General features: G+C 68.4%; 41 protein-coding genes, 1 pseudogene and 1 riboswitch (2 of these 43 cut by a window edge). Of the genes and pseudogenes, 34 read left to right on the top strand and 8 right to left on the bottom strand.

The window, feature by feature from the left end:
• On the bottom strand, nucleotides 1–539 hold the 5' portion of the coding sequence (locus AC5P56_RS08435) for a glycosyl hydrolase family 18 protein (protein WP_197575588.1). 1,561 nt of this gene lie to the left of the window's left edge; only the first 539 of its 2,100 coding nucleotides appear in the window; it begins with the start codon at nucleotides 537–539; its stop codon lies off the left edge, out of view.
• An 830-nt stretch (nucleotides 540–1,369) separates the two neighbouring features.
• Here AC5P56_RS08435 and purL point away from each other — a divergent pair.
• The 17 genes from purL (at nucleotide 1,370) to pncB (ending at nucleotide 29,279) form a co-directional block, all read left to right on the top strand.
• Nucleotides 1,370–5,254 (top strand): phosphoribosylformylglycinamidine synthase, encoded by a 3,885-nt coding sequence (gene purL, locus AC5P56_RS08430; protein ID WP_140222906.1) that lies wholly within the window; start codon nucleotides 1,370–1,372, stop codon nucleotides 5,252–5,254.
• Between the two features lie 439 nt (nucleotides 5,255–5,693).
• Nucleotides 5,694–12,875: an ESPR-type extended signal peptide-containing protein gene (locus tag AC5P56_RS08425; RefSeq protein ID WP_495231540.1), complete on the top strand. Its 7,182-nt coding sequence runs from the start codon at nucleotides 5,694–5,696 to the stop codon at nucleotides 12,873–12,875.
• Nucleotides 12,876–13,032: 157 nt separating this feature from the next.
• The gene (locus AC5P56_RS08420; protein WP_014645887.1) at nucleotides 13,033–14,886 is read left to right on the top strand and encodes a S8 family peptidase; all 1,854 of its coding nucleotides are present in this window, start codon (nucleotides 13,033–13,035) and stop codon (nucleotides 14,884–14,886) included.
• A 136-nt stretch (nucleotides 14,887–15,022) separates the two neighbouring features.
• Entirely contained in the window at nucleotides 15,023–16,744 is a 1,722-nt protein-coding gene (gspE, locus tag AC5P56_RS08415) for a type II secretion system ATPase GspE (RefSeq protein ID WP_032956506.1), read from the top strand.
• 24 nt (nucleotides 16,745–16,768) lie between these two features.
• Nucleotides 16,769–17,989: a type II secretion system protein XpsF gene (xpsF, locus tag AC5P56_RS08410; protein ID WP_032956504.1), complete on the top strand. Its 1,221-nt coding sequence runs from the start codon at nucleotides 16,769–16,771 to the stop codon at nucleotides 17,987–17,989.
• A 49-nt stretch (nucleotides 17,990–18,038) separates the two neighbouring features.
• The gene (gspG, locus tag AC5P56_RS08405; protein ID WP_014645890.1) at nucleotides 18,039–18,482 is read left to right on the top strand and encodes a type II secretion system major pseudopilin GspG; all 444 of its coding nucleotides are present in this window, start codon (nucleotides 18,039–18,041) and stop codon (nucleotides 18,480–18,482) included.
• 6 nt (nucleotides 18,483–18,488) lie between these two features.
• Nucleotides 18,489–18,983, top strand: a complete 495-nt coding sequence (gene xpsH, locus AC5P56_RS08400; RefSeq protein ID WP_014645891.1) for a type II secretion system protein XpsH — start codon at nucleotides 18,489–18,491, stop codon at nucleotides 18,981–18,983.
• The gene (gene xpsI, locus AC5P56_RS08395; protein WP_075076486.1) at nucleotides 18,980–19,399 is read left to right on the top strand and encodes a type II secretion system protein XpsI; all 420 of its coding nucleotides are present in this window, start codon (nucleotides 18,980–18,982) and stop codon (nucleotides 19,397–19,399) included. Before xpsH ends, xpsI begins: the two co-directional genes overlap by 4 nt.
• A complete protein-coding gene (locus AC5P56_RS08390) occupies nucleotides 19,396–20,028 on the top strand; it encodes a type II secretion system protein J (RefSeq protein WP_100449328.1) in 633 nt (210 codons plus the stop codon). Before xpsI ends, AC5P56_RS08390 begins: the two co-directional genes overlap by 4 nt.
• Nucleotides 20,025–20,888 (top strand): type II secretion system minor pseudopilin, encoded by an 864-nt coding sequence (locus tag AC5P56_RS08385; protein ID WP_046428741.1) that lies wholly within the window; start codon nucleotides 20,025–20,027, stop codon nucleotides 20,886–20,888. Before AC5P56_RS08390 ends, AC5P56_RS08385 begins: the two co-directional genes overlap by 4 nt.
• Nucleotides 20,885–22,030, top strand: coding sequence for a PilN domain-containing protein (locus AC5P56_RS08380; protein ID WP_111205443.1), 1,146 nt, complete (start codon nucleotides 20,885–20,887; stop codon nucleotides 22,028–22,030). The genes AC5P56_RS08385 and AC5P56_RS08380 overlap by 4 nt, the downstream gene beginning before the upstream one ends.
• Complete coding sequence (gspM, locus tag AC5P56_RS08375) at nucleotides 22,005–22,718, top strand: type II secretion system protein GspM (protein WP_032957951.1); 714 nt, start codon at nucleotides 22,005–22,007, stop codon at nucleotides 22,716–22,718. Before AC5P56_RS08380 ends, gspM begins: the two co-directional genes overlap by 26 nt.
• Complete coding sequence (locus tag AC5P56_RS08370) at nucleotides 22,708–23,496, top strand: type II secretion system protein, XpsN-like (protein ID WP_014645897.1); 789 nt, start codon at nucleotides 22,708–22,710, stop codon at nucleotides 23,494–23,496. Before gspM ends, AC5P56_RS08370 begins: the two co-directional genes overlap by 11 nt.
• 9 nt (nucleotides 23,497–23,505) lie before the next feature.
• A complete protein-coding gene (gene gspD / locus AC5P56_RS08365; RefSeq protein WP_014645898.1) occupies nucleotides 23,506–25,713 on the top strand; it encodes a type II secretion system secretin GspD in 2,208 nt (735 codons plus the stop codon).
• A 595-nt stretch (nucleotides 25,714–26,308) separates the two neighbouring features.
• Complete coding sequence (locus tag AC5P56_RS08360; RefSeq protein WP_046428748.1) at nucleotides 26,309–27,160, top strand: glycosyltransferase family 2 protein; 852 nt, start codon at nucleotides 26,309–26,311, stop codon at nucleotides 27,158–27,160.
• Complete coding sequence (locus AC5P56_RS08355; RefSeq protein WP_032962463.1) at nucleotides 27,157–27,996, top strand: glycosyltransferase family 2 protein; 840 nt, start codon at nucleotides 27,157–27,159, stop codon at nucleotides 27,994–27,996. Before AC5P56_RS08360 ends, AC5P56_RS08355 begins: the two co-directional genes overlap by 4 nt.
• A gap of 101 nt (nucleotides 27,997–28,097) precedes the next feature.
• Nucleotides 28,098–29,279: a nicotinate phosphoribosyltransferase gene (pncB, locus tag AC5P56_RS08350; RefSeq protein WP_014645901.1), complete on the top strand. Its 1,182-nt coding sequence runs from the start codon at nucleotides 28,098–28,100 to the stop codon at nucleotides 29,277–29,279.
• A 16-nt stretch (nucleotides 29,280–29,295) separates the two neighbouring features.
• Here pncB and AC5P56_RS08345 read toward each other — a convergent pair whose 3' ends face one another.
• Entirely contained in the window at nucleotides 29,296–29,661 is a 366-nt protein-coding gene (locus AC5P56_RS08345) for a hypothetical protein (protein WP_014645902.1), read from the bottom strand.
• Nucleotides 29,662–30,120: 459 nt separating this feature from the next.
• Here AC5P56_RS08345 and AC5P56_RS08340 point away from each other — a divergent pair, with 459 nt between their 5' ends.
• The 8 genes and pseudogenes from AC5P56_RS08340 (at nucleotide 30,121) to AC5P56_RS08305 (ending at nucleotide 43,795) form a co-directional block, all read left to right on the top strand.
• Nucleotides 30,121–30,660 (top strand): fimbrial protein, encoded by a 540-nt coding sequence (locus tag AC5P56_RS08340; protein WP_014645903.1) that lies wholly within the window; start codon nucleotides 30,121–30,123, stop codon nucleotides 30,658–30,660.
• A gap of 85 nt (nucleotides 30,661–30,745) precedes the next feature.
• Nucleotides 30,746–31,474 carry a fimbrial biogenesis chaperone gene (locus AC5P56_RS08335; RefSeq protein WP_014645904.1) on the top strand — a complete coding sequence of 243 codons (729 nt, stop codon included), beginning with the start codon at nucleotides 30,746–30,748 and terminating at the stop codon, nucleotides 31,472–31,474.
• A 92-nt stretch (nucleotides 31,475–31,566) separates the two neighbouring features.
• Nucleotides 31,567–34,131 carry a fimbria/pilus outer membrane usher protein gene (locus AC5P56_RS08330; protein ID WP_049408715.1) on the top strand — a complete coding sequence of 855 codons (2,565 nt, stop codon included), beginning with the start codon at nucleotides 31,567–31,569 and terminating at the stop codon, nucleotides 34,129–34,131.
• Complete coding sequence (locus tag AC5P56_RS08325; protein ID WP_049442171.1) at nucleotides 34,122–35,159, top strand: fimbrial protein; 1,038 nt, start codon at nucleotides 34,122–34,124, stop codon at nucleotides 35,157–35,159. The genes AC5P56_RS08330 and AC5P56_RS08325 overlap by 10 nt, the downstream gene beginning before the upstream one ends.
• A gap of 266 nt (nucleotides 35,160–35,425) precedes the next feature.
• Nucleotides 35,426–36,609: pseudogene (gene wecB, locus AC5P56_RS08320) on the top strand (non-hydrolyzing UDP-N-acetylglucosamine 2-epimerase).
• Nucleotides 36,606–38,810, top strand: coding sequence for a hypothetical protein (locus AC5P56_RS08315; protein WP_495231539.1), 2,205 nt, complete (start codon nucleotides 36,606–36,608; stop codon nucleotides 38,808–38,810). Before wecB ends, AC5P56_RS08315 begins: the two are co-directional and overlap by 4 nt.
• 6 nt (nucleotides 38,811–38,816) lie before the next feature.
• Complete coding sequence (locus AC5P56_RS08310) at nucleotides 38,817–40,964, top strand: glycosyl transferase family protein (RefSeq protein WP_053495311.1); 2,148 nt, start codon at nucleotides 38,817–38,819, stop codon at nucleotides 40,962–40,964.
• Nucleotides 40,961–43,795, top strand: coding sequence for an NfrA family protein (locus AC5P56_RS08305; RefSeq protein ID WP_495231538.1), 2,835 nt, complete (start codon nucleotides 40,961–40,963; stop codon nucleotides 43,793–43,795). The genes AC5P56_RS08310 and AC5P56_RS08305 overlap by 4 nt, the downstream gene beginning before the upstream one ends.
• On the opposite strand, the gene AC5P56_RS08300 is transcribed toward AC5P56_RS08305, so the two are convergent.
• From AC5P56_RS08300 to ettA, 3 genes are all read right to left on the bottom strand, one after another.
• Nucleotides 43,789–44,793, bottom strand: coding sequence for a DUF4434 domain-containing protein (locus AC5P56_RS08300; RefSeq protein WP_230548470.1), 1,005 nt, complete (start codon nucleotides 44,791–44,793; stop codon nucleotides 43,789–43,791). The two genes, AC5P56_RS08305 and AC5P56_RS08300, sit on opposite strands and share 7 nt — an antisense overlap.
• 139 nt (nucleotides 44,794–44,932) lie before the next feature.
• Nucleotides 44,933–46,249 carry an NCS2 family permease gene (locus AC5P56_RS08295; RefSeq protein ID WP_032962452.1) on the bottom strand — a complete coding sequence of 439 codons (1,317 nt, stop codon included), beginning with the start codon at nucleotides 46,247–46,249 and terminating at the stop codon, nucleotides 44,933–44,935.
• Nucleotides 46,250–46,341: 92 nt separating this feature from the next.
• Complete coding sequence (ettA, locus tag AC5P56_RS08290; protein WP_005415249.1) at nucleotides 46,342–48,006, bottom strand: energy-dependent translational throttle protein EttA; 1,665 nt, start codon at nucleotides 48,004–48,006, stop codon at nucleotides 46,342–46,344.
• Nucleotides 48,007–48,260: 254 nt separating this feature from the next.
• On the opposite strand from ettA, the gene AC5P56_RS08285 reads away from it, so the two are divergent.
• The 7 genes from AC5P56_RS08285 to ribD all read left to right on the top strand — a co-directional run bounded on the left by AC5P56_RS08285 (nucleotide 48,261) and on the right by ribD (nucleotide 53,554).
• A complete protein-coding gene (locus tag AC5P56_RS08285) occupies nucleotides 48,261–48,731 on the top strand; it encodes an RcnB family protein (RefSeq protein WP_049408719.1) in 471 nt (156 codons plus the stop codon).
• 188 nt (nucleotides 48,732–48,919) lie between these two features.
• Nucleotides 48,920–50,173 (top strand): serine hydroxymethyltransferase, encoded by a 1,254-nt coding sequence (glyA, locus tag AC5P56_RS08280; protein WP_495231537.1) that lies wholly within the window; start codon nucleotides 48,920–48,922, stop codon nucleotides 50,171–50,173.
• A 124-nt stretch (nucleotides 50,174–50,297) separates the two neighbouring features.
• The gene (locus AC5P56_RS08275) at nucleotides 50,298–50,771 is read left to right on the top strand and encodes a hypothetical protein (protein WP_069118004.1); all 474 of its coding nucleotides are present in this window, start codon (nucleotides 50,298–50,300) and stop codon (nucleotides 50,769–50,771) included.
• A gap of 6 nt (nucleotides 50,772–50,777) precedes the next feature.
• Nucleotides 50,778–51,197 carry a hypothetical protein gene (locus AC5P56_RS08270; protein WP_014645915.1) on the top strand — a complete coding sequence of 140 codons (420 nt, stop codon included), beginning with the start codon at nucleotides 50,778–50,780 and terminating at the stop codon, nucleotides 51,195–51,197.
• A 27-nt stretch (nucleotides 51,198–51,224) separates the two neighbouring features.
• Nucleotides 51,225–51,674 carry a hypothetical protein gene (locus AC5P56_RS08265; protein WP_049407593.1) on the top strand — a complete coding sequence of 150 codons (450 nt, stop codon included), beginning with the start codon at nucleotides 51,225–51,227 and terminating at the stop codon, nucleotides 51,672–51,674.
• Nucleotides 51,675–51,826: 152 nt separating this feature from the next.
• Nucleotides 51,827–52,348, top strand: a complete 522-nt coding sequence (gene nrdR, locus AC5P56_RS08260; protein WP_010481984.1) for a transcriptional regulator NrdR — start codon at nucleotides 51,827–51,829, stop codon at nucleotides 52,346–52,348.
• 120 nt (nucleotides 52,349–52,468) lie between these two features.
• On the top strand, nucleotides 52,469–53,554 hold the full coding sequence (gene ribD / locus AC5P56_RS08255) for a bifunctional diaminohydroxyphosphoribosylaminopyrimidine deaminase/5-amino-6-(5-phosphoribosylamino)uracil reductase RibD (RefSeq protein ID WP_495231536.1): 1,086 nt from the start codon (nucleotides 52,469–52,471) through the stop codon (nucleotides 53,552–53,554).
• A 34-nt stretch (nucleotides 53,555–53,588) separates the two neighbouring features.
• Here the strand turns inward: ribD and AC5P56_RS08250 are convergent, their stop codons facing one another.
• The 3 genes from AC5P56_RS08250 to AC5P56_RS08240 form a co-directional block, all read right to left on the bottom strand.
• Nucleotides 53,589–54,017 carry a hypothetical protein gene (locus AC5P56_RS08250; RefSeq protein ID WP_495231535.1) on the bottom strand — a complete coding sequence of 143 codons (429 nt, stop codon included), beginning with the start codon at nucleotides 54,015–54,017 and terminating at the stop codon, nucleotides 53,589–53,591.
• Between the two features lie 95 nt (nucleotides 54,018–54,112).
• On the bottom strand, nucleotides 54,113–54,997 hold the full coding sequence (locus AC5P56_RS08245; RefSeq protein ID WP_495231534.1) for a hypothetical protein: 885 nt from the start codon (nucleotides 54,995–54,997) through the stop codon (nucleotides 54,113–54,115).
• A gap of 152 nt (nucleotides 54,998–55,149) precedes the next feature.
• Nucleotides 55,150–55,770 (bottom strand): hypothetical protein, encoded by a 621-nt coding sequence (locus AC5P56_RS08240; RefSeq protein WP_014645920.1) that lies wholly within the window; start codon nucleotides 55,768–55,770, stop codon nucleotides 55,150–55,152.
• A 624-nt stretch (nucleotides 55,771–56,394) separates the two neighbouring features.
• Nucleotides 56,395–56,540: riboswitch (FMN riboswitch) on the top strand.
• A gap of 77 nt (nucleotides 56,541–56,617) precedes the next feature.
• Here AC5P56_RS08240 and AC5P56_RS08235 point away from each other — a divergent pair.
• Both AC5P56_RS08235 and ribB read left to right on the top strand, forming a co-directional pair.
• The gene (locus tag AC5P56_RS08235; RefSeq protein WP_014645921.1) at nucleotides 56,618–57,244 is read left to right on the top strand and encodes a riboflavin synthase; all 627 of its coding nucleotides are present in this window, start codon (nucleotides 56,618–56,620) and stop codon (nucleotides 57,242–57,244) included.
• Nucleotides 57,241–57,671 carry the beginning of a 3,4-dihydroxy-2-butanone-4-phosphate synthase gene (gene ribB, locus AC5P56_RS08230; protein WP_111206811.1) on the top strand. It continues 670 nt past the right edge of the window, so 431 of the gene's 1,101 nt are visible here — the first part of the coding sequence; its start codon is at nucleotides 57,241–57,243; its stop codon lies off the right edge, out of view. Before AC5P56_RS08235 ends, ribB begins: the two co-directional genes overlap by 4 nt.

Here is a 57,671-nt window from a genome sequence, read left to right as displayed (position 1 = left end):
GTGGCGTTGTTGTTGTCGGTGGCGACCGCGCGCAGGGTGTGGCTGCCGGCGCTGGCATTGGCCCAGCTGGCCGCATACGGCGCACCGGTGGCCACGCCCAGCGAGCTGCCGTCGCGGAAGAACTCGACCTTGGCGACGCTGCCGTCCGGGTCACTGGCGGTAGCGGTCACGTTGACCGTGCTGCCGGCGCTGAAGGTGGCGCCGTTGGCCGGCGAGGTCAGGCTGACCACCGGCGGCTGGTTGCTGCCGCTGCCATCGCAGGCACCAAGGTTGGTGTAGTAGGGCGCACCGGCCGGATGGTCCGGCGGCGCGTTCCAGATGTCCTGGTTCGCCCGATAGAGGACGCCTCCTTTCTGCAGGGTATCGCCGGCCCGGTAGATCCTGGCCTGGTCCCACTGGGCCACGCCGGCACAGCTGGCAGCCTGCGCCAGGCCGGGCAGGGCGGCGGTACCGGCGGCCAGGGCAAGCAGCCAGGCCAGGTGGCGGGGACGACAGCTTCGGGTCGAACGTTCGGCACTGCGCACAATCGGGTCGTACATGGGTAAGTCTCCGATCAAAGGGCGCGCGGGCCCCGATGGCGCCGCGCGTGACGCAGGTCCGGGCGTCGCCCGGGAAGGCGACGGAGGGGGCGGACGGGGTACCTGGGGGGCCGGGGAGAGAGTCCGGCGCCAGGTGGGGACAACGTTGTCATCAATCGCGTGGTCAATCCGTGAGCAAGCGCATGGTTCCGGGATTCGGGCGGAGAGCGGCGCTGCGCGCGGTCGGCGGCCATCGGCGGAGCCCCCTCGTGGCTGGTCGGGCGCGAATTCATGGGTTTGGCCGGGTGGGTGGGGTCAGGCGGGGACGCCGTGAACCCGTCCCTGGGGGCTTGGCCGCGGCATCCATGCCGCGGACACCCCGCCTGACCCCACCCACCCGGCCTCTGACAGGTTCCTGCGCAGCCAGCCACGAAAGACAGAACAAAAAATCAAAATCAAAAGCAGAAGCCGGTCGCTGCGCTCTCCAATGCCTGATTTCTGATGTTCCCTGGTTGCCGGCCAGCGGCCGGCACTACCGCAGAGCCTCCACGCATGGCGTGGATCCACCGCACATCGCGGGAAACTGTCGGGGGCGGGGTGGTGGGGGCCAGCAGGACCGTTGGCGCCATGGATGGCGCCATCGAGCCCCCATGGACGGGTTTACGGCGTGTCCTGCTGGCCCCCACCACCCCGCCATCCCACGGGAACCCAGCTTTTGCTTGGGCCATTGCCGTTGCCATTGCCGTTGCCGCTGCCCTGGCCTCGGCGGGTGCCGGGCGCCGCCCGGCCAGAGCCCATCCCCCGCTTCCGGTACAATGTCGGGCCCGTTTCCCAACTACGGTTCCCCGGACATGATGGTCCTCGAGGGCGCGCCCGCCCTGTCGCCGTTCCGCCGCGAACGTCTTGAATCCCGCCTGCAGTCCATCGCTCCCTCCCTGCGCATCAGCGGTGCCTGGCACGTCTATTTCGTGCAGCCCGAAGGCAGCGCCGCCCCCGACCTGACCACCCTGTGCCGCATCCTCGAAGCGGCGCCGCAGGCCGAAGCCGTGGCCGACGGCGCGGTCAGCCGCATCGTGGTGCCGCGCCTGGGCACGCTGTCGCCGTGGTCGAGCAAGGCCACCGAACTGGTCCGCGGTGCCGGCCAGCCGGTCAGCCGGGTCGAACGTGGCCTGCGCATCGACGTGCAGGGCTGGCCGGCCGATGCCGCCGCCCAGCAGGCGCTGGTCAAGGCGCTGCACGACCCGATGACGCAGTCGGTGCTGGAGACCGTGGAACAGGGCCAGGCGCTGTTCTCGGCACCGGCCCGGGGTGAACTGGAGCGCGTGCCGGTGGACCAGCTGGAGGCCGCCAACCAGCGCCTCGGCCTGGCCATGGCCCAGGACGAGATCGACTACCTGCGCGAGCGTTTCACTGCGCTGGGCCGGTCGCCGTCGGACGTGGAACTGATGATGTTCGCGCAGGCCAATTCCGAGCACTGCCGCCACAAGATCTTCAACGCCAGCTGGACCATCGACGGCCAGGAGCAGGACCGCTCGCTGTTCCGGATGATCAAGAACACCCACCAGCAGACTCCGCAGCACACGCTCAGCGCGTACAGCGACAATGCCGCGGTGATCGAAGGCCATCCGGCCTCGCGCTATCGCCCCGATCCGGCCAGTGGCGAATACCGCCGCGAGCCGCAGGTGCCCAGCGCGTTCCAGATCAAGGTGGAAACGCACAACCATCCGACCGCGATCGCGCCGTTCCCGGGTGCCTCGACCGGTGCCGGTGGCGAGATCCGCGACGAGGGCGCGACCGGCCGTGGCGGCAAGCCGAAGGCGGGCCTGACCGGCTTCTCGGTCTCGCACCTGCGCATCCCCGAGCTGCCGCAGCCGTGGGAAGCGCCGCGCGCGCTGAACCCGCGCATGGCGCCGGCGCTGGAAATCATGACCGACGGCCCGCTCGGCGGCGCCGCGTTCAACAACGAATTCGGCCGCCCGAACCTGCTCGGCTACTTCCGCAGCTTCGAGCTGCCCGAAGGCGCCGATCTGGTGCGTGCATACGACAAGCCGATCATGCTGGCCGGCGGCCTCGGCGCGATCGATCGCGTGCAGGTCGACAAGATCCCGCTGCAGGCCGGTGATGCGGTCATCGTGCTCGGCGGGCCGGCGATGCTGATCGGCCTGGGCGGCGGCGCGGCCAGTTCGGTGGCCTCCGGCGAGAGCGCCGAGGACCTGGACTTTGCCAGCGTGCAGCGCGACAACCCGGAAATGGAGCGCCGCTGCCAGGAGGTCATCGACCGCTGCGTGGCGATGGGCGCCAACAACCCGATCAAGTTCTTCCACGACGTCGGTGCCGGTGGCCTGTCCAATGCCATCCCCGAACTGCTGCACGACTCCAAGGTCGGCGGTGTCATCGACCTGGGCAAGGTGCCCACCGATGATCCGTCGCTGTCGCCGATGCAGCTGTGGTGCAACGAGTCGCAGGAGCGCTACGTGCTGGGCGTGGCCCAGGAGCGCCTGGCCGAGTTCGCCGCGCTGTGCGCCCGCGAGCGCTGCCCGTTCGCTGCCGTTGGCGTGGCCACCGCCGAGGAGCACCTGGTGGTGGCCTACGGTGCCGTGCCGGGCCACACCCCGGCCGATGCGCCGATCGACCTGCCGATGGACGTGCTGTTCGGCAAGCCGCCGAAGATGCACCGCGACACCGCGCACCCGCCGGCACCGCGCTGGCCGGCGCTGAAGACCGGCGGCCTGGACCTGCAGGAAGCCGGCCTGCGCGTGCTCGCGCACCCGACCGTCGCCTCGAAGAACTTCCTGGTCACCATCGGTGACCGCAGCGTCGGCGGCCTGACCGCGCGTGAGCAGATGGTCGGCCCGTGGCAGCTGCCGGTGGCCGACGTGGCGATCACCCTGGCCGACTTCGATGGCGTGGCCGGCGAAGCGATGTCGATCGGCGAGCGCACCCCGCTGGCCCTGCTCGACGCCGCTGCGTCGGCACGCATGGCGGTGGGCGAAGCGCTGACCAACCTGTGCGCGGCCCCGGTCGATGCGCTGGATGAAATCAAGCTGTCGGCGAACTGGATGGCCGCGGCCGGCCATCCGGGCGAAGACGCACTGCTGTACGACGCGGTGAAGGCGGTGGGCATGGAACTGTGCCCGCAGCTGGACATCAGCATCCCGGTGGGCAAGGACTCGCTGTCGATGCAGGCGCAGTGGCACGACCAGGGCGAAGCGCACAAGAGCGTGTCGCCGGTGTCGCTGGTGATCTCGGCGTTCGCGCCGGTCGCCGACGTGCGCCAGCAGCTGACCCCGCTGCTCGACCGCGACGTGGACAGCGAGCTGTGGCTGATCGGCCTGGGTGCCGGCAAGCAGCGCCTGGGCGGTTCGATCCTGGCCCAGGTGCACGCCGACCATGGCGATCTGCCGGCCTTCGCCGGTGCCGCTCCGGACCTGGACGATCCGCAGCGCCTGCGTGGCTTCTTCGAGCTGATCCGCGATGCGCGCCAGTCTGGCCTGCTGCTGGCCTACCACGACCGCAGCGACGGTGGTGCCTTCGCCGCGCTGTGCGAAATGGCCTTCACTTCGCGCCTTGGCCTGGACATCACGCTCGATGCCTGGGGCGATGATCCGTTCCGCAGCCTGTTCAACGAAGAACTGGGTGCGGTGGTGCAGATCGCGCGCGAAGACCGCGCTGCGTTCGCCGACCTGGTCGAACGCCACGCACTGACCGAATGCGCACAGCGCATCGCCAAGCCGACCACCGCGCCGGTGGTGCGCGTGTCGCTGGGTGGCGAGAACCTGGCCGAATGGCGTTGGGACGCACTGTTCGACGCCTGGTGGTCGGTCACCCACGCGATGCAGAAGCGCCGCGACAACCCGGCCAACGCCGATGCCGAGCGCGAGGTCGCCCGTGCCTTCAACGCACCGGGCCTGAAGCCCAAGCTCAGCTTCGACCTGAACGAGGATGTGGCGGCACCGTTCATCAGCACCGGTGCGCGTCCGCGCGTGGCGGTGCTGCGCGAGCAGGGCGTCAACGGCCAGATCGAAATGGCCAACGCCTTCGAACGTGCCGGCTTCCGCGCCTTCGACGTGCACATGAGCGACCTGATCGAAGGCCGCGTGGCGCTGCAGGATTTCACCGGCCTGGTCGCCTGCGGCGGCTTCAGCTACGGCGATGTGCTCGGTGCCGGCCGTGGCTGGGCCACCTCGATCCTGGAGCGCAGTGCGCTGCGTGATGCCTTCGCCGCGTTCTTCGCGCGCGAAGACAGCTTCGCGCTGGGCGTGTGCAACGGCTGCCAGATGATGAGCCAGCTCAAGAACATCATCCCCGGTGCCGGACACTGGCCGCAGTTCCGCCGCAATGCCAGCGAGCAGTTCGAAGCCCGCACCGCGCTGCTGGAAGTGGTGGAATCGCCGTCGATCCTGCTGCGTGGCATGGCCGGCTCGCGCCTGCCGGTAGCGGTGGCGCACGGCGAAGGCCAGGCCGTGTTCGACAACGCCGTCGACCAGGCTGCCGCCCGCGTCTCGCTGCGCTACATCGATGGCCATGGCAACGTCGCCAGCCAGTACCCGCTGAACCCGAACGGTTCGCCGGACGGCATCACCGGCCTGACCAGCACCGACGGCCGCGTCACCATCATGATGCCGCACCCGGAGCGCACCCCGCGCGCGCTCAACCTGAGCTGGGCACCGGCTGAATGGCAGGGTGATTCGCCGTGGATGCGCATGTTCCGCAACGCGCGGGTGTGGTGCGGCTGATCGCATCGTTCCGCGCAGGCCGCAATGCCACCGCGTATGGAAAAACCCGCCGCTTTGTCGGCGGGTTTTTCTTTGTGTGCGTGAAATTGCTGATCTGGCCGCTAGTTACATCCGTTTTCATGCGCCAGCAGTTCGTCACGTATGTCTAACAAAATGCCTTTATAAACACGTGAAATAGTGAACTGCTTCACGGCAATAGGATTTGTCGTGTCAAAGTCTTGACGATCTGCAAAGTTGCCGTTAACACTTGAACCCCGTTTCAGAATCATTCATTTCGCAGTAACCGGTTGGCGCACGCGCTCGGTTTTCTGTCGCTGCGCGCCGTTCGGCAATACCCCGCAGTAAATCACGCGAATAAACGCCCCCAGGGGACGTTGGGCCGGAAAGCCCAGCGGTGGCGTTGCTTTGCCCAAAACCAGTCCAATCAGGAGCCGTACCGATGAATCGGATTTATCGCAAGGTCTGGAACAAAGCACTGGGTCAGTTGGTGGTGGCCTCGGAACTGGCCTCCTCCGACAGCAGCAGTGGCGGGGTCGTCGACCAGCGCCGCGATGCGACACAGGCCACGCCCGCACTGCTGGCGGTGGCACTGGGCCTGGTATTGGGGTTGGGCATGAGCGGCAGCGCGACGGCACAGTCGGTGCAGATCGGCGGCAGCGCCACCTGCGTTGCATTCAGCGGCAAGCTGCTGGAAAAGTGCCTGATCGAAGGCTCGGCCACGGCCAAGGGCAGCAACGCGGTGGCGATCGGCAGCAACAGCAATGCCAGCGCCGCCAACAGCGTGGCGCTGGGCGCTGGCTCCAAGGCCACGCGGGCCAATACCGTGTCCATCGGCGATGCCGGCAAGGAGCGGCAGATCACCAACGTGGCTGCTGGCACGCAGGGCACCGATGCGGTGAACAAGGCGCAGCTGGACGCGCAGGCGCGCGCCACGCAGGCCGCGCTGGCTGATGTCGCCGCCGATGGAAACCGCTATTTCAAGGCCGACGGCGCAGGCGATGACAGCGACGCGGCGAAGATCGAGGGGCAGGGCGCAGTCGCGGCCGGCGCCGGTGCACAGGCGCTGGCCAACGCCACCACCGCCATCGGAACCCAGGCCATTGCCGCCGGTCTCGGCGCCAGTGCCTTCGGCCAGGGCGCCCTGGCGATCGGCGATGCCAGCGTGGTGGTCGGGCAGAGCGCGGCCGCGTTCGGGCTTGGCGATACAGCCGTCGGCGCCAGCGCGTACGCAGCCAGCGAGAACGGCGCGGCCACCGCACTCGGTGCGTTGTCCGAAGCCACTGCCGATGGCGCGACGGCCGTCGGCGGTGGTGCCGTGGCGATGGGCCCGGGCAGCACCGCACTGGGCCGCGGCGCCACTGCCGCCAACGAAGCATCGATCGCGGTGGGTGCGTTCAGCACCGCCGTCGGTGAATACAGCACCGCGCTGGGTTCGAACGCCGCTGCGGTCGCCACCGGCAGCGTGGCGCTGGGCGCCGGCTCGCTGGCCGACCGTGTCGACACCGTGTCGGTCGGCGCCGCCGAATACGGCCTGACCCGGCAGATCACCAGCGTCGCGGCGGGCACCGAAGACACCGACGCGGTCAACGTCGGCCAGTTGAAGGGCGTCGCCGCCGTGGCCGATGCCACCGCCAAGCGTTTCCAGGCCACGGGCAGCAGCAACAGTGATGCGGGTGCATTGGCCGAGGGCGACGAGGCGCTGGCGGCTGGCGAGGCCGCCAATGCGATCGGCAAGGGTGCGACGGCCGTGGGCGCCGGTGCGACCGCCGTCGCGCAGAACGCCACCGCCGTTGGCAACAACGCACTGGCCTCAGGTCAGAACAGCGCCGCGTTCGGCAACAATGCACAGGCGAACGGCCCAGGCAGCGTCGCCGTCGGTGGTGCTGCGGTGGATGCCGATGGCAATCCGCTGATCACCAGTGGCGGCGTGCCGGTGGAAACCGGCGCCACCAGTGCCGGTGTCGGTGGTACTGCGGTGGGTGCGAGTGCCGAGGCCGGCGGTTTCGCCGCGTCTGCCTTTGGCGTGGGCGCATATGCCGCCGGCGCGCAGTCGTCCGCGTTCGGTGCGGTTGCCAATGCCATCGGTGATTACTCCACCGCGCTGGGTACGCAGAGCAACGCCACCGGCACCAGCAGCGTGGCCATCGGCGGCCCGGCCGATCTGATTCCAGGCCTGGGCTTCTTCGTGCAGACCCAGGCCAGCGGCGAAGCGTCGACCGCCGTCGGCGCCGGCGCCATCGCCAGCGGTGATCGCGCGGTGGCCAACGGCAGCCTGACCGAAGCGTCCGGCGCCGAAGCGACTGCGGTCGGCTACTTCGCCTACGCACCGGGCGAGAACGCCAGCGCGCTCGGCGCGCAGACCTGGGCCAGCGGCGCGCAGAGCACCGCCGTGGGCTACTACGCCACCGCACGCGGTGCCAACAGCGTTGCGCTCGGCGCCAACTCCGAAGCGGTGCGTGCCAACAGCGTGGCCGTGGGCAGCGCCGGCAACGAACGGCAGATCACCAGCGTCGCCGCGGGCAGTGAAGCCACCGATGCAGTGAACAAGGCGCAGCTCGACGCGGTGGCCAGCACCGCCGACAGCACAGCGCGCTTCTTCCAGGCCCAGCCGGAAGCAGGCAGCGATGCGGGTGCATTGGCCGAGGGCGAAGGTGCGGTTGCGGCGGGTTCGTCGAGCAATGCGATCGGCGCCGGCGCGGTTGCACAGGGCGCAGCAGCCTCGGCCATCGGTGACGACGCCGTGGCGGTGGGTCGCAACAGCAACGCCACCGGCAATGGTGGTGTTGCCATCGGTGGCCTCGGCCAGGCCTACGACGAGTACAACCAGCCGATCATCGGTGCCGACGGTACGGCACAGCAGGTCGGCACCACTGCCGTCGCCGACGCCACAGCGGTCGGCAGTGGTGCGCAGGCGACCGGTGCTGCCAGCAGTGCGTTCGGCAACGCCGCCAGGGCCAGCGGAGACAACAGCTTCGCGGCCGGCGGCAAGTCGCGTGCGACCGGCAGCTACGCGGTTGCGGTTGGCGACAGCGCCTTCGCCAGCAGTGACGACAGCACCGCCGTCGGTGGCTACAGCTGGGCTACCGCAAGCGGGGCGAGTGCGTTCGGTTCCGGCGCCTGGGCAACGGCCACCAATGCCTCGGCATTTGGCAACGCGGCCTGGGCCAGTGGCAGTGGTGCGACCTCCATCGGTTACAACAGCTGGGCCAACGGCACCAGCTCCACCGCCGTCGGTCGCGGCGCATTCGGTTATGGCGACAACAGCGTGGCGCTCGGCTTCCAGGCGCTGGGCAACAGCCTCAACAGCATCGCCATCGGCACCAACACGGTGGCCGGTGGTGAAAGCGCGATCGCGCTCGGTGCCGGCAGCAACGCCAGCGCCAGCAACGCCGTCGCACTGGGCGCCGGCTCGGTCGCCAACCGCGCCCGCAGCTTTTCGGTCGGCAGCACCGGTAACGAACGCCAGGTGACCAACGTCGCCGCCGGTACCCAGGCCACCGACGCGGTGAACAAGGCGCAGCTGGATGCCGTGGCGGGCGCGGCAGCCACCACCAGCCGCTTCTTCCAGGCCAGCGGCAACGGCGGTGATGTGGCCGGTGCACTGGTGGACGGTGACAACGCGCTGGCCGCCGGTGATGCGGCCAACGCCATCGGCAACGGGGCCACCGCACTCGGCAGTGGCGCCAACGCGCTGGCCAGCAATGCGCAGGCACTGGGCGTCAACGCCCTGGCCAGCGCCGCCAACGCCAGCGCGGTCGGTGCAAATGCACAGGCGACCGCTGAATACGCAACCGCGCAGGGTGCGGAAAGCGAGGCCAGTGGCGAGCAGAGTGCGGCGTTCGGTGCGGCCAGCATCGCCAGCGGTGCTGGCAGCACCGCGACCGGCGTGCTGTCCGAAGCCTCCGGCGAGGAGGCGGTGGCAGTGGGGTACTTCAGCAATGCCAGTGGCAGCGGCGCCACCGCGGTCGGCAGCGAGAGTGTCGCAAGTGGCACCGCGTCGGCAGCGTTCGGCATCGGTGCCGAGGCGACCGGCGGCTACAGCACCGCCATCGGTGGCTATGCACAGGCCTCGGCCTTCAATGCCACGGCCTTCGGCAACTTCGCCAATGCCTCCGGCTCCAACAGCGTGGCGCTGGGCGGTGATTCGGAAGCCTCCGGTGCCTACAGCACCGCCACTGGCCAGGGCAGCCTGGCCACCGGCACCAACAGCGTCGCCGTCGGCGGATCGCTGTTCGGCGTGCTGGCCACCGAAGCATCGGGCAACTACTCCACCGCCGTCGGTGGCGGCGCCTGGTCCGGTGGCATCAACAGCACCGCGCTGGGCAACGCCGCCGAATCGCGCGCTGCCAACAGCGTGGCGCTGGGTGCCGATTCGATCGCCGACCGCGACAACACCGTGTCGGTCGGCGGCGGTGGCAACACCCGCCAGATCACCAACGTGGCTGATGGCACGCAGGGCAATGATGCGGTCAACAAGAACCAGCTCGACGCCGTAGCCGCCGCAGCGGAAAAGACCAGCAGGCAGTTCCAGGCCAGCGGCAACGCCGATGGCGAAACAGGGGCACTGGTCGAGGGCGACAACGCGCTGGCGGCCGGCGATGCGGCCAACGCCATCGGCAACGGGGCCACCGCGCTGGGCAGCGGTGCCAACGCGCTGGCGGCCAACGCCACGGCCGTGGGCATCGATGCATTGGCCACCGGCAACAATGCGGCGGCGCTGGGCAGCACAGCGCAGGCCAGCGGTGAAGACAGCCTTGCGCTCGGCACCGGTGCCAGCGCCAGCGAGCTCGGTGCCAGCGCGGTCGGTGCGCGTGCACAGGCCAGCGGTGCGTACAGCACGGCAACCGGCACCGAATCCAACGCCAGCGGCACGCAGGCCCTGGCCAGCGGCTTCCGTAGTGCCGCCTCTGCCGATGGCACCACTGCCGTCGGTGGCTATGCCGAGGCCAGTGGACGCCTCGGCACCGCATTGGGCTACGGCTCGGCGGCCAGTGGTGCCAACACGACCGCCGTCGGCTTCGGTGCTGCTGCAGCCGGTACCGGTGCCGTGGCGGTGGGTCAGTCCAGCGAGGCCAGCGGCGAGGAGAGCGTGGCCATCGGTGGCAGCACCTTCTTCGGCCTGATCCCGTCGCGTGCCAGTGGCACCGGTGCGGCGGCGTTCGGTGCCGGCGCATGGGCGACCGAAGACTACGCCACGGCAATCGGCTGGAACTCGTGGGCCGCCGGCAGCAATGCCACGGCCCTGGGCGCCAACGCCACCGCCAACGGCAGCAACAGTGTCGCCCTCGGTGCCGGCTCCAAGGCCGACCGTGACAACACCGTGGCCGTCGGCAAGGCCGGTGGCGAACGCCAGGTGACCCATGTGGCAGCCGGTACCGAAGCCACCGACGCGGTGAACAAGGGCCAGCTGGATGCCGTTGCCAGCGTCGCCGACAGGACCAGCCGCCAGTTCCAGGCCAGCGGCAATGCCGATGGCGAGGCCGGTGCCCTGGTGGACGGTGACAACGCCTTGGCCGCCGGCAACGCGTCCAACGCCATCGGCAACGGTGCCACCGCGCTGGGCAGTGGCGCCAACGCGATGGCCGCCAACGCCACGGCGGTAGGCGCCGACGCCCTGGCGACCGGCAGCAACGCGGCGGCACTGGGTACCAACGCACAGGCCAGTGGTGTCGACAGCGTGGCCGTGGGCAGCGCTGCCCGCGCCAGTGAACTCGGCGCCAGCGCTACCGGCGCAGGCGCCCAGGCCAAGGGCGCCTACAGCACCGCCAGCGGCGCGCAGGCCACGGCCAGCGGCACGCAGTCGCAGGCCAGCGGTTTCCGCGCCACTGCCTCGGCCGATGGCGCCTCGGCGCTGGGCAGCTACGCCGAAGCCAGTGGTCGACTGGGTACTGCGGTGGGTTACGGCAGCAAGGCCACCGGTGCGAACGCTACCGCGGTGGGTGTCAGTGCCAACGCTTCGGCGGCCGGCAGCATCGCACTGGGCGCAGGCTCGGTGGCTGATCGTGCCAACACCGTGTCGGTCGGCAGTGCCAGCAGTGATCGTCAGATCACCCGTGTCGCCGCCGGTACCGAGCGCACCGATGCAGTCAATCGTGGCCAGCTCGATGCGGTCGCGGCGACCGCCGATGGCACCGCACGCTACGTCAAGGCCAGCGGCGCGGGTACCGCCAGTGCCAGCGGCAGCGATGCCGCAGCGATCGGTTCGGCCGCCAGTGCCAGCGGCGCACGCAGCAATGCGCTGGGTGCCAACGCGATGGCCATCGGCAACGGTGCGCTTGCACTGGGCAACAGTGCCGGCGCGTCCGGTGCGAACTCGGTGGCACTGGGTGCGGGCTCGCGTGCGCTCGATGCCAACGTGGTGTCGGTCGGTGGTGGCAACGGCACCGATGGCCCGGCCGCGCGCCGCATCGTCAATGTGGCCGACGGCCGCATCGCCGCCGGCAGCAGCGACGCGGTCACCGGCTCGCAGCTCAACGTCACCAACCAGCGCGTGGGCGCCGTGGAAACCCGTGTCGGTGATTTCGACTCGCGCATCGCCACGGTCGAGACCACGGCGGCCAGCGCCGTCGGCTATGACGACGCCAGCCGTGACCGCCTGACCCTGTCTGGCTTCCAGGGCACCACCATCGACAACGTCGGCGCGGGCAACATCGCCGCCGGCAGCCGCCAGGCGATCAATGGCGGTCAGCTGTTCCAGTCGCTCAGTGATGCCGCCAGCTTCCTCGGCGGTGGTGCCAGCGTCGGCATGCAGGGCGTGTTCGTGGCGCCGAACTACGTGATCCAGGGCGCCACCTACAGCAATGTCGGCGATGCGCTGGGCGCGCTGGACCGCAAGGTCAGTGAGATTGACCGTCGCACTGCCGGTGGCACGCGAGCAGGCGCGTCCAGCCTGCGCGCAATGAGTGCTTCGCTGGATGAAAGCCCGCTGGCCAGCGTGGCCGACGCACCGGCAACGGCCGATGCCGCGCCGGCCAGTACCGCACGCGTGCAGGGCACGCCGACGGTGGCCGCGGCGGGGGCGGGCATTCCGGTCGGCACCCCGGCTACCGGCTTCAACGCCGTGGCCATGGGCGATGGCGCGGTAGCCAGCGGCGCTTCGTCCACGGCCATCGGCCAGGGCGCCAGTGCAACGGCGGCAAATGCCGTGGCGCTGGGCCAGGGCTCGGTTGCCGATCGTGCCAACACGGTCTCGGTGGGCAGCGAAGGCAACGAACGCCAGGTCACCAACGTCGCCGCCGGCACCACCGCCACCGACGCCGTCAACAAGGGCCAGCTGGACCGTGGCATGGCGACGGCGAACAGCTACACCGACAGCCGCGTCCAGGCCGTTGCCGACAGCTTCGATGTGTTCAAGGGCGAGATCGACGGACGCCTGCGCCACATGGACCGCCGCATCGACCGCCAGGGCGCGATGAGCGCAGCGATGCTCAACATGGCTACCAGTGCCGCCGGTATCCGCACCCAGAACCGTGTCGGCGTCGGCATCGGTTTCCAGGGTGGCGAGTCGGCGTTGTCGCTGGGTTACCAGCGTGCGATCAGCGATCGCGCCACGGTCACCTTCGGCGGCGCCTTCAGCAGTGACGACAGTTCGGTCGGCGTCGGTGCCGGCTTCGGCTGGTAAGCCACTCCATCGCGCCGGCGGCCACCCACGCCGGCGCCGTACCTGCAGTGAGGGCCTGGGGGGAGGTCACGGCAATCCCGGCTGGGCCGGCCGGGAGTCGTCAAGGAATGATGGCCGCAGTGTTGGTTCGATCCATGACCCAGAAGAGGAATTCGACGTGATCAAGAAGCAGAACCTTCGCATCAATGTGCTTGCCGCCGCCGTGCTGTCGATGACGGCGGTCGGTGCCGTCCACGCCGCCGGGTTGCCGACCCGTGAACCGGTGCGCCAGGCCAGCACCGCCCAGCCGGGTACCGAGCGCATCATCGTCAAGTACCGGGCCGGCGCTGCTGCCGCCACCGACCGCTCGGCGAAGCTGTCCACCGTGCAGTCCGCACTGACCCGTGCCAGTCTCTCCGGCGGCACGTCACGCGCCAGCACGCTCGGCCCGCAGGTGGTCCGCAAGCTGTCTACCGGTGCGGACCTCATCCGTGTGCAGGGCCGCCTGGCACCGGCCGAACTGCAGCGCGTGCTGAAGGAACTGAAGGCCGATCCGTCGGTGCAGTACGCCGAAGCCGACGTGAAGCTGCGCCGCAGCGAACTGCGTGCCGGCAACGTGCAGCCGGCGCTGGTGCCGAACGATCCCTTCTACCAGCAGAACCAGTGGCATCTGCACAATGCGGTCGGCGGCATCAACGCACCGGCGGCGTGGGATGTCTCGCAGGGCGAGGGCATCGTGGTGGCAGTGATCGATACCGGCGTCCTGCCGCAGCATCCGGACCTGGTCGGAAACCTGCTGGAAGGCTACGACTTCATCAGCGATGCGGAGACCTCGCGGCGCCCGACCAACGATCGCGTGCCGGGTGCGCAGGACTACGGTGATTGGGTCGAGAACGACAACGAGTGCTATGACGGCTCGCTGGCCGACGACAGTTCCTGGCACGGCACCCACGTCGCCGGCACCGTGGCCGAGCAGACCAACAACGGCGTCGGCATGGCCGGTGTCGCCTACAAGGCCAAGGTGCTGCCGGTCCGCGTGCTGGGCAAGTGCGGCGGCTACCTGTCCGACATCGCTGATGCGGTGACCTGGGCCTCCGGCGGTACCGTGACCGGCATCCCGGCCAACACCAATCCGGCCGAGATCATCAACATGAGCCTGGGGGGCGGTGGTTCCTGCGCCAGCACCTACCAGGACGCGATCAACGGCGCGATCTCGCGCGGTACCACGGTGGTGGTGGCTGCCGGCAATGAAGCCGACAACGCGTCCAAGTACCAGCCGGCCAGCTGCGAAGGCGTGGTGACCGTGGGGGCCACCCGCATCACCGGTGGCATCACCTACTACTCCAACTATGGAGCCCGCGTGGACCTGTCCGGTCCGGGCGGTGGCGGCAGTGTCGACGGCAACCCGGGCGGCTACATCTGGCAGACCGGCTCCAATGCGGCCACCACGCCGGAATCGGGCACGCCGGGCTACATGGGCATGGGCGGTACCTCGATGGCCTCGCCGCATGTGGCCGCCGTTGCGGCACTGGTGCAGAGCGCACTGATCGCCAAGGGCAAGGATCCGTTGACCCCGGCCGCGATGCGTACCCTGCTGAAGGAAACGGCGCGTCCGTTCCCGGTCGCCATCCCGGCGGCGACCCCGATCGGTACCGGCATCCTTGATGCCAAGGCCGCGCTGGCCAAGGCACTGGAAGAACCGTGCACCGAAAACTGCGGGCCGGTGGCCACGCCGCTGACCAACAAGGCCGCAGTCGGCGGCCTGAACGGTGCTGCCGGCAGCAGCAAGCTGTACAGCTTCGAAGCCGTTGCCGGAAAGCAGCTCAGCGTGATCACCTACGGTGGCACCGGCAACGTCTCGGTCTACATTGCCCAAGGGCGTGAGCCGAGCGCCAGCGACAACGACGGCAAGTCGACCCGTCCCGGCACGTCCGAAACGGTGCGGGTGAACAAGCCGGTGGCGGGCACCTATTACATCAAGGTGGTGGGCGAAGCGGCATACAACGGCGTGAGCATTCTCGCCACGCAGTAATCACCTCGTGTCGTAGTTGAACGGCCGACGCCCGTCACCCTGTGTGACGGGCTTCGTCTTTTTACGAAAGGTGGCCGCAGGGCGGCGGAAATCACGGCTTAACTGCTAAAGTCGGGCCGATTGACAGGAGAGTCACGTGAACGCGCTCGCTGCAACCGTTACCGACGACGCCGAAGGCCGCATCCTGGATGCGTTGCTGGCGCGCGGTCGGCTCAAGGAAGGAGACCTGGCACGCGCGCGGCCATTGCATGCCGAGGCCGGCGGCAGTCTGCTGGGCCTGCTGGTGCGCCTGGGCCTGGTGTCTGAACGCGACCAGGCACAGGCCAGCGCTGAGGTGCTGGGCCTGCCGCTGCTGGAGGGCAAGCAGGTGCCGGAGGCCCCGCCGCAGGCGCTGGCCGAGGGACTTCCGCTGTCGCTGCGCTTCCTGAAGCAGTTCCATGTGTGCCCGCTGGAGTTGGATGAACACGGGGTGCGGCTGTGGCTGGCCGATGCCCACGACGCCTATCCACAGCAGGCCGTGCAGTTGGCCCTTGGGGTTCCGGTGATACCGGTGCTGGGCATGCGCGCGGAGATCGATGACCTGGTCGAGCGCTGGTTCGGCCAGGGCCGCAGCGCGATGGGCGCGATCGTGGAAACCGCGGATGGCGAGGGCGGTGCGGTCGACGACATCGAGCACCTGCGCGACCTTGCGTCGGAAGCACCGGTGATCCGCCTGGTCAACCTGGTGATCCAGCGTGCGGTGGAGCTGCGCGCTTCGGATATCCATGTCGAACCGTTCGAGAGCCGGTTGAAGGTCCGCTACCGCGTCGATGGCGTGCTGGTGGAGGGCGAAAGCCCGCCGGCCAACCTCACCGCTGCGGTGATCAGCCGCATCAAGATCATGGCCCGGCTCAACATCGCCGAGCGCCGCCTGCCGCAGGACGGCCGCATCATGCTGCGCGTGCAGGGCAAGGAGCTGGACCTGCGCGTGAGCACGGTACCGACCGCGCATGGCGAAAGCGTGGTGATGCGCCTGCTGGACCGCGAAACGGTGGTGTTCGATTTCCACCGGCTCGGCTTCACCGATGCCTTCCTGCCGCAGTTCCGCAAGGTGCTGGAACAGCCGCATGGCATCCTGCTGGTCACCGGCCCGACCGGCTCGGGCAAGACCACCACGCTGTACACCGCGCTGAGCCAGCTCAACACCGCCGACGTCAAGATCATCACGGTCGAAGACCCGGTGGAATACCAGATCGAAGGCATCAACCAGATCCAGGCCAAGCCGCAGATCGGCCTCGACTTCGCCAATGCCCTGCGCAGCATCGTGCGCCAGGATCCGGACATCATCATGATCGGTGAAATGCGCGACCTGGAAACCGCGCGCATCGCCATCCAGTCGGCGCTGACCGGCCACCTGGTGCTGTCCACCCTGCATACCAACAACGCCGCCGGTGGCATCACCCGCCTGCTCGACATGGGCGTGGAGGACTACCTGCTCACGTCCACCATCAACGGCATCCTGGCCCAGCGCCTGGTACGCCGGCTGGAGCCGACCCACGCCGAGCGCTACGAAGCCTCGCCGGAAGAGATCGAGCGGTTCGAACTGCGCCGCCTGCAGCCGGAAGGGCCGATCCACCTGTACCGCCCGAAGCCGTCTGCGCTGGCGCCGACCGGCTACCTGGGGCGTACCACCATCATGGAATTCCTGGTGATGAACGATGCGCTGCGCCGTGCGGTGATGCGCCGCGATGGCATGGGCGAGATCGAGCGCATCGCCCGCGAGGCCGGCATGCGCACTATGTACGAGGATGGCCTGTCCAAGGCGTTGAGCGGGCAGACCACCATCGAGGAAGTGCTGCGCGTGACCGAGGAAAGCTGATGCGTGCAGGACGCCGGGGCTGACATGCCGAACTATCGCTACAAGGCGCTCAATCCGCATGGCGAGGTCTTCGATGGGCAGATGGAAGCGGCCAGCGAGGCCGAGTTGATCGCGCGCCTGCAGGACCAGGGCCACCTGCCGATGGAGACGCAGCTGGCCGACGCCGGCGCGATCGGCGGCAGCAGCTGGCGCAACCTGCTGCAGCAGCGCCCGCTGCAGGGCGCCGCCCTGCTGCAGTTCACCCAGCAGCTGGCGACCCTGCTCGGTGCCGGCCAGCCGCTGGACCGCGCGCTGTCGATCCTGCTGGGGTTGCCCGAGGACGAACGATCGCGCCGCGCGATCACCGACATCCGCGACGTGGTGCGCGGTGGCGCACCGCTGTCCACCGCGCTGGAGCGCCAGCATGGGCTGTTCTCGCGCCTGTACGTGAACATGGTGCGCGCCGGCGAAGCCGGTGGCAGCCTGCATGAAACCCTGCAACGCCTGGCCGACTACCTCGAGCGCAGCCGCGCGCTGCAGGGCAAGGTCATCAACGCGCTGGTCTACCCGGCGATCCTGCTGGTGGTGGTCGGTGGCGCGCTGTTGTTCCTGCTCGGCTACGTGGTGCCGCAGTTCGCGCAGATGTACGAAAGCCTGGACGTGGCGCTGCCGTGGTTCACCAACGCGGTACTGCAGCTGGGCCTGTTCGTGCGTGACTGGTGGGTGCTGCTGCTGGTGGTGCCCGGCGTGCTGGTGCTGTTCTTCGAGCGCAAGGCGCGGCAACCGGCGTTCCGGTTGGCGCTGGATGGCTGGCTGCTGCAGCGGCGTGGCATCGGTCGCCTCATCGGCGAGCTGGAAACCGCCCGGCTGGCGCGCACGCTGGGCACACTGCTGCGCAACGGCGTCCCCTTGCTGGGGGCACTGGGCATCGCGCGCAACGTGCTGGGCAACCGCGCCCTGGCCGCTGACGTCGAAACGGCCGCCGATGAAGTGAAGAACGGCGCCGGCCTGTCGCTGGCCCTGTCGCGCGGCAAGCGGTTCCCGCGCCTGGCGCTGCAGATGATCCAGGTCGGCGAGGAATCCGGCGCACTCGATACCATGCTGCTCAAGGCCGCCGACACCTTCGAACAGGACAGCGCCCGGCGCATCGACCGCATGCTGGCGGCGATGGTGCCGGCGATCACCCTGGTGCTGGCCTCGGTGGTCGGCGCGGTGATCGTGGCCGTGCTGGTGCCGCTGTATGACCTGACCAATGCCATCGGTTGACGATGGCACTCCCTGCAACCCCGATACTCCGCAACTGAAAGGACCGTCCATGATTGCCCGTCGCCGACCGATCCGCCTTTCCTTCACCGCCGCGCGCAACCAGTCGGGCATGAGCCTGCTGGAAATCATCATCGTCATCGTGCTGATCGGCGCGGTGCTCACCCTGGTCGCCAGCCGCGTGCTGGGCGGCGCCGACCGTGGCAAGGCCAACATCGCCAAGGCGCAGGTGCAGACCGTCGCCTCCAAGATCGACAACTACCAGATCGACACCGGCAAGCTGCCGGCCACGCTCAACGACCTGGTGACGGCGCCGGCCGGTGTCGGCGGCTGGCTCGGCCCGTACGCCAAGCCCGCCGACCTGAATGACCCGTGGGGCCACGCACTGGAGTACCGGGCGCCGGGCGAAGGCCAGCCGTATGAGCTGGTCAGCCTGGGCAAGGATGGCAAGGCTGGCGGCAGCAGCGTCGACGCTGACATCCGCTACCAGCCGTAACCGCGCATGACGCACTTCCTGCCGCGCCGGTTGCCACGCCCGCGCCTGCACGGCAGGCGCGCGGCTGGACTGTCGTTGCTGGAAATGCTGCTGGTGATCGCATTGATCGCGGCGATCGGCCTGATCACCGCCGCCGGCCTGTCGCGCGGGTTCGCCGGCATGCAGCTGCGCAGCGCCGGCAAGGACATCGCCAGCCAGCTGCGCATGGTGCGCGCGCAGGCGATCGCCCGCGGCGAACCGCAGCGCTTCGTGATCGAACCGGCACGGCGCCGCTGGGAGGGGGCCAACCAGCGCCACGGTGAGGTGCCGGCACAGCTGCAGGTGCAGTTCGAAGGTGCCGCACAGCTGGCCACCGCGGCGGGGCAGGGCGTGATCGAGTTCCATCCCGATGGTGGCTCCAGCGGCGGCCGTATCCGGTTGCAGCGCGACGGTGCCGAATGGCGCGTCGACGTCGGCTGGCTGACCGGCGAGGTCCGCTCCGGCCCCTGGCGGGCGCAATGAAGCGGCGCGCGCGTGGCTTCACCCTGCTGGAAGTGATCGTCGCTTTCGCCCTGCTGGGCCTGGCGTTGACCCTGCTGCTGGGCAGCCTGTCCGGTGGCGCGAAGCAGGTACGTGACGCCGAGCTGCGCACGCGTGCGGTGCTGCATGCACAGTCGTTGCTGGCCCAGGCCGGTGTCGACGCGCCGCTGCAGGTGGGCAGCCAGCAGGGTGACTGGGAACAGGGGCGCTATCACTGGGAGCTGCAGGTCCAGCCGTGGGTCGAGCCACGCGCCGGCAACGTCGTGCAGGCCACGTCAGCGGGCACCCCATGGCTGGCCGAGCTGCAGCTGCGGGTGCGCTGGGGCGACAGCGAGCGCGAACAACTGCACTGGCGCAGCCTGCGCCTGTTGCCGCCCGACCTGGAGAACGCGCGATGAAGCGGCGCGCCGCGGGCTTCACCCTGGTCGAAGTGATGCTGGCCACCGTGCTGCTGGCCGGTGGCCTGGCACTGGCCTTTGCCAGCGTGCGCTCGGCGATGGCGGTCAGCCAGCGCGGCGAGCAGATCGCCGCTGAAAGCGAACGCATGCGCGCGGTCGAGTCGTTGCTGCGCAGGCAGCTGGCGGGTGCACTGCGCACCCCGCTGGAGGCCCCGGACCCCACCCGCGAACCCATCTTCTTCCAGGGCGAGGAGCAACGCATGCTGTTCGCCGCCGACCTGCCCGGTTACCTCGGCCGTGGCGGCCCCTACCTGCACGCGCTGCAGGTGGACGGACGCGGTGGCCAACAGCGCCTGCTGCTGGACCTCGTGCTGCTGCAGGAAGGCGAGCGCATCGCCGAGAATCCGCCGCGCCCGCCAGAGGTGCTGGTGGACAACCTGAAGTCGGTGCAGCTGCGCTATCGCGGCATCGATGCCGGCACCGGGCAGGTGACCGACTGGCTGCCGCGCTGGGATGACACCCGCCGCCTGCCGATGCTGGTGGAAATCCAGATCGTGCCATCCCGGGGCGCGCCGTGGCCGCCACTGGTGGTGGCGCTGCGTGCCGGTGGCAGTGGAGGCACGCGATGAGCCGTCAGCGCGGGGCGGCATTGGTGCTGGTGCTGTGGCTGATCGCATTGATGACGGCGCTGGTCGGTGCGTTCGCGCTGAGCGCACGGGTCGAGCACCTGCAGCAGCGCGTGCTGGATGACGATGCACGCGGGCAGGAACGTGCGCGCGCCGGCCTCGAATATGCCCTCCTGCGCCTGTCAGCCGATCCGCAACGGGCGCCCTGGCGTGCCGATGGCCGTACCTACCGCTGGCAGTTCGACGACGCCAGCATCGAGATCAAGGTGCTGGACGAGAACGGCAAGATCAACCTGAACCTGGCCGACGCCGCACTGCTGACCGCCTTCCTCAAGGCGCTGGGCGAAGACGATGCACAGGCCCGGCAGTTGGCCGGCGCCATCATCGACTGGCGCGACGAGGACAGCCTGCTGCAACCGGGCGGTGGCGCCGAAGCGCCGGACTACGCCGCAGCCGGATTGCCCTACGGCCCACGCAACAAGCGCTTCGAGACCCTGGGCGAGCTGCAGCGGGTCCTGGGCATGCGCGGACCCCTGTACCGGGCGATGCTGCCGCACCTGACCCTCTACAGCCGCCAGGCACGGCCGGATCCGCAGTTCGCCAGCGCGCCGGTGCTGACCGCGCTGGGCCTGGATGCGGACAGTGTGATGGCGCAGCGCGCACAGCAGGAGCGTGATGCAGATTCCGCTGGCGGCACGACAACGCTTGCCAGCAGCAGCGGCACCTATAGTATCGAGTCCGGTGCCATCGACGGCAGTGGACGCAGGTCGGTGTTGCAGGCAGTGGTACGCAGTGGCTCGGGCGGGGTTCCCGGGCGGACTTACACAGTGCTTCGCTGGGAGCAGGGAATGACAGCAAGATGACGGCGTGGCAGGACAGTCTGCGGCAGGTGCAGGGCCGGATCGGCCCGGGCGCCGGCCGTTTCCTGCGCTGGTGGCGGCAGTCGCTGCTGGCCTGGGTGCCGGTGCGCTGGCAATGGGCATTGGGCTGGGGCCAGGCACGCCTGCTGCTGCTGCACGAGGGCGACCAGCTGCAGGTCTGGCGTGAAGCCGGCGAACGCCGCGAAGCGGTGGCGCGCCTGCCGTGGCCGCTGTCGCCGGTGGAGCTGGACCGCGTGCTGGAGCCTCGCCTGCGTACTCTGCCGCGGGTGTGGCTGCTGCCGGCGACGGACGTCCTGCGGCGTAGCCTGCGCCTGCCTGCCGCAGCGGCCGACCGCCTGCGCGCCGTGGTCGGTTTCGAGATCGACCGGCAGACCCCGTTCGAATCATCCCAGGTCAGTTATGACGTGCGTGAGCTCGGCGCGGGCGGCGAGGGCCAGCTGCAGGTCGAACTGGTGGCGTGGCCATTGCGGCAGCTGGACGCATGGCGCACCAGTGTGGGCCCATGGGCCGATGCGCTGGCGGGCGTCGATGCCATCGATGCGCAGGGCAACGTGCTGCAGGTGAACCTGCTGCCTCCCGCGCAGCGCCAACTGCGGCCAGACCCGATGCGACGCTGGAACCTGCTGCTGGCAGTGGCTGCCGTCGTGATGCTGGTACTGGCCGCGGTGCAGCTGCTCGACAACCGCCAGGCCGCCGCCGATGAGCTGCGTGCACAGGTCGAGCGCAGCGCGCGCAGTGCGCGAGGTGTGGCCAGCGAACGCGCGCAGCTGCAGGCGCTGATCGATGGCGCCGCATTCCTGGAGAAGCAGCGCAGCCAGCGCGCCGGCACCGTTGAAATCTGGAACGAACTGACCCGGCGCCTCCCGGAAGGTACCTACCTGGAGAAGCTGGCGATCGAGAACAACAACCTGCAGCTGATCGGCCTGAGCCGCGAGGCGTCGCAGCTGGTGCAGCTGCTGCAGGACGCACCGCAGTGGCGCAAGGTCAACCTGACCGGGGTGCTGCAGGCCGATGGCGCGGCCAGTGGCCGCGACCGCTTCACCATGACCGCCGAACTGCAGCCGTTGCCGGCCGCCGCACCAACCCCGGAGGCGGCCGATGCCGATGCCAAGCGCACGCCGTGACCGCTGGCTGGCGCTGGCACTGCTGCTGGCAGTGCTGGGCCTGGCCTATCTGCTGCTGGTGCACCCCTGGTTCACCCAGCCGCTGCGTGCGATCGATGCCGATGTCGCCGCCCTGCGCGAACGCGAGTCGCGCGTGCAGGCGCAGCTGCAGCAGCAGCCGCAGATCGAACAGCGCCTTCGCGCTACCCGCGAGGCACTGCAGCAGCGGCCAGGCTTCCTGCGCGAAGCCACTGCAGAAGCTGCCGCCGCTGCATTGGGCGCCCGGCTGCAGGATGCGGTGGCGATGGCCAGCCCGGGCAACCGCAGCTGCACCATCAGCAACCGCACGCCGCTGACCGACAACCGGCGCGACGCCGAGTTCGTGCGCGTCGCCATGCAGGTGCGCCTGCGCTGCGGGGTGGCCGAACTGGCCACCGTGCTGCACAGCCTGGAAACCGGCAGCCCACGCCTGTTCGTCGACAACCTCAACCTGATCGCGCAGCGCTTCCAGCAATCACCGAACGAATCGGGGCTGGGCCTGGACGTGTCCTTCGAGCTGGCCGGCTATCTGCTGCCGGGCGCTGCCGCCGATGGCACGGTTCCGGCGCCTGCTGCGACACCGGCACCGTCCGCGTCGCCGGCCGAGGCCGCACCTGCGCCGCAGCCGGCGCCCCCGTCCGAAGGACAGGAGGTGGCCGATGAAGCTTGAGCAGATCAGCCTGCGTACCGGCTTCCTGCTGGCGCTGGCCGGTTGGGCGGCCGCCGTCTGGCTGGCGACCGGCTTCGGGCTGGGCAGCCAGCTGCCGGGTGCCGGCGGTGATGCCGACGCCGCGCCATCGCTGCCATCGCTGCCGCCGCTGGCGGCCGAGCGCATGGCCAGCGCCGACAGCTACAGCGCGATCGGTGAGCGCCCGTTGTTCGCCGAAGACCGCAGGCCGCGGCCTTATCTGCTGGGTGGCAGCGAACCGGCGGCCAGCGCCGCGTTGCGCCTCACCGGTGTGCTGCTGACCGGCGATTTCGGCATGGCCACGTTCACCACCGAACAGAACCGCTCGCTGCGCCTGCGCCTCAACGGCGAAGCCGTGGATGGCTGGCAGCTGGTGGCGCTGCAGCCGCGCCAGGCGACGGTGATCGGCCCCGGTGGCAACCAGGTCCTGGAACTGGCGGTGTTCAACGGCCAGGGCGGTGAGCCGCCGACGGTGCTGCGCGGTGCCAACGGCGCACCGCCTGCAGGTGCGATCGTGGTGCCGCCCTCGGCGGGCGCTCCGCCGGCGCCGCCACCGCCCGCGGCAATCCCATCGCCGTCGCCCGCTGGCAATGCACCAGCGCCTGCGGCGGCCGCTGCAACAACCCCACCGGCCAACAACAACGGTCCCAGTGAAGCGCAGATGCAGGCCATCCGCGAGCGCATCCAGGCCCGCCGCCGCCAGCTGCAGCAACAGCAGCAACAACCGTCGCCGCCCCCGGGCGATGGCACCAACCGATAGAGTGAATGCATGAACCTGCGTTTTCTTCCCTGGTCCTTTGCCCTCGCGCTGCTGGTCGGCTGCAGTACGGTGTCCGCGCCGCACGTGCAGCGCAACGGCAATCTGTCGCCCAGCGCCGACGCCGGCCAGGCGGCCGATGTCGCTGCCGATGCCGCCCGTGAAAGCCAGGGGGCACCGCAGGCGGTGATCCGCCGCGGCACCGGCACCATGATCAACCGCGAGGCCGCGCGTGCGCCGGCACCGGCGCTGCACGGTGCCAGTACCGGCGAGGCGACCTTCAACTTCGAAGGCGAATCGCTGCATGCGGTGGTCAAGGCCATCCTTGGTGACATGCTTGGCCAGAACTACGTGATCGCGCCAGGCGTGCAGGGCACGGTCACCCTGGCCACGCCCAAGCCGGTATCGCCGGCGCAGGCACTGAACCTGCTGGAGATGGTGCTGGGCTGGAACAACGCGCGGATGGTCTACAGCGGTGGGCGCTACAACATCGTCGCCGCCGACCAGGCGCTGGCCGGCACGGTCGCGCCAAGCACGGCACCCGCGGCCAGCGCGCGCGGCTTCGAAGTCCGTGTGGTCCCGCTGCAGTTCATCTCCGCCACCGAAATGAAGAAGGTGCTGGAGCCGTACGCGCGCCCCAACGCCATCGTCAACGTGGACAGTGGCCGCAACGTGATCACCCTGGGGGGTACCCGCGCGGAACTGGAAAACTACCTGCGCACCGTCGAGATCTTCGACGTCGACTGGTTGTCGGGCATGTCGGTGGGCGTGTTCCCGATCCAGTCGGGCAAGGCCGAGCAGGTCGCGGCCGACCTGGAAAAGGTGTTCGGCGAAGAGAGCAAGACGCCCAGCGCCGGCATGTTCCGTTTCCTGCCGCTGGAGAATGCCAACGCGGTGTTGGTGATCACGCCGCAGGTGCGCTACCTGGACCAGATCCAGCAGTGGCTGGATCGCATCGACACCGCTGGTGGCAGCGCCCGCCTGTTCTCCTACGAGCTGCGCTACATCAAGGCGCGCGACCTGGCCGAGCGCCTCAGCGAGGCCTTCGCCAGCAGTGGCAACCGCGGCGGCTCCAGCCCGGCCTCGCTGGCACCGGGCGCCATTCCGTCGCAGCTGGGCGGCGACGGCGACCGTGGCATGGACAACAGCAGCAGCAACCTGGGTTCGACGCTGGGCGGAACCAGTGGTAGTGGCAGTGGCAGCAGCAATGGCAGCCTGAACCTGCCGCAGCGCCAGCCCGGCAACGTCAGTGTCAGCCTGGAAGTGGAGGGCGACCGCGTCGGCGTGTCGGCGGTGGAGGAAACCAACACCCTGCTGGTGCGCTCGACGCCGCAGGCGTGGCGCTCGATCCGCGAGGTGATCGAGAAACTGGACGTGATGCCGCTGCAGGTGCACATCGAGGCACAGGTGGCCGAAGTCGCGCTGACCGGTGACCTGAAGTACGGCGTGAACTGGTTCTTCGACAATGCCGTGGCCGGTCGCGCGCTCACCGGAGCCCTGGCGGGCCTGACCCTGCCGCCGGCTGCAGGTGGTTCGTGGAACACCTTCGCCGGCGGCGTCACCGGCAATGACGGTGTGGGCTGGGCCTTCACCGGCCACAACGCGGCCGCGGTGGTCAGTGCACTGGACAAGGTGACCGACCTGCGCCTGCTGCAGACGCCGTCGGTGTTCGTCCGCAACAACGCCGAGGCCACGCTCAACGTCGGCGACAAGGTGCCGATCAACACCACCACGGTGAACACCGGCGTGGGCACCAGCACCTACAGCTCGGTGCAGTACATCGACACCGGCGTGATCCTCAAGGTGCGCCCGCGCGTGACCCGCGACGGCACCGTGTTCCTGGACATCGTGCAGGAAGTCAGCAGCGCCTCGGACGTGCCGGAGGCCTGCAACCCGACCGAGCGCAACTGCAACCCGCGCATCTCGACCAAGAAGCTGTCTACCGAAGCGGCGGTGCAGAGCGGTGACACCATCATGCTGGCGGGCCTGATCACCGATTCGGCCACCGACGGCAGCAGCGGCATCCCGGGGCTGAGCAGGATTCCGGTGGTCGGTGCGTTGTTCGGGCAGAAGACCCGCACCAGCCGTCGTTCGGAAGTGATCGTGCTGCTGACCCCGACCATCGTCCGCAACAGCCAGGAATCGCGCAACCTGACCGACGAGTACAGCAAGCGCTTCCGCGCGATGGAGCCGCTGAACCAGCCGCGCGCGAAGAAGTAAGGGGTTACGGCCGGGCGGCGCCCGGCACCCGCCGAGGCCGGAGCAACGGCAACGGCCAAAGCAACAGCAACAGCGGGTTTACTGAGGGAGGGTGGGTCGGCGTGGGGTGGCAGGACACGCCGTAAACCCGTCCCTGGGGGCTCGATGGCGCCATCCATGGCGCCAACGGTCCTGCCACCCCACGCCGACCCACCTCTGACAGACTCCCGCGGCTGTTGGTAGGTGTCGACCTTGGTCGACACGATCCACGCCATGCGTGGATGACTGTCTGTCAGATTTCGAAATCAGAAAATGGGGTCAGATCCGTTTTCCTCTGGAAAACGGATCTGACCCCAGGCTTTGCCGACAGATCGCAGAAATCTGTCGAAGGCGGGGTGGGTCTGGTTGCGGGGGCGTGAGCCGCATGGATGCGGCGACCGAGCTTACATGGACGTACTTGCAGCGTCCCCCGCAACCGGACCCCCCCCGCCATCCCACGGATAGCCGGCTTCTGCTGTTGCTTCGGCTCCAGCTCCAGCCTCCGCGGGTGCCGGGTGCAACCCGGCCGATACCCTCCCGGTGCTACGCTGTGGCCACCGACAACCACGGAGGCGGGATGGGGGCGATCGTGTTGTTGCCGCTGTGCGTGGACGATGCCGCACTCGACCGCTGCCTGGCCGCGCTGGATGCCGGCACGGCGCCAGGGACCGCGGTCTGGTTGGCCGATGACGCACAGACCGGGCCACGCGCGCAGGCGGTGGTGGAACACTGGCTGGCGCATACGCCGCTGCAGGCCGAGTACACCCGGCGCGCGCGGCCACTGGGCGAAGTCGCCCATCTGGACGAGATGCTGCGCGCCTGCGATGGCCTGGACGTGGCCGTGCTGGCGCCGGACAGCGTGCCATCACCCGGCTGGTTGCAGCAGTTGCAGGATGCCTTCGCCCGCGATGCCGCGATCGCCACCGCAACCCCCTGGTGCAATGCCGGCGAGACCGCCGCGTGGCCACGGCTGGGCGAGATCAATCCCGAGCCGCAGGACCCGGTCCTGCTGGCGCACACCTGCGCGACGCTGCCGACGCTGCACCCGGAGCTGCCATCGGCGGTCACCCACGCGGTGCTGGTGCGCGGCAACGCGCGCCGTCGCGCCGGCGGCCTGGACGTGGACAGCTACGCTGGCTGGAACGCGGCACTGGTCGACCTCAGCCTGCGCATGGCCGGCCTTGGCTGGCGCAACGTGCTGTGCGAGACCGCCTTCGTCAGCCGGGCAGGGGAGGCGGTCAGCCGCGATGGCGATCTGGAGGCCCTGGCCGCGCGCTGGCCGGCCTGGGTACCGCGGCTGGCCGATTTCCTGATGCACGACCCGCTGCACGGGCTGCGCGCCGACCTGCAGCAGCGCATGCGGCAGGCGATAATGCCGAAGGAACAGGGCGACCTGTTCGTCCCGTCAGTGCCGGAGCCTCCCGTTTGAATGTTGCCATCGCCGCCATCGTCGTCACTTACCAGAGTGGGAGCACCATCGATGCCTGCCTCTCGCGCCTGCGCCAGGCGCAGGATGTGGCCGAGATCCGGGTGATCGACAATGGTTCGCTGGATGGCACCCTGGACATCGTGCAGCGGCATGCCAGCCACGATCCACGCGTGCGCTTCGTCGGCAACCCGGACAATCCCGGCTTCGCCGCCGCCAACAACCAGGGCGTGGCCGACTCGCACAGCCCGTGGCTGGCCTTCATCAACCCGGACCTGATGGTCGAGCCGGACACGCTGGCCGAACTGCGCTCCCGCGCCGAAGCGCTGGGCGACTGCCTGCTGGGCGTTGAACAGGTGGACGAGCATGGCCATGCCGACGAGGCGGTGCGCCGCCGCGACCCGGATTTCCTGAGGATGCTGCGTTCGCCCGGCAAGGGCTCGAAGCTGGCGGTTCCGCGTGAGCCGCACCAGGCACTGCAGCGGGTGCCGGCACTGTCCGGCGCACTGCTGATGATGCCGCGCGCGCTGTTCGACCGTATCGGTGGCTGGGACGCGGGCTATCGCCTGCACGCCGAGGACCTGGACCTGTGCCGGCGCGCGCGCGAAGCCGGCGCGGTGGTAGCGATCGCCAACGACCTGCAGGTTACCCATGTGCGCGGTGTCTCCAGCCGCTCGCGGCCGTTCTTCGTGGAATGGCACAAGCACAGGGGGCTGTGGCGCTACTTCCAGAAGTTCGAGGCCAGGCAGCGTTCGCTGCCGGTGCGCGCGGCGGTATGGGCTGCGATCTGGGTGCATGCGCTGATGCTGGTGCCGCGCCTGCTGCGCAGGTCGTTGTAGAGCCGAGCCCACGCTCGGCTGCATGGAAAGGGTCATCCACGCATGGTGTGGCTCCACTCGCCGCGCCCACGGTTCACTCCGCCGGGCGCATAATCCGCCCCATGCCTATCATCCAGTCCCTGCTCGACACCGACCTGTACAAGTTCACCATGATGCAGGCGGTGCTCCACCAGCACCCCGGCGCCCAGGTGCAGTACCGGTTCAAGTGCCGCACCCCCGGCATCGACCTGGCAAGCTACATCGCCCAGATCGATGAGGAAATCGACCACCTGTGCAGCCTGCGTTTCAGCGACGCGGAACTGGACTACATGCGTGGCCTGCGCTTCGTGAAGCCGGACTTCGCCGATTTCCTCGGCCTGTTCCATCTGGACCGCAAGTACATCCAGCTGCGTGCGTCGACGGCCGTGCCCGGCGAGATCGAGCTGGACATCACCGGCCCGTGGCTGCACACCATCCTGTTCGAAGTGCCGCTGCTGGCGATCATCAACGAAGTCTGGTTCCGCAACACCACCACGGCCGACTTCGCCGAAGGCGAGCGCCGCCTGCAGGCCAAGGCCGCGCTGCTGCGCGATACCCCCGGTTTCGAGCACTGCCGCATCGCCGACTACGGCAGCCGCCGCCGCTACTCGCGTGACTGGCATGCCCGCCTGCTGCCGCTGCTGCGCGACGCGCTCGGCCCGCAGCTGGTCGGTACCAGCAACGTCCACTTCGCGCGCCTGTATGGCATGACCCCGCACGGCACCATGGCCCACGAGTACCTGCAGGCGTTCCAGGCGCTCGGCCCGCGCCTGCGTGATTCGCAGGTGGCAGCACTGGAATCGTGGGCGCGCGAGTACCGCGGCGATCTTGGCATCGCGCTGTCCGACGTGGTCGGCCTGGACGCGTTCCTGCGCGACTTCGACATGTATTTCTGCAAGCTGTTCGACGGTGTGCGCCATGACTCCGGCGATCCGTTCGACTGGGGCGACCGCATGCTGGCGCATTTCCAGCAGCGCCGGGTCGATCCGCGCAGCAAGGTGCTGGTGTTCAGCGATGGGCTCGACATCGCCAAGGTGATGCGGCTGTACGACTACTTCCGCGGTCGCTGCCAGGTCGCGTTCGGCGTTGGCACCCACCTGACCAATGACCTCGGCCCGACGCCGCTCAACATCGTCATCAAGATGGTCCGCTGCAACGGCCAGCCGGTGGCCAAGCTCAGCGATTCGCCGGGCAAGAGCATGTGCGACGACCCGGGTTACCTGGCCTACCTGCGCCAGGTGTTCGAATTGCCGCAGCCGGAGTAATACCGGCCTGCAGGGCTTACAGGTAGTCGACGACCACCAGGTAGGCGCCCTGCAGCGGCTGCTGCTTCGAAGCCTGCACGCTGTATCGCTCGGAGAAGGCGATATCGCCGGCGCGCATCGCGCTGGCCGACACCGACAGCTTCTGGCCCTGGCGCTTGCCGTCACGCAGCGTCGCCGCCTGGCCATCGGCCAGTGCCGTCACGGCCACCGTCGAGCCCTTGGCCGACGGTGGGCAGGCCGCCAGGCTCAGCTCACCCTGGGACAGGTTCGTCGTGCAGCCCGGCTCGGCGATACGGCCGCTGAAACGGATGCTGCCGCTGCTGGCCTGGGCCAGCGCACTGACGGACATCAGGGCCACGCACAGCAGAATGGAGTTCCTCATGACACGTTCTCTGGTTCGGTGTGTCCTAGTTAGCGACAGGATCGATCAACCTTTAATAGGACGATTCCGAATCTGCTAGGGCCATCACCAAGAAAGAGTGATGCGCATCAAAGAAGCCAAATTCCCCCTGAAAAATGCCTGTTTCCGCGCGTGCCGAACGCGTCGCGCAATGCGACATCTCCAGTCGTTTGTAGCGTGACCGGGCCCCGCGTCAAATCCCCCGCACCCCGAGGCTGTGATTTCGCCTAGCACGTCACATTTAATGCGTCAATGAATTGGCGTTCAGAAAAATAATGAGACTTTCATCACAGTTGTGCCTATACTTGCGTCACGGATTCAGGGAGAGGTATGTCCGAGTCCGGCCACAGGTGAGACGCAAGGATGGGTCTTGTTAGCCCGGCAGTGCTCCTTGCTTCCTCCTCTACTTCTCATCTCTTCAGTAGGGTTAGGTAAAAGCGAATGCACAAGATGAACCTCATTGCCGCTCTGATGCTGGCCGCCGCTCCGCTGGCCGCCAACGCCGCCGACGGCACCATCACCTTCAATGGCAAGGTGACCGACAAGACCTGCACCATCTCGACCCCGGGCGGCAAGGACTTCGCCGTGACCCTGCCGACCGTGTCCAAGAACACCCTGGCCACCGCCGGTGCCGTTGCGGGCCGTACCCCGTTCGCCATCAACCTGACCAAGTGCAGCGCCGGCAACGTCGCCACCTACTTCGAGCCGGGTTCGACCGTCGACTTCAACAGCGGCCGCCTGGTCAACCAGGCCTCGGCCAACGCTGCCACCAACGTGCAGCTGCAGCTGCTGGGCTCGAACAACCAGTTCCTGCCGATCAAGGCTGCCGGCGCTGGCCTGGCGCAGACCAACTCGCAGTGGGTCACCGTCGGCACCGACGGCTCGGCCGATCTGAACTACTACGCTGAGTACTACGCCACTGCCGCCGCCACCCCGGGCGACGTCACCAGCAGCGTCAAGTACACGATCATCTACAACTGATCGTCGTCGTACCCGCATTGGCCGGCGTACGCGCCGGCCAGTGCTTCGCGGCCCCTGGCCACACCCCTCGAGCGTAGTACTTCCGATGAAAGCAATCTTTCCCCGGGCGCTGCTGCTGGCAGCGTTCACGCTGCCCTTCTGCCAGAACGCTCTGGCCGGCGTGGTGGTCAACGGCACGCGAGTGATCTATCCGGCGCAGGCGCGCGAAGTGACCGTGCAGGTCGACAACGTGGGCGATTCGCCGGCGCTGGTCCAGGCCTGGATCGACAGCGGCGACGCCAACCAGACCGCCGACAACAGCGACGCCCCGTTTGTACTGACGCCGCCGATCGCGCGTGTCGAGCCGGGCCGCAGCCAGGCGCTGCGCGTGATCTTCTCCGGTGCGCAGCTGCCGACCGACCGTGAGTCGGTGTTCTGGCTCAACGTGCTGGATGTGCCGCCGTCGCCCGACAACGCCGACAGCGGCGACCAGAATTACCTGCAGGTCGCGTTCCGTTCGCGCCTGAAACTGTTCTACCGGCCGCAGGGCCTGAAGGGCGTCGCCAACGACGCGCCGGCAGCGTTGCGCTGGACCCGCACGGGCGATCGCCTGCGGGTGGAAAACCCCAGCCCCTTCCACGTCACGCTGGCCGAAGTGCATGCCGTGACCGGCAGCAGCGAGAAGACCGTCGAGGACAAGGGCGCCATGGTCGCGCCGAAGCAGAGCCTGGAGTTCACCGCACCGGCGGGCTCCGACCAGGTGCGCTTCATCACCATCAACGATTACGGCGGTCGGGTGGAGCACACGGTCCGCCTCGGCAGTACCGGGGGCTGAACGCGCCGCGCCGGCCATGGGCCTGCGCATCCCGCCACCGCCGCCGTGCGGCGAATTGAAGGAATGTCAGTGTGATCGGAAACAGATTGACATTGTCGATCCACCAGGCGATCTGCCTGCTGGTTGCTGGCGTGGCCTGCCCAGGATGGGCGCTGGCTGCGCCGGCCAATCTCGGCGAACAGGCGCTGATGGCGCAGAGCGGTGCGGCCAATGCGCGTGCACCCGAGTCGGCCCAGTTCAACTCCAGCTTCCTCTCCGGCCAGGCCAAGCAGGTCGACCTGGCCTCCTTCACCAATGGCAACCCGATGGTGGCTGGCACCTACCGTGTCGACGTCTACGTCAACGGCGGCTGGCAGGGCCGTCGCGATCTGCAGTTCAAGGCCGATGAGCAGGGCCGCGTCGACGCCTGCCTGCCGCTGCCGATGCTGGAAGAAATGGGTGTGGACAGCGAGGCCGTGCTGCTGCAGCAGGACCCGACGCTGCCGACCGACACGACCAGCTGCGTGCCGGTACAGCGGCGCATGGCCAATGCCTATGGCATCTATGACAGCGGCAACCTGCGCTACGACCTCAGCATCCCGCAGGTGTTCCTGCGCCGCGAGGCGCGCGGCTACGTCAATCCGTCGCTGTGGGACCGCGGCATCAACGCTGGCTTCGTCGGCTACAGCTTCAACGCCATCGACAGCGACAGTCGCGTTGAAGGGGGGCAGCGCAATCGCAGCGCCTACCTCGGCCTCAACGCCGGCCTGAACCTGGGAGGCTGGCAGTTCCGCCACGATTCCAACCTGACCTGGTCCGAAGGCAACGGCCGCCACTGGCAGAGCATTGCCACCTATGCGCAGCGCGGCATCCCGCAGGTGCGCGGCATGCTCACCATTGGTGAGGCCTACACCACGGGCGAGCTGTTCGATTCGATCGGCTACCGGGGTGCGAGCCTGGCCAGCGACGACCGCATGCTGCCCGATTCGCTGCGCGGTTACGCGCCGGTCGTGCGCGGCATTGCCGAAACCAACGCGCGCATCGAAGTGCGCCAGAACCAGCAGCTGATCTACTCCTCCACCGTATCGCCGGGCAGCTTCGTCATCGACGACCTGTACCCGACCGGCTACGGCGGCGACCTGGAAGTGAGCGTGATCGAGGCCGACGGCCGCCGCCGCGAATTCAAGGTGCCGTTCGGTTCTGTGCCGCAGATGCTGCGCGAAGGCGTGTCGCGCTACTCGCTGACCGCCGGCCAGGTGCGCAACAAGCTGCTGGCCGATGAGCCGTGGCTGGTGCAGGGTACCTACCAGCGTGGCATCGGCAACCAGTTGACCCTGTACGGCGGCAGCGCGCTGAGCGAAGGCTACCTGTCGCTGCTGTACGGTGTCGGCCTGTCCACGCGCGTCGGTGCCTTCGCTGCCGACGTCACCCATGCACGGACCTCGTTCGACCACTACGGCAGCCATACCGGCGCCAGTGTGCGGCTGAGCTACAGCAACATGATCGGCGAGACCGGGACCAACCTGACCCTGGCCGCCTACCGCTACTCCACTGAAGGCTTCTACAGCCTGCAGGACGCGCTGTATGGCCGTGATTCGGACAAGCGCGGCATCGACCCGACCACCCGTGGCCGTCAGCGCAGCCAGTTCCAGGTAACGCTGAACCAGCCGCTGGGCCGACGTGGCGGTGCGCTGTACGTGACCGGCTCGGTGCGTGACTTCTACGACCGTTCCGGCACCTCCAAGCAGTACCAGGTGGGCTACAACAACGCCTGGCGCTCGGTGAACTACGGCTTCTCGGCGCTGCGCACCGAAGAAGGCGTGCTCGGCCGTTCCGATACCCAGTACCTGCTGTCGATGAGCGTGCCGCTGGGCCGGGGCACCCACCCGGTGTCGTTCAGCGCCGACCTTGGCGCGCGCGACCGCGGTGGCTACGACAACAGCCGCGTCGGCATCACCGGTTCGGCCGGCGTCGACAACAACTTCAGCTACGGCGTGGCCCTGTCCGATTCCCGCGAGGGTGGCACCACTGCGGTCGGCAATGCCGAGTACCGCAGCCGCTACTCGGCGTTGAACGCCACCTACAGCCACTCGCGTGATTTCCGCCAGGCGTCGGTCGGTGCCAACGGCAGCGTGGTCGTGCATCCGGGCGGCTTCACCTTCACCCCGCAGCGCGGCGACACCATGGTGCTGGTCGAAGCGCCGGGCGCGCGCGATGCGATCGTCAGCAACGCGCCGGGCCTGCGCGTCGATGGCCGCGGCTACGCCGTGGTGCCGTATGTGTCGCCGTACCGCCTCAACACCGTCACCCTCGATCCGCAGGGCATGGCCCACGACGTCGAACTGGAAAGCACCAGCCAGTCCATCGCGCCGTTCGCCGGTGCCATCAGCTACCTGCGCTTCGACACCCGCAAGGGCAACGCGCTGCTGATCCAGGTGCGCAACGCCGATGGCCGCAGCATGCCGTTCGGTGCGCAGGTCAAGGACGAACAGGGCCAGCCGGTCGGCATGGTCAGCCAGGGCGGCCGCCTGTACGTGCGCAGCGAGAAGAACCAGGGCCAGTTGCAGGTCGAGTGGGGCGCCGGTGCCGACCAGCGCTGCACCATTGATTACCAGGTACCGGCGGGCGCCGATGCGTCCAAGACCGGCTTCATCCCGCTGGAGGCAGCATGCCGATGATTTCTTCCCGTGGCCGCAAGGCGCTGGCCGCGCTGGCCGTACTGGGCGGCGTGCTGCTGGCGCAGCAGGCCAGCGCCGCCTGCCGCATCCAGAACAGCTGGTTCATCGCCCAGGACGTGACCATGGACATGGGCCAGATCGTGATCCTGCCCAGCACCCCGGTCGGCGGTGTGATCAAGGAAATCAGTGAACCGATCACCCAGCAGAACAGCGTTGCCCGCTGCGATTCCTGGACCGGCGGTCGTTCGATCGGTGAGTACGTCAACGCAGCGCAGAAGCGCCCCGTGGCCGGCTTCTCGAACGTCTATGAAACCGATGTGGCAGGCGTCGGCATCCGCCTGTACCGCGATTCGGGTGCGATCCAGACCTACTACCCGCACTCGATCAACTTCGGTGGCGGTTCCGTGGTCAGCCTCATCGGTGGCCAGTTCCGCATCCAGCTGATCAAGACCGCTGCGCAGACCGGTTCGGGCGTGATCGCGCCGAACGGCCGCTTCACCAACTACTACTTCGACGGCGATGGCCCCGGGCGCCCGGTACTGACCTCGACGTTCAAGGGCTCGGGCACCACCGTGGTCAGCCCGACCTGTGAAGTGCAGGCCGGCAGCCGCAACATTGCCGTCGATTTCGGCAGTGTGCCCAACACCACCTTCACTGGTGTCGGCTCCAAGGCCGTTGATCGCGACTTCGAGATCCGCCTGAACTGCCAGGGCAGCAACGTTGCCGCCTACCAGAGCAAGATCGGCATCCGCCTCGATGCCGACCAGGACAGCTCGAACATGCCGGGCGTGCTGAAGCTGAGCGCGGCCAGCAACAGTGCCACCCGCATCGGCATCCAGATGGTCCAGCGCGATGGCAGCACCGAGCGTGAAGTGCGCTTTGGCCAGACCATCAGCGTTGGCACCACCGCGCCGGGTACCAGCGTCATGGCGCTGCCGCTGCGCGCGCGCTACGTGCAGACCCAGGCCGGTACGGTGGGCGCGGGTGTCGCAAACGGCCAGGCCACGTTCACCATCCAGTACGAGTAAGGCCGCCCCGGCGGCTGCCCCTGCTGCGCTCCGCCGCAACGTCGCCCGGCTCACGGGCGGCGTTGACTGCGTCTTGATCCTGCAACGATGAAGATCGATGCCACGACGCGCATACAGACGCCTTAGTGTGATGTATGTCGCGAATTTGGAGTTTCCTCATGAGGTGACCGTCTCCTGCCTGCGGGTGCTGGACGGCAACGCCGAAAGGATCCAGACGTGGCTACTGCTGCTTGCCCCCTTCCGCGCCGGCTTTCGGGAGCGCTCCGGTGAAGGTCCTGTCGGTGTTCGGCACGCGACCGGAAGCCATCAAGATGGGGCCGCTGGTGCGCGCCCTGGCACACGCTGCGGATATCGAATCGGTGGTCTGCATCACCGGGCAGCACCGGGCGATGCTCGACCAGGTGATGGCGCTGTTCGAGATCACCGCCGACCATGACCTCGATGTCATGGTGCCCAACCAGACCCTCAATGGCCTGTGTTCCAGGCTGTTCGAACGGCTTGACGCGCTCTACACGCAGGTCCGCCCCGACTACGTGCTGGTGCATGGCGATACCACCACGGCGATGACCGCGGCCCTGGCCGCGTTCCATCACCGCATCCCGATCGGCCATGTCGAGGCCGGCCTGCGCACCGGCGACATCCACCGGCCGTGGCCGGAGGAGATGAACCGGCGGGTGATCGATGTGGTCGGCCATCAGTTGTATGCACCCACTTCCGGCTCGCGCGCCAACCTGGCCCGTGAGCACCTGGGCGGGCAGATCCTGGTCACCGGCAACACCGTCATCGATGCCCTGCAGCAGACCGTGCAGCGGCTGGATGCCGATCCGGCACTGCGTGCGCAGGCCGACGAACCCTTCCATATGCTCGAACCCGGCCGCCGGCTGCTCCTGGTCACCGGCCATCGCCGCGAGAGTTTCGGCCAGGGCTTCGAGGACATCTGCCGTGCGCTGGCCGAGCTGGCACGGCGGCCGGACCTGCAGGTGCTGTACCCGGTGCACCTCAACCCGAACGTGCAGGGCCCGGTCAATGCCCACCTCGGCAACCTCGACAACGTGCACCTGGTGCCGCCGCAGGATTACCTGCGCTTCGTGCGCCTGATGCAGCGCGCCGACGTCATCCTCACCGACTCCGGTGGCGTGCAGGAAGAAGCCCCGGCGCTGGCCAAACCGGTGCTGGTGATGCGCGATGTCACCGAACGGCCGGAGGCGGTCGAAGCCGGTGTGGTCACGCTGGTCGGCACCACGCCCTCGCGCATCGTCGATGCGGTCAACGCGGTGTTGGCACGCCCCCCGCAGCCGGCCCGCTTCGACCCCGATGCCAGCCCGTACGGGGATGGCCGCGCCAGCGCCCGCATCGTCGCCGCCCTGCGCGGTGCGCCCCTTCCCGAATTCTCGCCCGGCGTCCGCAGCAGCGGCGCCGTCCACCCCATCCACGCGAAGTGACGCCATGACCCAGACCGGCCGCTCTTCCCTGTTTGCATCCGCCGCTGCGTTCGTCCTGTCGGGCTTGGTTGGCAGTGCCCATGCCGCCGACAGCGTCGCCGGCCAGTTCACCGAATGGAGCAGCGACAGCACGGTGAACCGGCAGATGACCCTGCGCGAACTCGGTTTCCGCCAGCCACTGGTGCTGAGCGGGCAGGAGAGCCAGCGCGAGGTCTACCTGCCGGTGCCGGCCGGTGTGGCCACCCTCGACGCGCAGCTGCAGCTGGATGGGCGCTATGTGCGCGGCCACGCCGGGCGCACCTCGGGCCTGTGGTCGGTCGATGGCGACCCGATCGCGGCGCGTTCGATCACCGATGCCCAGGGCGATGCCAGCCAGCTGCTGGCCATCGATGGCGAACCCCGCCAGAGCGGCTTCGTACGGGTCGGCGTCGGCTGGTGGTCGATCGTGTCCGATTACCAGTGCGCCGACCAGAGCGCGCCGGCCAATGTGCTGCGGCTGTCGCCGGACTCGCGTTTCAGCTACCGCTTCGACGGCCGCGCCGTGGATACCGTTGCCAAGGCGTGGGGGGCGCTGCCACCGCGGGTGCGCCTGCTGGTGGATGGCAAGGCGCTGCAGGCAACGGCCTACGATGCGGCCTGGCGCATCGGTACCGCGTTGCAGGCCGGGGGCAAACAGGTGCAGGTGGTGGCCCTGCCCAAGGTCGGTGACAGCGTTGACCTGGCCGGTATCAGCATCCCGGCCAGCCTGCAGGGCGTGCCGGCCTACGCCGCGCTGGCCACGGGTGAGCGCGCGCATGCGATCAGGGATCTGGCCGAAGTCGGCGCGCTGCTGTCATTGCGCGACAGCGGGCCGTTGGCCGCCGATGTGATGATCGGCAGCGATGCACTGCGCGCCGGCGTGCGTGCGGCGCTGGATGCGCTGGCCGTACAGGTCGGCGCGGCAGGGGCCGATGCGGGCACCGCGTTCGCCGCGTGGCGCGGTACCGACATGGGCGGCCTGGAAAAGCCCGCCGCCAACGCGTCGGTCAGCGTGGTGGCCGTGGCCGGGCGTCCGACGCTGGTGGTCGACCCGGCGGCGGCGGGTAAGGTCGCCGGGCTGCTCGCCGAGCAGTGGCGCAGCTATGCACTGGGCCGCAGCCTGCAGGTCAGCGCAGCGGGCACGCCCAGACTGGATGGTGACCAGGTACTGCTGAGCCGGCTCGGCAACATCGCCGGCACCATGGATGTGGTGACCCGCGCCGACCGCAGCGCCAGCTTCGACCTCGGCGCACTGTCGGCCGATGGCCGCCTGCCCGAGCAGGTGGTGATCGATGTCTCGGCGGCCCCCAACGCGGCCGGGCAGGGCGCGGTCGCCACGATCTACCTCAACGATTACCTGCTGGGTGGCAAGCTGCTGTCGGCCAACGGCCAGCCGCAACGGCTGGTGGCCAAGGTGCCGGCCTACGCGCTGTCGGCACGCAACGAGATCCGTGTCAGCTTCCTGCGCCAGCCGGCGCGTCCCTACTGCCACGATCCGGCCACGGGCTATCCGGTCTCGATCCTGCCCAGCAGCCACCTGACCCTGGCCAAGCGTTCGCTGGGCAGTGACTTCGTGGGTGCCAGCAGCCAGCTGTCGCGCGGCAACCAGGTGTTCGTGCCCGGCACCTGGCTGCAGGATGCGCCGGCCTCGCTGGGCAAGGTCATCGCGGTGACCAGCGCAGTGGGCGCATCGCCGGAGGCATCGGAACTGAAGGTGGTCGAAGCCGGTGCCGTGGTCAGCCCGGGCGCGCCGTGGCTGGCGTTCGGCGTGGCGCCATCCGGTGTCGATATGGCCGGCCTGAAGGATGGCCACCTGCTGATCGGCGGCAAGCCGCAACCGCTGTTGGATGTGAGCGGGCTGGATCGTGCCGCGGTGGTGCAGGTGGGGTCGTCCGGTGGCCAGCTGGGCGTTGTTTACAGCGACCTCGGTGCGCAGTCACCGCCGTTCGGCGCCCCATTCCGTTTGCTGCGGGGCGATCTCGCCGTGCTCGACGGCAGTGATGCCGTGCGCGAATTCGACCGCCAGGATCCCTACGGCACGCGTATCGCGCAGGACGGCAACCCGCAATCGAAGTGGGAACGGCACATGGTCTGGCTGCTGCTGCTGCTGGTCGGCGTGATCGTGTTCGCGCTGCTGGCCGCCCGCGTCACCCAGGTGCGTCGCCGCAAGTCCGCCAACACAGGGCACTGATCCACCGTGGACGGTCTGTTCTGGAACATCCAGCTGGCCAACTACTACGCCGCCCTGGAAACCACGGCGGCGGCGGTGGCCGTGCTGATCCTGATCTCCAGCCTCGATGACCTGTTCATCGATGTCTGGTACTGGGTACGCGAGAGCTGGCGCGCGCTCACGATCAAGCGCCGCGATGCCTACCGGCCGCTGACCCAGGACGACCTGCTGCAGCGCCCGCAGCAGCCGCTGGCGATCATGGTGCCGGCGTGGATGGAGTACGACGTCATCGCGCAGATGGTGGAGAACATGATCAACGTGCTCGATTACCGCGAGTACGTCGTGTTCGTCGGCACCTATCCCAACGACCAGCAGACCATCGATGAGGTCGAGCGCATGCGTCGCCGCTACAAGCGCCTGCGCCGCGTGGAAGTGCCGCACGACGGGCCGACCAGCAAGGCCGACTGCCTGAACTGGCTGATCCTGGCGATCTTCGACTACGAGAAGCGCCACGACATCGAGTTCGCCGGGGTGATCCTGCACGATAGCGAGGACGTGCTGCATCCGATGGAACTGCGCTTCTACAACTACCTGCTGCCGCGCAAGGACATGATCCAGCTGCCGGTCACCTCGCTGGACCGCGAGTGGTATGAGCTGGTTGCCGGTGTCTACATGGACGAATTCGCCGAATGGCACGCCAAGGATCTGGTCGTGCGTGAAAGTGTTTCCGGCATGGTGCCATCGGCGGGCGTCGGTACCTGCTTCTCGCGGCGCGCGCTGCTGGCGCTGAGCGCGCAGACCGACAACCAGCCCTTCAACACCGACAGCCTCACCGAGGACTATGACGTCGGTGCGCGGCTGGCGGCGATGGGCATGCAGTCGATCTTCGCCCGCTTCCCGGTGCAGTTCCGCGTGCGTCGCCCGTCCTGGTTCGGCTGGGGGCCGGTGCGCGAGCGCACCCAGCAGATGGCGCTGTGCGTGCGCGAGTACTTCCCCGACAACTTCCGTGCCTCGTACCGGCAGAAGGCGCGCTGGGTGCTGGGCATCGGCCTGCAGAGCTGGGAGTCGCTGGGCTGGCGCGGCTCGCTGGCCACCAAGTACCTGCTGGCGCGCGACCGCAAGGGCATCATCACCTCGTTCGTCAGCATCATTGCCTACCTCATCTTCCTGCAGCTGCTGCTGTTCTGGCTGCTGAAGATGTCCGGGGTGTGGACGATGCAGTTTCCCAGCGTGTTCCAGGCCGGTACCTGGCAGATGAACGTCGCGCTGCTGACCACCGCAGCGCTGGCCACCCGCGTCGTGCAGCGCTTCTACTTCGTCAACCGGCTGTACGGCTGGGAGCATGCCTTGATGTCGATCCCGCGGATGGTGGTCGGCAACATGATCAATTTCATGGCCACCGCGCGTGCGTGGAAGGTGTTCCTGGCTTACCTGCTGTTCGGCAAGCGCATGGTCTGGGACAAGACCATGCACGACTTCCCGGATGCGGCGCAGCTGGTGCAGACGCGCAAGCAGCTCGGCGAGCTGTTGACCACCTGGCAGGCGGTGGAGCCGGAGCGCCTGCAGCAGGCGCTGGACCAGCAGCATGCCGGCCGGCAGCAGCCACTGGGCCGCATCCTGCTCACCCAGGGTTGGCTGGATGATGAAACGCTGGCCGAGGCGATCGCCTTCCAGGGCGACCTGCCTCGTGCGGTGATCGACGTGGACTACCTGCGCGCCTGCCACTTCCCGGTCAGTGCCGATGCCTGCGTGCAATGGCGCATGTTGCCGCTGCCACCGCGCCAGCAGGGCACCCTGCGGCTGGCCGTGGCCAGCCCATTGCCCGAAGAAGCGTTGGCACTGCTGAAGCAGGAAACCCGCAGCGAGCACATCGAACAGAGCATTGCCCGCGAAAGCGAAATCAACGCAGGCCTGCGCCTGATCGGCGGCGACCGGCACTGGCAGCTGGACAACGTGCCCCTGCTGGGCGACCTGCTGGTGGAGATGCGCCTGATCGACCACGCGCGCTTCGAGATCGCATTGGACGCGTACAAGCCGCAGCGCGACGGCCGCATCGGCGATTACCTGGTCAAGCAGGGCATCACCACCGAAGACGCCGTGGCCCAGGCCATGCAGGAACAGCGCCGGCGTGCGGCGGCGCTGCAGTCGCCGCCTCCCGGAGCCTTGCCGGCATGAAGACCACGCTGCTGTCCTCCGTCATTGCCGTGGCACTGGCCACGGCGGCCGCGCCGGTGCTGGCCCAGGCCGATGCAGCACTGCCGTTGTCCGGTGCGGCCTACCGCGTCGCCGAGCAGGCGTTTGCCGCCTATGAGCGCGGTGACTACCCGGCGGCTTACCGGCAGTCCACCGAAGCGATCCGGCTGCGCCCGGACGTGGTGCGGCTGCGCCTGTTGCAGATCTATGCGCTGCAGAAACTGGGGCGGGGTGCCGAGGCCCAGCAGCAGGCACGTCGTGCACTGGATGCGGGGTTGAAGGATCCGGCGTTGCCGGCGCTGGCCACTGCCACCGCTGCCCGCAGCACGCCTCCGGATGCCAGGAGCGGGCGCGCACCCTCCCCACCGCGCGTGGCTGGCAGCGGCGCAGACCGCGCCAGGCAGCAGGCCTACGCGCTGGCCACCGAGGCCTACGCCGCTTATGACGCCGGGCGGATGGGAGAGGCAGCCAGCAAGGCCGAGCAGGCTTTCCGGCAGCAGCCAACGCAGGGCGCCTGGGCGATCCTGTGGGTGGCCGCGCTGGAGGCACAGCAGCAGCCCGAACAGGCCGACGCCGCCATTGCCACCGCGCTGCAGCTGGGCGCGCCGAATGTCGAGGCATTGCGCGCACAGCGCGTGGCGCTGGATCGACAGCGCGCGCTGCTGCAGGCCCAGCAGGCGTACCGGTCGCTGTCCACGCAGGATGATGCCGCGGCCGTTGCGCAGGCACGTGCCGCTGTCGAGCTGGCACCGGAGGTGGCGACGTACCGGTTGCTGCTGATTACCGCGCAGCTGCAGCAGGGGCAGCTGGCCGACGCCGAGCGCAGTGCCGACCAGGCACTGCAGGCCGACGGCGGGGATCTCAATGCCCGCGTGATGCGCGGTTATCTGCGCCAGCGCCAGGGCAAGACCCTGCTGGCCAATGAAGACTTCGACGCCGCACTCGCCGCGCCGGGGTCAACCATGCAGCAGCGCAACGTGCGCCTGCTGGCCGTGGATGCGGCCCTGGCCGCTGGGGACCGCACACGTGCGGGTGCACTGCTGGCGCCGCTGCGCGCGGCATTGCCAGCAGATGCCAGCGATGCACGCGCGCAGCAGCTGCTGCAGCAGGGCATCGAGCAGCGCGCCAAGGCGGTCCGTTCCAGTCGCGAGCGTCCGCGCATGAGCGCGCAGACCTATCCGGCGCCGTTCCAGCACTGCCAGTCTGGCGACAGCGGCAACCGTTGCGAGTTGATGCCGGCCGACCTGCAGGGCGACGGTGGTGCCGCACAGCGTGCCTACGCGGCCTACGCGCGCCGGGACTATGCCGAGGCCATCGGCGAGGCGCGGCAGGCCGTGCAGCTCGCACCGGACGACGCGAGCCTGCAGGGGCTGCTGACCACTACGCTGGCGGCAGGCAACCGCAGCCAGCAGGGCGAAGCACGGCAGCGCCTGGATGCGGCGCTGGCACAGCGCCCTGACGATGCGGAGGCGCTGATGCAGCGCGGCTACCTCAACCAGAAGGCGCACGAGCCGGCGCGCGCACTGGCCGACTTCCGTGCCGCCGAGGCCACCGGCAGGGCACCAAAGGGCGTGGTGCTTGACCAGGCCTACGCCAGCGCGGCCAACGGCGATCACCCGCAGGCGGTGACCCTGCTGCGGACGGCCATTGATCGTGCCGATGCCGGCGAGCTGCCACTGGATGCGCACCAGCGCTACAACGTGCGCAATGCCATCGCCAACTATTCGCGCGAGTGGGGCGTGATCGCCTCGGCCGGCTTCCGTGGCGCGCGCCAGGCGGCGACCAATGTCGGCGGCGCGGCGATCAGTACGCCGGGTGATTCGGTGTTCAGCACGCTGGAAGTGTTCTGGCGCCCCCCGGCTTTCAATGACCAGCACGGCACGCTGGAGCTTTACGCGCGGCTGCTCAACACCCTGTACGACGAGGGTGGCACCTACGAGTCGATCCGCGCCGTGGACCCGTGCACCGGCGAATCGACGCCCGATGCACGCGCGCGCGCCGAACGGCTCAGCCGCTCGCGTTCCACCACCGGCTGGCCGTCCACCATCGCCTCGTTCGGCCTGCGCTACGCCTTCGGCCAGACCGGCCTGAGCGCCGGCATCGAGCGTCGCCAGTTCCTCGGCAGCGCCACCCGCACGGGCGATGTCTACCCCGCTTCGGCGGCCGTGCAATGCAGCCTGCAGCTGGCCCGCAACCCGCCACTGGAAGCCAGCACACTGGCCCGCTACCGCCTGGCCAGCGGGTCCGGTGGCTGGATGTCCTACCTGACCTACGGCTATTACCACGGCACCGACCTGCGCACCGACGTGAATCAGTGGTGGATGGTCAGTGGCTACGCGCAGGGCGGTTACACGTGGGATGACAACAGCGCGCATTTCACCCTCGACGCACTCGATGCCAATGGCACGCCGGTGCGCCGGGTGGGCGATGCCAACGGGCGCCTGCATCGCGAACAGTGGTTCGCTGCCGGTGAACTGCGCGCCGGCCGCAGCTTCCGCTTTGGTGCCGGGCAGACCCACTGGGTGGTCACGCCGTATGTGGTGGTGGGGGCGGACTGGCTGGACCAGCGCTCGCGCGTGCGCGACATCCGCTACCCGCTGTTCCCGGCGCAGTCGTTCGCACTCAACGATACGCGGCGTAGCTGGTCACTCGGCGCAGGGCCGGGCGTGGGCGTGCGCTACTGGTTCCGCGAAGACCACTACAACACGCCGCGTTCCTACCTGGACCTGACCGTGCAGTACCGCTTCGCGATCGGCGGCGGTGATACGCAGCGCGCCAAGGGCCTGTTCGCCACCGCCATCCTCTCCTACTGAGGCAGGCCCCAACGTCGTCGCAGCGCCGCGGCCTGCGGCGTGTCCTGGGTCAGCCACGGCTCCAGTGCATAGACCAGCACGTGCTGCGCACCGCTGTCGTGCGCCCACGCCAGCTGCCGCTGGATGCGCGCGGCATCTGCGGTTTCGCCCTTGAACGCGCTGCCGTCGGCGGGGCTGCCGGGCAATTCGCGGAACAGTTCGACGATCGCATCGAACCCGATGCCCTGTGCCCGGAAATGGCCGAGCAGCGGTTGCAGCTGCTGCACGTTGCCGGCGCCGGCCACCCCCACGCCGTCCTGCACCATCGGCCGCAGCGCGGCCCGTGCCAGCACCGCCTGCCACAGCGCGACCAGGTCGCCGTCGGTCTGCAGGCGGCTGAAGTAGCAGGAGATCGCACAGTCACCGCCGCGCGCGCTGGCGGCCTGCGCCAGCCCGTGCAGCCACTGCGCCAGCCATTGCTGGCGGGCCGGATCGGCCCAGTGGAACTGCTCCAGTTCGTAGGGCAGGTACCAGCCGCCGAAGGCGGGCTGCTGCGCCCACGGCGCCTGTGCCAACCAGCTGCGCGCGTGCGCCAGGCTGTCGGCCAGGAACGCCTGCAGCGTGGCGTCGTCGGCGCCGATGGCCTGCCACCAGCGTTGCTGGAAGGGCAGGCCAACGCGGATGCGGATGTCGTTCTCGCTGGCGGCGGTGAACAGCTGCTGCAGGTTGCTGTCCGGCAGCGACCAGTCGCCATCGCTGCCACCGACGATGCCGGTCCACTGCAGCACCAGCTGCCGGCAGCCCAGCGCGTGGGCAAGCTTCAACGAACGTTGCCAGTCGGCCGGGCCCCACTGCAGATGGCTGCGCCAGGGCTGCAGGAAGGTGCCATCCACCTGCACCGGCAGCGAACAGCCGGGCAGGGTGGCGAGCGTAGCGGCCAACGGCGCCAGCACTGCCGCGCGCAGCAACCGGCGGCGCAACGGCGAAGACGGATCCGTGGGAAGGTCGGGCCGAACCATGCCCGCATCATCCCAGAGCACCGTGGGTGGGAGGTGAACCCCGCGCCGGGTGGTGCCGGCCGCTGGCCGGCATCGTGCCCCGGGTGGCAGGTGAATCACCATCCGGTAGTGCCGGCCGCTGGCCGGCATCGCGCCCCGATTATTCCAACGCGTAGCGCAGCGCGAACAGCACCGCCACCAGCCACACCGCCGGATGCACTTCGCGCCAGCGGCCGGTGCCGGCCTTCAGCGCCGCATACGCGATGAAGCCAAACGCCAGGCCATTCGCGATGGAGTAGGTGAACGGCATCGCCAGGGCACACAGTGCGGCCGGCACCGATTCGGTCAGGTCGCTCCAGTCCACGTCCACCAGTTCGCGCAGCATCAGGCCGGCCACGAACAGCAGCGCCGGTGCGGTGGCATAGCCGGGCACCATCGCCGCCAGCGGCGAGAACAGCAGTGCGGCCAGGAACAGTGCCGACACCACCAGTGCAGTCAGGCCGGTGCGGCCGCCCACCTGCACGCCCGAGGCGCTTTCAGCGAACGCGGTAGTGCTGCTGGTGCCCAGCAGCGAACCGGCCACGATCGCCGTGCTGTCGGCCAGCAGCGCGCGGCCGAAACGCTTCTGCGCGCCCGGCAGTTTCAGCAGTCCGGCGCGACCGACCACGCCATACAGGGTGCCGGTGGCATCGAACACTTCCACCAGCACGAACACCAGCACCACCTGCAGCAACACGGCGATCGGCGCGCCACCGTTGTGGTGCAGCAGGCCCGGCAGGTCCAGCTGCAGGAAGGTCGGCGCCAGGCTCGGCGGCAGCGAGACCAGGCCCTGGTACTGCACGTCGCCCAATGCCCAGCCCGCGCCCGTCACCGCCAGGATCCCGATCAGGATCGCGCCACGGATACGGCGCGCTTCCAGCACCGCGATCAGCAGGAAGCCGGCCAGTGCCAGCAGCGGCGGCGCCGTATTCAACGGGCCCAGCGCCACCAGCGTGTCTTCATTGCCGACGATCACGCCGGACTTCTGCAGCGCGATGATCGCCAGGAACAGGCCGATGCCGGCCACGATCGCCGAGCGCAGCGACGAAGGAATGCCCGACACCAGCCACGCCCGCACACCGGTCAGCGACAGCACCAGGAACACCAGGCCGGAGATGAATACCGCGCCCAGTGCCTGCTGCCACGGCAGGCCGGCGGCACCGACCACGGTGAAGGCGAAGAACGCGTTCAGGCCCATGCCCGGTGCCATGCCGACCGGGAAGTTGGCCGCCAGCGCCATCACCGCCGAACCCAGCGCCGCGGCCAGGCAGGTGGCCACGAACACCGCACCCGCATCCATGCCGGTGGTGCCGAGGATTTCCGGGTTGACGAAGACGATGTAGGACATCGTCAGGAAGGTGGTGACACCGGCCAGCAGCTCGGTACGCACGGTGGTGCCGTGCTGCTGCAGCTGGAACAGGCGCTCGAACAGGGACATGGGGCTTCTCGCGACAATAAGGTGTCACGACCAACGGTCGTGACCTACCCGAATGCAGAACGGCCGCGCAGAGCGCGGCCGTTCTTCCTTTCTTACTTCAGCGCCTTGAAGCGCAGGCGCTTCGGCGCGGCATCGTCGCCCATGCGACGCTTCTTGTCTTCCTCGTACTCGCGGTAGTTGCCCTGGAAGAACTCCACGTGCGAGTCGCCTTCGAAAGCGATGATGTGCGTGGCGATGCGGTCCAGGAACCAGCGGTCGTGCGAGATCACGAAGGTGTTGCCCGGGAACTCCAGCAGCGCGTCTTCCAGCGCACGCAGGGTTTCGATGTCCAGGTCGTTGGACGGTTCGTCGAGCAGCAGCACGTTGCCGCCCTGCAGCAGGGTCTTGGCCATGTGCAGGCGGCCACGCTCACCACCGGACAGCGAGCCGACCATCTTCTGCTGGTCCTGGCCCTTGAAGTTGAAGCGGCCGATGTAGGCGCGCGACTGGATCTCGATGCCGTTGATGTTGAGGATGTCCAGGCCACCGGCGATTTCCTGGAAGACGTTGTGGTTGCCTTCCAGCTTGTCGCGGCTCTGGTCCACGTAGGACAGCTGCACGGTCGGGCCGATCACGATCTCGCCCGAATCCGGCTTCTCCTGGCCGGTGATCATCTTGAACAGCGTCGACTTGCCGGCGCCGTTCGGGCCGATGATGCCGACGATCGCGCCCGGCGGAATCAGCATCGACAGGTTGTCGATCAGCAGGCGGTCGCCGAACTTCTTGGAGACGTTCTTGAACTCCATCACCATGTTGCCCAGGCGCTCGCCCGGCGGGATGAAGATTTCGTTGGTCTCGTTGCGCTTCTGGTAATCCTGCGACTGCAGCTCTTCCAGGCGGGCCAGACGGGCCTTGCCCTTGGAGCGGCCGCCCTTGGCGTTCTGGCGCGACCACTCCAGTTCCTTCTGGATCGCCTTCTGGCGGGCCTTTTCCTGGTTCTCTTCCTGCTTCAGGCGCTCATCCTTCTGCACCAGCCATTCGGTGTAGTTGCCCTTCCACGGAATGCCGCGGCCGCGGTCCAGTTCCAGGATCCACTCGGCGGCGTTGTCCAGGAAGTAGCGATCGTGGGTGACCGCCACCACGGTGCCGGTATAGCGCGCCAGGAACTGTTCCAGCCATTCCACCGACTCGGCGTCGAGGTGGTTGGTCGGTTCGTCGAGCAGCAGCATGTCCGGCTTCTGCAGCAGCAGGCGGCACAGTGCGACGCGGCGCTTTTCACCGCCGGACAGGTTGGCGATCTTGGCATCCCACGGCGGCAGGCGCAGCGCATCGGCAGCCACGTCCAGCTGGTTTTCCAGGGTATGCGCGTCGCCAGCGGCCAGGATCGCCTCCAGGCGCTCCTGTTCCTTGGCCAGCGCGTCGAAGTCGGCGCCTTCCTCGGCGTAGGCGGCGTACACCGCCTCCAGCGCGGCCTGGGCCTGCAGCACTTCGCCCACGCCTTCCTCGACCGACTCGCGCACGGTCTTGTTCGGGTCCAGTTCCGGTTCCTGCGCCAGGTAACCGACCTTGATGCCGGGCTGCGGGCGGGCTTCACCCTCGAAATCGGTGTCCACGCCGGCCATGATCTTCAGCACGGTGGACTTGCCGGCGCCGTTCAGGCCCAGCAGGCCGATCTTCGCGCCCGGGAAGAAGGACAGGGAAATGTCCTTGATGATCTGCCGCTTGGGCGGGACCACCTTGGACACGCGGTTCATGGTGTAGATGTATTGCGAGGACATGCGGTCTCCGTAGGCGCGGCCCTGCGCCCGACCCGTCACGGGAACATCCCGTTGCGGCAGCGGGCACAGACTGGAATGGAATACCGCCAATTATAGCCGGAACCGGTTCCGGCCCGCGCCCGGCCGGAGCCGCGCAGGCTGGCCGTGGCCTGAATGCTCCGTCACAGTCCTGCAGCGGGAAGCGTTTCCAGCCGGAAACGGTTCAGATCGGTTGCGCAATATGGGCTCACCACCCACCCAAGCAGAGGTCTGACATGCGCATCAATCGAGTAATGGCCGGCGCCGTGGCCTCTGTGCTGGCGCTGGGCGCCGTGACCCCGGCCTTCGCCGACAACGACCATCGCCGCGACCACGACCGCCGCGAGTGGCGCGAGGATCGCCGTGAGTGGCGCCAGGACCGCCGCGACTGGGAGCGCGACCGCCGCGAGGCCCGGCGCGACTGGGAACGCGACCGCCGCGACTGGCACCGTGACCATGACCGCTACTACCGCCCGGCACCGCCGCGCGTGGTCTATCGCCCGGCCTATGGCCCGGGCTATGGCTGGAAGGTCGGCCACCGCTACCGCGACTACTACCGCGGCCCGGTCTACGTGGTGAACGACTACCCGCGCTACAACCTGCGCCGCCCGCCGTACGGCCATCAGTGGATCCGGGATGATCGCGGCAACATGCTGCTGGTGGCCATCGCCACCGGTGTGATCGCCCAGTACGTGCTCAGTCGCTGAGGATCGCGGCCGGGGTCGGATCCCTTTCCAACGGAAAGGGCTCTGACCCCACAACTATCGATCGAAACCATACGGGGCCGGATTCCTTCGGGGATGCCGGCCCCGTCCGTTTCGGCCCCAGCGGGCCAGTGCGGAGCTACAATCGAGGGCTGAGCCGTACCCCTTTTCCCTGCCTGCTGGAGTACCCGATGTTCCCGCGTGACGTCCGCATCGAATCCTACGATCCCGAACTGGCCAAGGCCATCGCCGCTGAGACCCAGCGCCAGGAAGACCACGTCGAGCTGATCGCCAGCGAGAACTACACCAGCCCGGCGGTGATGGAAGCCCAGGGCAGCCAGCTGACCAACAAGTACGCCGAAGGCTACCCGGGCAAGCGCTACTACGGTGGCTGCGAATACGTGGACATCGCCGAGCAGCTGGCGATCGACCGCCTGAAGCAGCTGTTCGATGCGGACTATGCCAACGTGCAGCCGCACAGCGGTTCGCAGGCCAACCAGGCCGTGTACTTCGCCCTGCTGCAGCCGGGTGACACCATCCTCGGCATGAGCCTGGCCCACGGTGGCCACCTCACCCACGGCGCCAAGGTCAATGCCTCGGGCAAGCTGTTCAACGCCGTGCAGTACGGCGTCAACGACCAGGGCCTGATCGATTACGACGAAGTCGAGCGCCTGACCCTGGAGCACAAGCCGAAGATGGTCGTGGCCGGCTTCTCGGCCTACTCGCAGGTGATCGACTGGGCGCGTTTCCGCGCCATTGCCGACAAGGTCGGCGCCTACCTGTTCGTCGACATGGCCCACGTCGCCGGCCTGGTCGCCGCAGGCGTCTACCCGAGCCCGCTGGAACACGCCCACGTGGTCACCTCGACCACCCACAAGACCCTGCGCGGCCCGCGCGGCGGCATCATCATCGCCAAGGGCGCCGACGAAGACCTGGTCAAGAAGCTGCAGTCGATCGTGTTCCCGGGCATCCAGGGCGGTCCGCTGATGCACGTCATCGCCGGCAAGGCCGTGGCCTTCAAGGAAGCGCTGGAGCCGGGCTTCAAGGCCTACCAGCAGCAGGTGGTGAAGAACGCCCAGGCGATGGCCAATACGCTGATCGCGCGTGGCTACAAGATCGTCTCCGGCGGCACCCAGAACCACCTGATGCTGGTGGACATGATCGGCAAGGACGTGTCCGGCAAGGACGCGGAAGCCGCGCTGGGCAAGGCCCACATCACCGTCAACAAGAACTCGGTGCCGAACGACCCGCGTTCGCCGTTCGTGACCTCGGGCCTGCGCCTGGGTACGCCGGCGGTGACCACCCGTGGCTACGTCGAACAGGACTGCGTGGATCTGGCCAACTGGATCGCCGACGTGCTCGACGCACCGAACGATGACGCGGTCATCGCCCGCGTGCGCGACGCCGTCAGCGCGCAGTGCCGCAAGTACCCGGTCTACGGCTGATCGGAGAGTGGGGGCAGAGCCCTTCCTGGCGGAAAGGGATCCGACCCCGCCTTCCGGATCGACGCAGGGGTCGGATCCCTTCCCGCAGGGAAGGGCTCTGACCCCGTCATCAGGAATCCCGCGCATGGATGAGCGCCGCCTCAAGTACCTGTACATCGCACTGGCGGTGCTGTTCGGCCTGCCCAGCCTGTTCTTCGGCGGTGCCGGCGCCTGCATCGCCGTGGTCATGGGCGTGATCGGGCTGGTCTCGCTGGACGCGGACAACCTGTGGTTTGCCGCCGGCATGCTCGCGTGGGGATCGTGCGCGATCGCCGGCCTCGTGGCCTGGGTCGCACTCAGCATCGTCTGGCTGCGCGATGGTTCACGCGGGCTGCACATGGCATCACGCCGCTGGTGGCTGCTGTTGGGCCTGGGCGTGCTGGCAGGCCTGCCCTTGCTGGCGATGGCGCTGTATTACTTCGCCGAGCTGGGTTCGTCCGTGCTCAGCGGGCTGTTCGCCGGGCCGTCCCTGTTGGTGCCCACCGGTACGTTGATCCTCCTGCGGCTGCGTGCTGACGCCCTGGGCGAGCCATCCGGCCCGGCGCGATCAGAGGAGTAGGCCCGCGTGGATGAGCGCCACCTCAAGTACCTGTACACCGCGCTGGCGGTGCTGTTTGGCCTGCCCAGCCTGGTGATGGGCGGCGCGGCGGCGACGATGCTGCTGCTGATGGGGCTGGGCCAGTTCGGTCATGGCACGCTGGCCTCGGTGACGGTGATGCCGCTGTGGGGCCTGGCCGGCATTGCCGGTTGCCTGGCCTGGTTGTGGCTCAGCGCGGGTTTTCTGTTGCAGGGGCGTGCCGGGCTGCACGTGCACCGCCTCTGGTGGTGGATGCTGCTGGCGGGCGGTCTCGCCGCCTTGCCCCCGCTGGGGCTGGCGCTGTGGTGGGGCATCGCCGTGCATGCCGAAGGCATCGGCTTGTTGCTGCTGGGCCCGTCGATGCTGGTGCCGGCTGCGATGCTGGTGTGGATCAAACGCCGCGCATGACGTGGCCCATGGAAGGAAATCGAACGCATGGATGAGCGTCTGCACAGACGCTGGATGGCGATCGCCGGCCTGCTGGTGGGCCTGCCCACCGTGGCAGCAGGCGGCACGGGTGCCGTGCTGGGGCTGATGGTCGTATGGGACGGCAAGTACCTGACGGGCGACGAGCACACGTGGTTGCTGCTGTGGTCGTCGGCTGGAATCATCGGCCTGCTGTCGTGGTTGTGGCTGAGCGGCCTGTTCCTGTGGCGCGGTGTTGCCGGCCTGCGCCAATCACCGGTTGTCGCCTGGGTCGGCCTTGCGCTGGGGGTGCTGGCCGCGTTGGCCGTGGTCGCCGCCGCGTTGTACTTCACCTTCAAGCATGGGGAAATCTCGACCCTGGCCTTCCTTGGGTTCGGCCCGCCGCTGCTGGTGATGGCCGGGCACCTGGCGTGGCTGCGCTGGGCACGCGCGGCCCCGGTGCCGTCGGCACCTGGTTGAACGTCTGGTCCTGCTGACCTCACTGGACGCTCTGGTTGGCCGAAATGCAGGTACTTCCGCGCAGACAGCATTTGCCGCTGCGCCCTTTCTCAGGTACCTTTGCGACGCTGCCATGACCGTGGCAATAGGTACTTTCCTGAGCCAGGCGTTCCATGCACTGCCCCTTCTGCCAACATGCCGATACCCGGGTCATCGACTCGCGCGTCTCTGAAGACGGCGCGACGATCCGTCGTCGGCGTGAATGTGAAGCCTGCGGCGAGCGCTTCAGCACCCTGGAAACGGTCGAACTGAAGCTGCCGGCCATCGTCAAGAGCGATGGCACCCGCGAGGCGTTCGACCAGCGCAAGGTCCGCGCTGGCTTCGACCGCGCGCTGCAGAAGCGTGCGGTGGCCGAAGACAAGATCGAAGCAGCGGTGCGTGCGGTGGTTCACCAGCTGCGCATCAGCGGCGAGCGCGAAGTGCCCTCGATCAAGGTCGGCGAGTTCGTGATGAACGAACTGCGCAAGCTCGATCATGTCGGCTACGTGCGCTTCGCTTCGGTCTACCGCAGCTTCGAGGACGTGGCCGATTTCCGCGAGGAGATCGAGAAGCTCGAGCGCGACCTGCCGTCCAGTACCGAACAGCTGCAGCTGCTGGGCGATGTGATCGCCCTGACCAAGAAGAAGAAGGGCTGACTGCCTCTGCCTTGGGGGTGCCAACCTTGGTGGGCACCGGTGGCCGCATTCACTGGTGGGTGCCAACCGTTGGTTGGCACTGACGGCATGGATCAACACCGGCGGCGTTACCATGGCTGCATGACCACTTCGTTCTCCGTCCTCGACCACCTGCACATGGCCAACGCGCTGCGCCTGGCCGAGCGCGCTGCCTATACCACCCGCCCCAACCCGATGGTCGGCTGCGTGATCGCCCATGGCGAACGCGTGGTCGGGCAGGGCTGGCACCAGCGCGCCGGTGGCCCGCATGCGGAAGTGTTCGCCCTGCGCGAGGCCGGCACCGAAGCACGCGGTGCCACCGCCTACGTCACCCTGGAACCCTGCGCCCACTACGGGCGCACGCCACCGTGTGCGCTGGCCTTGATCGAAGCCGGCGTGTCGCGCGTGGTCGCGGCGATGCGTGATCCATTCCCCAAGGTCGATGGCGGTGGGTTCGATCTGCTGCGCAATGCCGGCATCGACGTCGCCGAAGGGCTGATGGCGGCGCAGGCGCGCGAGCTCAACAAGGGCTTCCTGTCGCGCGTGGAGCGCAATCGGCCGTGGTTGCGGGTGAAGCTGGCCGCCAGCCTGGATGGCCGTACCGCGATGGCCGATGGCAGTTCCAAGTGGATCACCGGGCCGGCCGCGCGCGAGGACGTGCAGCACTGGCGCGCGCGCGCCGGTGCGATCCTGACCGGCGGCGACACGGTGCTGGCCGACGACCCGATGCTGACCGTGCGCCTGGCCGATACCGAAGTGATGGCACCACTGCGTGTGGTGCTGGATTCGCGCCTGCGCTCGCTCGAATGCAGCCGCGTGCGCGAGGGCGGGGCACCGACGCTGTACCTGCACGCTGCGGCGGTGAGCGCGCCGGATGCGGCCGATGCTGAATTCGCCAGCGTGCCCAGCGCAGAGGGGCGGTTGGACCTGGGCGCGGTGCTGGCGCTGCTGGCCGAGCGCGGTATCAACGAAGTGCACACCGAAGCCGGCGCGACGCTGTCCGGTGCGCTGCTGCGCGCTGGCTGGGTCGATGAGCTTCTGCTCTATCAGGCGCCCACGCTGCTGGGCGACAACGGCCGCCCGCTGCTGGCTGGCCTCGGCATTGATGCCATGGACCAGCAGCGTCGCCTGCGCGTGGTCGACCAGCGGCAGGTGGGCGAGGACATCCGGCTGCTGCTGCGCCCGTAGGGACTAACGCAGAGCAGGCGCTATGCCCTCGGCCTCAGGCACCTTCGTCGTCTTCTTCGCCAACGGGGCATTGGCCTTTCCATTGCTGCTTCCACAGCACATGCAGGTCGCGGCAGTACGCGCCCAATGCCTCGCCCGGCAGCTGCCTGGCCTTCAATCGCAGCTGGTGGCGGGTGAAACCGTCGTCGTACTGATCCGGCAGTACCAGCACGGCACACTGGTCGTGGTACATCAGGAAGTCGCGGCAGTGATCATCCTCACTCATCCACGCATCCAGGTGCCTGTCGCTCAGCTGCGTTGACTCGAAGGCGACCGAGGGTTGGACGACGATGATCTTCGTGGCTTTGAACCTGGACGCTTCGGCCTGCCAGCACACCATCAGCGCCAGCAACATGAGCGCGGTCGACGTCATACAGTGTTTCATGCGGTTGCCCTGGTGGAAGAGGGCAACAGCATTGACCATGCAGGCCGCGCAGGGCCATGCAAGGGTTCTGAAAATGCAGTTGCCCTTGCCGTCGGCAACGCTGGGCAGCGCGTAGGCTCGGCGTTACATCGCACTTACGCGCATTCGTCGGTCCACATCATCTCGGCGATCGGGCGCAGTGCCTTGCATTCCTGCGTCATGTCTTCGGCTGACTTCACCTTCGCCTTGGCCTTCAGTTCCTCGGTCATGGCATCCACGCCACTGATCTGGTCCGGCGCGATCTTCGCCACGCAGGCGCGGTGCTGCTGCAGCAGCAGGTCACAGCCGGGTGCGCCGGTCACCTTCGGTGCGCTGGCCGCCTGCGCGTCCTGCATCCAGTCCTCGAACGGTGCCAGCGCGCCGGTCACGGTACCCACCAGATCGTCGAAGTTGCCGCTGTACCAGTAGCCGTTGTCCTTGGCCGGGTACAGGGTGAAGGTGCCGCTGACCGGCACGCGCGCACCGCTCTGCAGCGCCTGGGTGTAGGCGTCGGTGAACTGCCTGCGCGCGGCCGGGCTGGCGTCGGCTGCAAGGCTGGCGGCGAACAGCGGGCGCACCTTGCCGAGGTCGGGCACCTGGCAGCTGAAAGTGATGCGCGCCAGCTTCTGGTCTTCCACGTACTCGTTGTCTTCAATCACGCTCTTGCTGGCGCGGCACTTCGAATCACGCAGGGCCTTGGCATACAGCGCTTCGCTGGCGGCCGCGTCGGCCTTTGCGCCGGTGCTGGCAAGCACGACCTGCCACGGTTCGGCCAGCGCCTTGGCCAGCGCACCCGGGTTCGGGGTCACCGCGTCCTGGCCTTCGAACGCCGGCTTCAGTGCATCGTTGAGCGCGCGGGTCGCCACGGCGTCATCTTCCAGCAGCACGCGTGCGTACAGGTCGAAAGCCTGTTCGGGCGTCAGTGTGGCCGGGGCGGCGCCGGCCAGCAGCGGGGCCGCCAGCAGGGCGCTGGCCAGCAGGGTACGCAAGGGAGTCTTCATGACGGTGTTTCCTGTTCCAGAGGCGCGCAAGCGTAGCGCATCTTTGCGCAGGCCCGTTGGTGCCTGTGGCCGCCTGCCGGCGCGCGCGGGCCCAAAAAAAACGGGCCCCTTGCGGGGCCCGTTCGATCGCACGACGAGGAGCGATCGGTAAATCAGAAGCTGGCGCGGACGCCGACCGAGTACTGGGTGACGTCGCGGTAGCCGGCGATCTCGCCCACTACACCCCAGGTCTTGGTGAAGTTGACCTGGCCGCCGACGGTGCCGACCCAGGTGCCCTTGTAGTTGTTGCCGCCATCCATGTAACCGGCCTTGGCCCAGGCTTCGGTCATGCGCGACGGCTTGCCGCGGATACCCATGGTGACGCGGCCCAGGTTGGTGTGGTCCTTGCCGTGGTAACGCACGCCGTCGTAGCGCAGGGTCGATTCGGCGTTCTGGCGCACCCAGGCGGCATCGGCGGTGAAGTCCAGGCGGTCGGTCCACGGCATGTGGTAGCCGATACCCAGCTCCGGCTGGTTCAGTTCCAGCTTCAGCGAGTCTTCGCCGTAGTGGCGGGTCTTGCTGGTGCGCGACCAGCCACCGAACACGTAGACCTGCTCGGCCAGCGCGACCGAGCCGCGCAGGTAGCCACCGTCGACCTTCGGGTCGTCCAGCACGTTGTCGTCAACCTGGACCTGGGTCCAGCCACCTTCCACGTAGGTGTAGCTCAGGGCGTCGGCCGAAGCCGAGAACGGAGCAGCGGCCAGCAGGGCGGCCACGATCAGGATCTTGCGCATGGGAATTCCTGTGAATTTCAGTCCATTGGCGGGCCTGCCCTCGCGGCTGCCCGTGGCGACCTCATGTCGTCCGCTGCGGATTTTAATGAAAGTTTTACAAAATGCGAGAGACGGCCGTCACAAGCTGGTCTGGCTTGGCCGGGGTCAGAGCCCTTTCCTGCGGAAAGGGATCCGACCCCGGTCATCAGAATGCGAGCCGGCCTGCATCGGGGTCGGATCCGTTTTCCGTCGGAAAACGGCTCTGACCCCTCGCGATTTCGAGGGACCCGGGGTCAGAGCCCTTTCCTGCGGAAAGGGATCCGACCCCGGTCATCAGAATGCGAGCGGGCCTGCATCGGGGTCGGATCCGTTTTCCGTCGGAAAACGGCTCTGACCCCTCCGCGATTTCGAGGGACCCGGGGTCAGAGCCCTTTCCTGCGGAAAGGGATCTGACCCCGGTCATCAGAGTGCGAGCGGGCCTGGATCGGGGTCAGATCCGTTTTCCGTCGGAAAACGGCTCTGACCCGTAGCGATTTCGAGAGGGCCGGGATCAGAGCCCCGTCCAGCGGAAAGGGATCCGACCCCGGGCATCCCACCCCGTTCAGCACGGGCTGGTACACTAGCCGCGCCGGTTCGCCGGTACACAAACGTCTTCAGGGCGGGGTGCAATTCCCCACCGGCGGTAGGTGCGCAAGCACGAGCCCGCGAGCGCCCCGGCCCACGGCCGGGGGTCAGCAGATCCGGTCCAATGCCGGAGCCGACGGTCATAGTCCGGATGAAAGAAGACGGTGCCACAGGGCCTTCGCGGCCCTGCGCCCGCCTGTTTGCCTTGCGGCGTTTTTCGCTCACTTTTCGCGGAGAACGTTACTTGTTTACTGGAATCATCGAAGGCGTCGGCCGTCTGGCCGCACGCGAATCCATCGGCGGCGATGTCCGCTTCACCTTCCACGTCGGGAATCTGCCGTTCGACCACGTGCAGATGGGCGAGAGCATCGCCATCAACGGCGTCTGCCTCACCGTCATCGCGTTCGACGCCAGCAGCTTCCAGGCCGATGCCTCCACCGAGACCCTGGGCCTGACCACGCTGGGCCAGTTGGGCGAAGGGGCGGTCATCAACCTGGAGCGCGCCATGCGCCCGACCGACCGCCTGGGCGGCCATCTGGTCAGCGGCCACGTCGACGGCCTCGGCCAGGTGCTGTCCATCCATGACGACGCGCGGGCCCAGCGCTGGCGTTTCGCCGCGCCGGCCTCGCTGCGCCGCTATATCGCCAAGAAGGGCTCGATCTGCGTTGACGGCGTCAGCCTCACCGTCAACGAAGTGGACGACGACGGTTTTGAAGTCGCCCTGATCCCGCACACCGTGGCCAACACCGCCTTCTCCGCCACCGGCGTGGGCAGCGCGGTCAATCTGGAAATCGATCTGGTGGCCCGTTACGTCGAGCGATTGATGGGTGTGCCGAGCAACGGTCAGCACCCACAGGGAGACGCAGCATGAACTTCGCCCCGATTCCGGAAATCCTGGAAGACATCCGCCTGGGCCGCATGGTGGTCATCGTCGATGACGAAGACCGCGAGAACGAAGGCGACCTGATCATGGCCGCCGAGCTGGTCAAGCCGTCGGACATCAACTTCATGGTCACCCACGGCCGCGGCCTGGTGTGCCTGCCGCTGACCCGCAGCCGCGCCGCCGACCTCGGCCTGGCGCCGATGGTGCAGGCCAATACCGCCCAGTTCCAGACCAACTTCACGGTCAGCATCGAGGCCGCCGAGGGCGTCACCACCGGCATTTCGGCGCATGACCGCGCGCATACCATCCGCACCGCGGTAAAGCCCAATGCCAAGCCGTCGGACCTGCACCAGCCGGGCCACATCTTCCCGCTGATCGCCCAGCCGGGCGGCGTGCTGACCCGCGCCGGCCACAC

Source organism: Stenotrophomonas sp. YJH_SMC_131, assembly GCF_059367975.1.
The sequence above is the reverse complement of the archived record's forward strand: the minus strand, read 5'-3'. Positions and strand labels throughout refer to the sequence as shown.

Bases quoted from the DNA above. Each gene is read 5' to 3' on its own strand.
- glyA (WP_495231537.1), top strand. From the start codon at position 48,920: ATGTTCCCGCGTGACGTCCGCATCGAATCCTACGATCCCGAACTGGCC.
- AC5P56_RS08250 (WP_495231535.1), bottom strand. From the start codon at position 54,017: ATGGTCAATGCTGTTGCCCTCTTCCACCAGGGCAACCGCATGAAACAC.
- xpsH (WP_014645891.1), top strand. From the start codon at position 18,489: ATGACGCACTTCCTGCCGCGCCGGTTGCCACGCCCGCGCCTGCACGGC.
- gspM (WP_032957951.1), top strand. From the start codon at position 22,005: ATGCCGATGCCAAGCGCACGCCGTGACCGCTGGCTGGCGCTGGCACTG.
- AC5P56_RS08315 (WP_495231539.1), top strand. From the start codon at position 36,606: ATGACCCAGACCGGCCGCTCTTCCCTGTTTGCATCCGCCGCTGCGTTC.
- AC5P56_RS08390 (WP_100449328.1), top strand. From the start codon at position 19,396: ATGAAGCGGCGCGCCGCGGGCTTCACCCTGGTCGAAGTGATGCTGGCC.
- AC5P56_RS08265 (WP_049407593.1), top strand. From the start codon at position 51,225: ATGGATGAGCGTCTGCACAGACGCTGGATGGCGATCGCCGGCCTGCTG.
- AC5P56_RS08385 (WP_046428741.1), top strand. From the start codon at position 20,025: ATGAGCCGTCAGCGCGGGGCGGCATTGGTGCTGGTGCTGTGGCTGATC.
- AC5P56_RS08245 (WP_495231534.1), bottom strand. From the start codon at position 54,997: ATGAAGACTCCCTTGCGTACCCTGCTGGCCAGCGCCCTGCTGGCGGCC.
- pncB (WP_014645901.1), top strand. From the start codon at position 28,098: ATGCCTATCATCCAGTCCCTGCTCGACACCGACCTGTACAAGTTCACC.
- AC5P56_RS08345 (WP_014645902.1), bottom strand. From the start codon at position 29,661: ATGAGGAACTCCATTCTGCTGTGCGTGGCCCTGATGTCCGTCAGTGCG.
- xpsF (WP_032956504.1), top strand. From the start codon at position 16,769: ATGCCGAACTATCGCTACAAGGCGCTCAATCCGCATGGCGAGGTCTTC.
- AC5P56_RS08300 (WP_230548470.1), bottom strand. From the start codon at position 44,793: ATGGTTCGGCCCGACCTTCCCACGGATCCGTCTTCGCCGTTGCGCCGC.
- gspG (WP_014645890.1), top strand. From the start codon at position 18,039: ATGATTGCCCGTCGCCGACCGATCCGCCTTTCCTTCACCGCCGCGCGC.
- AC5P56_RS08305 (WP_495231538.1), top strand. From the start codon at position 40,961: ATGAAGACCACGCTGCTGTCCTCCGTCATTGCCGTGGCACTGGCCACG.
- AC5P56_RS08275 (WP_069118004.1), top strand. From the start codon at position 50,298: ATGGATGAGCGCCGCCTCAAGTACCTGTACATCGCACTGGCGGTGCTG.
- gspD (WP_014645898.1), top strand. From the start codon at position 23,506: ATGAACCTGCGTTTTCTTCCCTGGTCCTTTGCCCTCGCGCTGCTGGTC.
- AC5P56_RS08240 (WP_014645920.1), bottom strand. From the start codon at position 55,770: ATGCGCAAGATCCTGATCGTGGCCGCCCTGCTGGCCGCTGCTCCGTTC.
- AC5P56_RS08425 (WP_495231540.1), top strand. From the start codon at position 5,694: ATGAATCGGATTTATCGCAAGGTCTGGAACAAAGCACTGGGTCAGTTG.
- ribD (WP_495231536.1), top strand. From the start codon at position 52,469: ATGACCACTTCGTTCTCCGTCCTCGACCACCTGCACATGGCCAACGCG.
- AC5P56_RS08295 (WP_032962452.1), bottom strand. From the start codon at position 46,249: ATGTCCCTGTTCGAGCGCCTGTTCCAGCTGCAGCAGCACGGCACCACC.
- AC5P56_RS08335 (WP_014645904.1), top strand. From the start codon at position 30,746: ATGAAAGCAATCTTTCCCCGGGCGCTGCTGCTGGCAGCGTTCACGCTG.
- AC5P56_RS08360 (WP_046428748.1), top strand. From the start codon at position 26,309: ATGGGGGCGATCGTGTTGTTGCCGCTGTGCGTGGACGATGCCGCACTC.
- AC5P56_RS08380 (WP_111205443.1), top strand. From the start codon at position 20,885: ATGACGGCGTGGCAGGACAGTCTGCGGCAGGTGCAGGGCCGGATCGGC.
- ettA (WP_005415249.1), bottom strand. From the start codon at position 48,006: ATGTCCTCGCAATACATCTACACCATGAACCGCGTGTCCAAGGTGGTC.
- purL (WP_140222906.1), top strand. From the start codon at position 1,370: ATGATGGTCCTCGAGGGCGCGCCCGCCCTGTCGCCGTTCCGCCGCGAA.
- AC5P56_RS08370 (WP_014645897.1), top strand. From the start codon at position 22,708: ATGAAGCTTGAGCAGATCAGCCTGCGTACCGGCTTCCTGCTGGCGCTG.
- AC5P56_RS08325 (WP_049442171.1), top strand. From the start codon at position 34,122: ATGCCGATGATTTCTTCCCGTGGCCGCAAGGCGCTGGCCGCGCTGGCC.
- AC5P56_RS08340 (WP_014645903.1), top strand. From the start codon at position 30,121: ATGCACAAGATGAACCTCATTGCCGCTCTGATGCTGGCCGCCGCTCCG.
- nrdR (WP_010481984.1), top strand. From the start codon at position 51,827: ATGCACTGCCCCTTCTGCCAACATGCCGATACCCGGGTCATCGACTCG.
- xpsI (WP_075076486.1), top strand. From the start codon at position 18,980: ATGAAGCGGCGCGCGCGTGGCTTCACCCTGCTGGAAGTGATCGTCGCT.
- AC5P56_RS08285 (WP_049408719.1), top strand. From the start codon at position 48,261: ATGCGCATCAATCGAGTAATGGCCGGCGCCGTGGCCTCTGTGCTGGCG.